This window comes from Microcoleus sp. B9-D4 (assembly GCF_036705105.1).
In the GTDB taxonomy this organism is placed as follows: Bacteria; Cyanobacteriota; Cyanobacteriia; order Cyanobacteriales; family Microcoleaceae; genus Microcoleus.
Map to the genome: position 1 here is coordinate 1 of NZ_JAUBTS010000002.1, position 57,605 is coordinate 57,605.

At 46.2% G+C, this 57,605-nt stretch carries 43 protein-coding genes, 1 tRNA gene and 1 pseudogene; 24 read left to right on the forward strand and 21 right to left on the reverse strand.

Going from position 1 to position 57,605, the window contains the following annotated elements; translation table 11 throughout:
* On the reverse strand, positions 1 to 1,061 hold a 1,061-nt coding region (locus tag QUB24_RS01405), incomplete at its 3' end, for a transposase (protein WP_333149903.1).
* Positions 1,062 to 2,276: 1,215 nt separating this feature from the next.
* Positions 2,277 to 2,495 (reverse strand): serine protease, encoded by a 219-nt coding sequence (locus QUB24_RS01410; protein WP_333149904.1) that lies wholly within the window; start codon positions 2,493 to 2,495, stop codon positions 2,277 to 2,279.
* A 337-nt stretch (positions 2,496 to 2,832) separates the two neighbouring features.
* Here QUB24_RS01410 and QUB24_RS01415 point away from each other — a divergent pair, with 337 nt between their 5' ends.
* Together QUB24_RS01415 and QUB24_RS01420 are read left to right on the forward strand one after the other, a co-directional pair.
* Positions 2,833 to 3,408, forward strand: coding sequence for a hypothetical protein (locus QUB24_RS01415; RefSeq protein ID WP_333149906.1), 576 nt, complete (start codon positions 2,833 to 2,835; stop codon positions 3,406 to 3,408).
* A 296-nt stretch (positions 3,409 to 3,704) separates the two neighbouring features.
* Complete coding sequence (locus tag QUB24_RS01420) at positions 3,705 to 5,633, forward strand: penicillin-binding protein 2 (RefSeq protein WP_333149908.1); 1,929 nt, start codon at positions 3,705 to 3,707, stop codon at positions 5,631 to 5,633.
* A gap of 205 nt (positions 5,634 to 5,838) precedes the next feature.
* Here the strand turns inward: QUB24_RS01420 and QUB24_RS01425 are convergent, their stop codons facing one another.
* Together QUB24_RS01425 and QUB24_RS01430 are read right to left on the reverse strand one after the other, a co-directional pair.
* Entirely contained in the window at positions 5,839 to 6,405 is a 567-nt protein-coding gene (locus QUB24_RS01425) for a transcriptional regulator (RefSeq protein ID WP_333149911.1), read from the reverse strand.
* Between the two features lie 237 nt (positions 6,406 to 6,642).
* Entirely contained in the window at positions 6,643 to 6,783 is a 141-nt protein-coding gene (locus QUB24_RS01430; RefSeq protein WP_333149913.1) for a hypothetical protein, read from the reverse strand.
* A 108-nt stretch (positions 6,784 to 6,891) separates the two neighbouring features.
* On the opposite strand from QUB24_RS01430, the gene QUB24_RS01435 reads away from it, so the two are divergent.
* Entirely contained in the window at positions 6,892 to 7,032 is a 141-nt protein-coding gene (locus tag QUB24_RS01435; protein WP_333149915.1) for a hypothetical protein, read from the forward strand.
* Between the two features lie 59 nt (positions 7,033 to 7,091).
* Positions 7,092 to 7,214 carry a hypothetical protein gene (locus QUB24_RS01440; protein WP_333150278.1) on the forward strand — a complete coding sequence of 41 codons (123 nt, stop codon included), beginning with the start codon at positions 7,092 to 7,094 and terminating at the stop codon, positions 7,212 to 7,214.
* Between the two features lie 108 nt (positions 7,215 to 7,322).
* On the opposite strand, the gene QUB24_RS01445 is transcribed toward QUB24_RS01440, so the two are convergent.
* Positions 7,323 to 8,531, reverse strand: coding sequence for a CapA family protein (locus QUB24_RS01445; protein ID WP_333149917.1), 1,209 nt, complete (start codon positions 8,529 to 8,531; stop codon positions 7,323 to 7,325).
* A gap of 170 nt (positions 8,532 to 8,701) precedes the next feature.
* Between QUB24_RS01445 and QUB24_RS01450 the strand changes: the two genes are divergently transcribed.
* On the forward strand, positions 8,702 to 9,679 hold the full coding sequence (locus tag QUB24_RS01450) for a hypothetical protein (RefSeq protein WP_333149919.1): 978 nt from the start codon (positions 8,702 to 8,704) through the stop codon (positions 9,677 to 9,679).
* Positions 9,680 to 9,759: 80 nt separating this feature from the next.
* Positions 9,760 to 10,320 (forward strand): annotated as a pseudogene (locus QUB24_RS01455) (Uma2 family endonuclease).
* Positions 10,321 to 10,437: 117 nt separating this feature from the next.
* Here the strand turns inward: QUB24_RS01455 and QUB24_RS01460 are convergent.
* The 3 genes from QUB24_RS01460 to QUB24_RS01470 form a co-directional block, all read right to left on the reverse strand.
* Positions 10,438 to 10,833: an SH3 domain-containing protein gene (locus QUB24_RS01460; protein WP_333149921.1), complete on the reverse strand. Its 396-nt coding sequence runs from the start codon at positions 10,831 to 10,833 to the stop codon at positions 10,438 to 10,440.
* 80 nt (positions 10,834 to 10,913) lie between these two features.
* Entirely contained in the window at positions 10,914 to 12,707 is a 1,794-nt protein-coding gene (locus tag QUB24_RS01465) for an N-acetylmuramoyl-L-alanine amidase (RefSeq protein ID WP_333149923.1), read from the reverse strand.
* Between the two features lie 169 nt (positions 12,708 to 12,876).
* The gene (locus QUB24_RS01470; protein WP_333149925.1) at positions 12,877 to 14,562 is read right to left on the reverse strand and encodes an NAD-binding protein; all 1,686 of its coding nucleotides are present in this window, start codon (positions 14,560 to 14,562) and stop codon (positions 12,877 to 12,879) included.
* A gap of 526 nt (positions 14,563 to 15,088) precedes the next feature.
* On the opposite strand from QUB24_RS01470, the gene QUB24_RS01475 reads away from it, so the two are divergent.
* On the forward strand, positions 15,089 to 15,748 hold the full coding sequence (locus tag QUB24_RS01475) for a COP23 domain-containing protein (RefSeq protein WP_333149927.1): 660 nt from the start codon (positions 15,089 to 15,091) through the stop codon (positions 15,746 to 15,748).
* Between the two features lie 226 nt (positions 15,749 to 15,974).
* On the opposite strand, the gene QUB24_RS01480 is transcribed toward QUB24_RS01475, so the two are convergent.
* Positions 15,975 to 19,898 carry a cobaltochelatase subunit CobN gene (locus QUB24_RS01480; protein WP_333149929.1) on the reverse strand — a complete coding sequence of 1,308 codons (3,924 nt, stop codon included), beginning with the start codon at positions 19,896 to 19,898 and terminating at the stop codon, positions 15,975 to 15,977.
* 218 nt (positions 19,899 to 20,116) lie between these two features.
* Between QUB24_RS01480 and cobJ the strand changes: the two genes are divergently transcribed.
* From cobJ to QUB24_RS01495, 3 genes are all read left to right on the forward strand, one after another.
* Complete coding sequence (cobJ, locus tag QUB24_RS01485) at positions 20,117 to 21,913, forward strand: precorrin-3B C(17)-methyltransferase (RefSeq protein WP_333149931.1); 1,797 nt, start codon at positions 20,117 to 20,119, stop codon at positions 21,911 to 21,913.
* 103 nt (positions 21,914 to 22,016) lie between these two features.
* Positions 22,017 to 22,217, forward strand: a complete 201-nt coding sequence (locus QUB24_RS01490; protein WP_333149934.1) for a hypothetical protein — start codon at positions 22,017 to 22,019, stop codon at positions 22,215 to 22,217.
* 305 nt (positions 22,218 to 22,522) lie between these two features.
* The gene (locus tag QUB24_RS01495; RefSeq protein WP_333149936.1) at positions 22,523 to 23,215 is read left to right on the forward strand and encodes a hypothetical protein; all 693 of its coding nucleotides are present in this window, start codon (positions 22,523 to 22,525) and stop codon (positions 23,213 to 23,215) included.
* 184 nt (positions 23,216 to 23,399) lie between these two features.
* On the opposite strand, the gene QUB24_RS01500 is transcribed toward QUB24_RS01495, so the two are convergent.
* Together QUB24_RS01500 and QUB24_RS01505 are read right to left on the reverse strand one after the other, a co-directional pair.
* A complete protein-coding gene (locus QUB24_RS01500; protein ID WP_333149938.1) occupies positions 23,400 to 24,161 on the reverse strand; it encodes a nucleotidyltransferase domain-containing protein in 762 nt (253 codons plus the stop codon).
* Between the two features lie 119 nt (positions 24,162 to 24,280).
* A complete protein-coding gene (locus QUB24_RS01505) occupies positions 24,281 to 25,222 on the reverse strand; it encodes a DNA polymerase beta superfamily protein (RefSeq protein ID WP_333149940.1) in 942 nt (313 codons plus the stop codon).
* 264 nt (positions 25,223 to 25,486) lie between these two features.
* Between QUB24_RS01505 and QUB24_RS01510 the strand changes: the two genes are divergently transcribed.
* The gene (locus tag QUB24_RS01510) at positions 25,487 to 26,290 is read left to right on the forward strand and encodes a DnaB helicase C-terminal domain-containing protein (protein ID WP_333149941.1); all 804 of its coding nucleotides are present in this window, start codon (positions 25,487 to 25,489) and stop codon (positions 26,288 to 26,290) included.
* Between the two features lie 206 nt (positions 26,291 to 26,496).
* Here QUB24_RS01510 and QUB24_RS01515 read toward each other — a convergent pair.
* From QUB24_RS01515 to QUB24_RS01540, 6 genes are all read right to left on the reverse strand, one after another.
* Positions 26,497 to 26,568 (reverse strand) — tRNA-Val (locus QUB24_RS01515).
* 125 nt (positions 26,569 to 26,693) lie between these two features.
* The gene (locus QUB24_RS01520; RefSeq protein WP_333149944.1) at positions 26,694 to 26,906 is read right to left on the reverse strand and encodes a DUF2839 domain-containing protein; all 213 of its coding nucleotides are present in this window, start codon (positions 26,904 to 26,906) and stop codon (positions 26,694 to 26,696) included.
* Positions 26,907 to 26,971: 65 nt separating this feature from the next.
* On the reverse strand, positions 26,972 to 28,480 hold the full coding sequence (locus QUB24_RS01525; RefSeq protein WP_333149947.1) for a helicase C-terminal domain-containing protein: 1,509 nt from the start codon (positions 28,478 to 28,480) through the stop codon (positions 26,972 to 26,974).
* A gap of 517 nt (positions 28,481 to 28,997) precedes the next feature.
* On the reverse strand, positions 28,998 to 30,560 hold the full coding sequence (locus tag QUB24_RS01530; protein WP_333149949.1) for a pentapeptide repeat-containing protein: 1,563 nt from the start codon (positions 30,558 to 30,560) through the stop codon (positions 28,998 to 29,000).
* 79 nt (positions 30,561 to 30,639) lie between these two features.
* Positions 30,640 to 32,202, reverse strand: coding sequence for a pentapeptide repeat-containing protein (locus QUB24_RS01535; RefSeq protein WP_333149951.1), 1,563 nt, complete (start codon positions 32,200 to 32,202; stop codon positions 30,640 to 30,642).
* Positions 32,203 to 32,450: 248 nt separating this feature from the next.
* On the reverse strand, positions 32,451 to 34,013 hold the full coding sequence (locus QUB24_RS01540) for a pentapeptide repeat-containing protein (RefSeq protein WP_333149953.1): 1,563 nt from the start codon (positions 34,011 to 34,013) through the stop codon (positions 32,451 to 32,453).
* Positions 34,014 to 34,051: 38 nt separating this feature from the next.
* On the opposite strand from QUB24_RS01540, the gene QUB24_RS01545 reads away from it, so the two are divergent.
* The 5 genes from QUB24_RS01545 to ccmS all read left to right on the forward strand — a co-directional run bounded on the left by QUB24_RS01545 (position 34,052) and on the right by ccmS (position 41,338).
* A complete protein-coding gene (locus QUB24_RS01545) occupies positions 34,052 to 34,891 on the forward strand; it encodes a prephenate/arogenate dehydrogenase (protein WP_333149955.1) in 840 nt (279 codons plus the stop codon).
* 66 nt (positions 34,892 to 34,957) lie between these two features.
* Entirely contained in the window at positions 34,958 to 36,793 is a 1,836-nt protein-coding gene (locus tag QUB24_RS01550; RefSeq protein WP_333149957.1) for an APC family permease, read from the forward strand.
* 453 nt (positions 36,794 to 37,246) lie between these two features.
* Positions 37,247 to 38,734 (forward strand): RtcB family protein, encoded by a 1,488-nt coding sequence (locus tag QUB24_RS01555; protein WP_333149959.1) that lies wholly within the window; start codon positions 37,247 to 37,249, stop codon positions 38,732 to 38,734.
* Positions 38,735 to 39,037: 303 nt separating this feature from the next.
* The gene (locus tag QUB24_RS01560) at positions 39,038 to 40,744 is read left to right on the forward strand and encodes an ABC transporter ATP-binding protein (RefSeq protein ID WP_445300376.1); all 1,707 of its coding nucleotides are present in this window, start codon (positions 39,038 to 39,040) and stop codon (positions 40,742 to 40,744) included.
* Between the two features lie 162 nt (positions 40,745 to 40,906).
* Positions 40,907 to 41,338: a beta-carboxysome assembly chaperone CcmS gene (gene ccmS, locus QUB24_RS01565; protein ID WP_333149963.1), complete on the forward strand. Its 432-nt coding sequence runs from the start codon at positions 40,907 to 40,909 to the stop codon at positions 41,336 to 41,338.
* Between the two features lie 430 nt (positions 41,339 to 41,768).
* Here ccmS and QUB24_RS01570 read toward each other — a convergent pair whose 3' ends face one another.
* Positions 41,769 to 42,569, reverse strand: coding sequence for a circadian clock KaiB family protein (locus QUB24_RS01570; protein ID WP_333149965.1), 801 nt, complete (start codon positions 42,567 to 42,569; stop codon positions 41,769 to 41,771).
* A 61-nt stretch (positions 42,570 to 42,630) separates the two neighbouring features.
* The gene (locus QUB24_RS01575; RefSeq protein WP_333149967.1) at positions 42,631 to 43,899 is read right to left on the reverse strand and encodes a type IV pilus twitching motility protein PilT; all 1,269 of its coding nucleotides are present in this window, start codon (positions 43,897 to 43,899) and stop codon (positions 42,631 to 42,633) included.
* Positions 43,900 to 44,204: 305 nt separating this feature from the next.
* Here QUB24_RS01575 and QUB24_RS01580 point away from each other — a divergent pair, with 305 nt between their 5' ends.
* The 4 genes from QUB24_RS01580 to QUB24_RS01595 all read left to right on the forward strand — a co-directional run bounded on the left by QUB24_RS01580 (position 44,205) and on the right by QUB24_RS01595 (position 53,265).
* Positions 44,205 to 45,602 (forward strand): amidase, encoded by a 1,398-nt coding sequence (locus QUB24_RS01580; protein ID WP_333149969.1) that lies wholly within the window; start codon positions 44,205 to 44,207, stop codon positions 45,600 to 45,602.
* Between the two features lie 312 nt (positions 45,603 to 45,914).
* On the forward strand, positions 45,915 to 48,671 hold the full coding sequence (locus tag QUB24_RS01585; protein WP_333149971.1) for an NHL repeat-containing protein: 2,757 nt from the start codon (positions 45,915 to 45,917) through the stop codon (positions 48,669 to 48,671).
* 559 nt (positions 48,672 to 49,230) lie between these two features.
* Complete coding sequence (locus QUB24_RS01590) at positions 49,231 to 51,231, forward strand: cation:proton antiporter domain-containing protein (RefSeq protein WP_333149973.1); 2,001 nt, start codon at positions 49,231 to 49,233, stop codon at positions 51,229 to 51,231.
* Between the two features lie 375 nt (positions 51,232 to 51,606).
* Entirely contained in the window at positions 51,607 to 53,265 is a 1,659-nt protein-coding gene (locus QUB24_RS01595) for an alpha/beta hydrolase (protein ID WP_333149975.1), read from the forward strand.
* 36 nt (positions 53,266 to 53,301) lie between these two features.
* Here the strand turns inward: QUB24_RS01595 and QUB24_RS01600 are convergent, their stop codons facing one another.
* Positions 53,302 to 53,424 (reverse strand): hypothetical protein, encoded by a 123-nt coding sequence (locus tag QUB24_RS01600; RefSeq protein WP_333149977.1) that lies wholly within the window; start codon positions 53,422 to 53,424, stop codon positions 53,302 to 53,304.
* An 86-nt stretch (positions 53,425 to 53,510) separates the two neighbouring features.
* Between QUB24_RS01600 and QUB24_RS01605 the strand changes: the two genes are divergently transcribed.
* Both QUB24_RS01605 and QUB24_RS01610 read left to right on the forward strand, forming a co-directional pair.
* Positions 53,511 to 53,696: a hypothetical protein gene (locus QUB24_RS01605; RefSeq protein WP_333149979.1), complete on the forward strand. Its 186-nt coding sequence runs from the start codon at positions 53,511 to 53,513 to the stop codon at positions 53,694 to 53,696.
* Positions 53,697 to 53,773: 77 nt separating this feature from the next.
* Positions 53,774 to 53,998, forward strand: coding sequence for a hypothetical protein (locus tag QUB24_RS01610; protein ID WP_333149981.1), 225 nt, complete (start codon positions 53,774 to 53,776; stop codon positions 53,996 to 53,998).
* A 301-nt stretch (positions 53,999 to 54,299) separates the two neighbouring features.
* On the opposite strand, the gene ilvC is transcribed toward QUB24_RS01610, so the two are convergent.
* Entirely contained in the window at positions 54,300 to 55,349 is a 1,050-nt protein-coding gene (gene ilvC / locus QUB24_RS01615) for a ketol-acid reductoisomerase (RefSeq protein ID WP_333149983.1), read from the reverse strand.
* Between the two features lie 310 nt (positions 55,350 to 55,659).
* On the opposite strand from ilvC, the gene gloA2 reads away from it, so the two are divergent.
* Both gloA2 and QUB24_RS01625 read left to right on the forward strand, forming a co-directional pair.
* On the forward strand, positions 55,660 to 56,046 hold the full coding sequence (gloA2, locus tag QUB24_RS01620) for an SMU1112c/YaeR family gloxylase I-like metalloprotein (RefSeq protein WP_333149986.1): 387 nt from the start codon (positions 55,660 to 55,662) through the stop codon (positions 56,044 to 56,046).
* A gap of 118 nt (positions 56,047 to 56,164) precedes the next feature.
* Positions 56,165 to 57,457 (forward strand): endonuclease/exonuclease/phosphatase family protein, encoded by a 1,293-nt coding sequence (locus QUB24_RS01625; RefSeq protein ID WP_333149988.1) that lies wholly within the window; start codon positions 56,165 to 56,167, stop codon positions 57,455 to 57,457.
* The last annotated feature ends 148 nt before the right edge of the window (positions 57,458 to 57,605 follow it).

Genomic DNA, 57,605 nt, shown 5'->3' on the forward strand with positions numbered 1-57,605 from the left:
TTTTCAACATCTGTCTTGGGCTTGGCACGTCTAGTTAAATTTTTGACACTCAAGTCTTCAACAACTAAAACCTCACATTTACCGAATAGCTCATGTGCAGTTTTAAACTGAAAATCTAATCGGGATCTAGCTACAAACTGATGGAGTTGGGAAATCTTGTCCTTGATAATCTTCCAAGGCTTAGAACCCTTGACTCTATTAGCTAACTTCGCTTGAAGTTTTGCCAATTTCTGGGCCGACTTCCTCAAAAACCTAGGATTCTCAACTCTCTCGCCATTGGAAAGATAGACGTAATTAGTGATTCCCATATCGATGCCAACAGTATTTTCGACCGTCGGTTGAATTTCTGCAACCGTTACGGGAACTGTTTTATCTTCTAGCGTCAGGGAGATATACCACCCATCAGCTTCTCTGATAACTGTTCCCGTCTTAACTGTGAACCTTGTTGGTATTGGACGGTGGAAAACCATAGGTACTTGACCTATTTTTGCGAGGTCAATACAAATCCTATTTTGCTCGTCCTTGACAAGATCAAGATTGTCTAGTTGAGGATAAGTGAAAGATTTGTAGTAATGAAGCCCTTTGAATCTGGGCTTGCCTCTACGATTGCCATTTTTATCGGGCGTCGTGAAATTTGAAAAGGAAGTTTCCACTCTGTTGACGACATCTTGCAAAACCTGAGAGTCCAACACTTTATAATCAGGAAATAGCTTTTTTGTGTTTTTCAGGTCAGCCAGTTGTATGGTTTGCCACTGTACATATCCGCCTTCAATGTTCGATAAAACGTCACCTTTCCTGGTCAAAGGATTGCCTGACTCATCCTTTTTTCTACCATCCCTAGTTTGCACTCTCGTCAAAGGAATATTTTGATAAATTTCCTCAATCGGGACTAGAGAAACAATCAAGGGGCAGGCGTTGATAGGTGTTCTCGTGGCTGACCACCACCTAAATCTATCGCCAAGTCGGTAGTTGTACTGCCGACGACAGAGTTCTAGGTGAGCCACCATCGTTGTTAGTTGGGCTTTGGTGGGTTTGAGGCGGTATTTGTAAGTGAGTTGCATTTTTTAACTTCCTTTTTTCGACCTTTGCATAGTATAGTTTGTGTATGTCCAAAATGCCACACCAAAGATTACCATTTCAACACTTAGGAAGTACATCGAAAATCAAGATACTTCCGAAGATTAATTCCTAGTGGCTAAGTCTAATTGTCGGTTTCCGTCCCTCCACCCGACGCTTCTTTCCATCACGGTCGGTAATTCCCAACGGGGTACTTCGCGCAGCGCTCAGATGTGTCCCCTCTAAATATACCGAGGGACTTCCCGGCTGGTAGTTCAAACAAATTGAAAAATTTATATTTTTTCCCAAATATCCTTGACTTATTTTTTTATATGTGATAATGAATTTTTTAAAACTCTTGTCGATTGGCTACTGCAGGAGGGTCAACCCTGTAAGTGTTGGGGAGCAGTTAATGGTTTACCTGGAATTTTCAGGCAGGGACGATCGCCCGAGCGGTAGACTTTCACATCTCGGAGGCGGGGTTTGCCCACAAAGTCCGTAAATTTGGGCAATACGCTCAAACAGCGAAGGATGCTTAACTCGGTATTGAGGAATCAAAGCTAAAGGACTCAGTATGGCGACAGCAGCAAGCAATATCTGCCATGCTCAACATCGCCTACCAAACTAGCACCATCCTACTAGCGACGGTGGAATAGGTTTAAAGCAGCACTCAGGCGCAACTGGAGCGAGTTTTGCCGAGGCATGGTTAATACCGAACTGGCGCGGCGCCAATTGAATCACTAAAGTCGCTCAAAACAGAAAAAACAGACCGGTCGATTTGCTTGCCGGCACCGGCGCGAAACTCGTAGTCAACAAATCGAGTAGCAATGTCGATGCTTTCATCGAGACAGTAAGCCATTGGGGTATATAGAAACTGTCCTGACTATTGTTAGATTGACTTGCGCGAGATAAATCCGGGGGCTTGAGGATGCAAGGATTTTGGATTGATTCCACGGATAAATCACGTGGCGGGTACCATCAAGAAATTATTGGTCAAATTTTCTACTTGAAAAGGAATGATCTTGTCATGCAGCGAATCAGGGGACTTTGCGGCAGTAAGGGGACGTACTGAACTGTAGTAAAAGCAGCAGAGAATCACTAACACCCAACTTGAGACCTAGACCTATGAGATGAAAAAATGCGAGGAGCGAACGATTTTTCACCTGGAGGCTAGGCTCGTTGGGCAAACACTCTCGGATCGCCCTAGTTAGGGAGTCTTTTTACTTTTTAGGAGCAGGAGATGGAGAAGTAGTTGCACCCGCCCCTGGACTAGCCTTTGGAGTTTCCTTAACTGCTGGAGAAGAAGCAGGAGGAGTAGTAGTAGTAGTGCTGCCCGGAGTGGGGCTAGGGCTAGGGCTAGGAGTATCTGGACCTCCGCAGGCGCCGAGGGCTGCTGCCAAGCCCACTACCAAAGTCAAACGAATTAATCCCTTGTTCATAAAAACTCCTTAACATTGAAAACCCATCGCAAGGAAGGGAATAGTGTACTTGAGAAACAATGCTGGCACGAATAGCTCAACGATTCGCTCGTTGATTACAATACTGCATTTATTAATAAATTTCACATAGATTATCGCTAACCAGCAAAGATTTCTTTTTTTTGGCAAATCCTGAAGTCAAAGAGACCAGTGGTAGGATGGGTTGGTTGGCTTGTGAGGTATCCTTGGTAAGGATAGCCGAGCGAACGCAGATAGCCACTAGTGGCGCTCTGGGAGACAAAAAACTCTTAACCTCAATCAAGCTGAAGCTACCCCACTTTACGTATTGGTGAACTTTATGACCGCTGCTATCAGATCCCCGGATTCTCCCCGCTCCCGATCGACCCGCAAGCCCGCTGCTGGCCCGGCCAAAAGCAAAGTTACTTCTATTGCCAAAGCTAGGCGGGCGAAGACAGGGCCGGTATTGCCCAACTACTCACCAGCAGACGAACAGGCGATTGCTCGATCGTCCGCATCGGTGCTGAAAGTCTTGCCCAATCGCCAGCAGCAGCCAGTGTGGTTGCGCTCGCTCCTGGAGGCACAGCGCGCCTCCTCAGTGGTAGCAGTTATGCTTTTGGGCGGTGCTCTGAGTCTCTACGGCTTGACAGTTTACGGCGAGCAGCGCTGGAGTCAGGAGTATCAAAAACTGGAAACTCTGCGCCTCCGGGAACAGCAATTGAGTGCTTCTAGCGAAGTCTTGAAACACCAACTTGCTAAAGAAGCCCAAAATCCCGAAACCGGTTTGGCTCCGCAGAATCCTGGGGACACGATTTTCTTGCAGCCTGCCCCTGAAACTCGATCGCCCGTTGCGGCACCAAATTCTGAGCCCGCTCTCCAGAATCGAGCCGGTGTGGAAACACCGCTGGGCTATTAAACCTGTGTCAAAGCGGAGAGCGCCCTCCGGGCATGAGTGTCCGAGGGCCTGAGAATTTGAGGCTCTAATTTCCTTTTTGACTTTGAATGCAAGTCGCGATCAATTTTCAGCTTCCCACCGGAAGTTACAGATTAAAAATAATTAAGACCACTTCAAAAAACAGAATGCAACTTTAGGTGCGATCCAAACCCTGATAGGGACTGCTCATTCCCAAGTCGTGAATTTTATATTTTAAGATTTAAGTTATAAATTATCAATTCTACAACGCTCTAACTTGCTATTGAATTTTTAATGCCATGAGCTACGACCCCCGTTTTGACCGCTACAGATCGCCGAATTTCAAACGCACAAAACAGGCGGGCGATTCCCTACGGGATAGCTTCGCCGCGCGTACTGGGTGGAAAAAATCAGCCAAACCTAGAGATTCCGGCAGTTTCGGCCGATCGCCACAACAGACGGCTGCATCTTGGGGGCGACCGGTGGAGCGTTTAAAGCGCAGCAAGTTCCGTTTGTGGGCGGTGTGGGCGGTGTTGATGCTGGGGGGGCTGGGGCTGGCTGTGAATTTGTTTTATTTGCAGGTGACGCGAGCTCCGGCGCTGCGTAAACAGGCAGAGCAGCAGCAAACTCTCAAAACGAAGCCGTTTGTACCGAGACGCCCGATAATTGACCGCGCAGGGAATGTTTTGGCGATCGACAGACAGGTGTACACGCTCTACGCTCACCCAAAGTTGTTTAACCACTCGAAGGCGGAAATTGCTGCTAAGTTGGCTCCGATGCTGGCGATCGAACTGACTCCGGGCACTACGTCGGAAACTGAATTGATACGCAGGTTTAATCTTGCTGAAAGCGGTATTACAATTGCGGACTCTCTGCCTCAAGAGGTTGCCGATCGCGTCGCTGGGATGCAAATTAAAGAGAGTCTGGTGGATGGCTTGGAGTTGCTGCGTCAGCAGCAGCGTTTTTACCCGCAGCAGGAGTTGGCGGCGGATATCCTCGGTTATGTGGACGGGGAACGGAAGGGACAAGCCGGGGTGGAATACAGCCAGCAGAATTTGTTGGAACGATCGATGCCGTCGATTCAGTTTAGCAGGTCGAGCAATGGGAATTGGGTTCCTGATCGGCTGACGGCGGGATTTGTGCAGCTTGATGACTTGAAATTGCAATTGACGATCGACAGTCGCTTGCAGCGGGCGGCCCGAAGTGCCCTCAAGGAAAAAATGAAGCAACACGATGCGAAGCGGGGCACAGTGATTGTGATGGATGCCCGTAACGGGGAATTGCTGTCAGTTGTGGCGGAACCTTCTTATGACCCGAATCAATATTTTAATTTCGATTTGTCGCGCTATAAAAATTGGGCTGTAACTGATGTTTATGAGCCTGGTTCGACTTTTAAAGCGATTAATGTGGCGATCGCTCTGGAAGCGGGTGCGGTGAAACCTAATACTGTGTTTAACGATGAAGGTCGGATTTACATGAATCCCTGGACTATCCAAAATTCCGATTACCAAAGAGCAGGAGCGCGTGGCCCTTCGACTGTTACTGAGATTTTGAAACATTCTAGTAATGTGGGGATGGTGCACATCATGAGAACCATGAAACCTTCTCTTTACTATCAAGCTTTAGAAAAACTAGGACTAGGACAAACAGCAGGAACTGATTTGCCTTTTGAAGTAAGCAGTCAACTTAAAAATCGAGAGCAATTTATTAACTCTCCGGTGGAAGTTGCTACTACGGCTTTTGGGCAAGGTTTTTCGATTACTCCGATGCAGTTGGTGCAGCTTAACGGCGCTTTGGCTAATGGTGGCAAGTTGGTGACTCCTCACGTTGTGCGGGGACTTTTTGATAGGGAAGGTGAAGCTTATTGGAAGCTTCCGAGGGCGGTTCCAAAGCAGGTTTTTTCGCCGGAAACTACTAAGCAGGTGTTAGAAATGATGGAAACTGTGGTGGATGGCGGTACGGGGAAAGCTGCACAAATTCCTGGGTATCGGATTGCTGGAAAAACGGGCACGGCTCAAAAAGCTAATGCTGGTGGGGGTTATTCTAAGAACGCGATTATTACTAGCTTTGTGGGGATAATCCCTGTGGAGGCTCCTCGGTATGTGGTGCTGGCGGTGATTGATGAGCCTAATGAGGGTTCTTCGGGGGGTACGGTGGCTGCGCCAATTGTGGAGTCGGTGATGGAGGCGCTGATTTCTATTGAGAAGATTGCGCCGAGTAAGAAGTAGTTGATTATATCGGAGATGTTGCGTCAGGAATTGACATCGAATATAAGCATCGACAACAAGGCTATTGAGGACACGGCAATGGCATTTCCCTACTCCAAAATAATCGTAGCTTGACGGGTTCCGGGCGAGCGGGCGAGCGGATGTAACGATCGCCCGATTTGTAGGGAAACGGCACTGCCGTGTCCTGACTGTGGGTAATCTGAATTCAGTAACAGTATCGATTTTTGTCATTGGGTTTGCTTTGTCTTTTGGAGGTGCGCTGATGTCCTAAGAGAGTGGAGATAATGACGCATCGATCGCCATTTTTGAGATGAGGATGAGATAGTGTTAGGTTTCCTTTTGCTAGAATGCTTGTTAAACCGCATTCGTCAGTCTTGTTATAAACTGGGCAACCTCGGTAATTGAACATGGCTCGCCAGACTGTTCCATCTTTTGTTACTTGATTTGTATTCTCAGTGACTTGGCGCAATGTTGTGTCATTTGTATGTATTTGAATTTGCGGTTCTAGGTTTTTCCATTGACTGGCTGCTACTTGACCGGGGGGAATGTCGGCTGGATGGACTGCTACTTGTACGTTTTCTCCTACTTGTTTGAAGCTGGCTTGCCATGAAATTTTGGATCGTTTGGCGTTGCTTTGCGCCAGTTCCATTGCCCAATAAGCTCGATCGAGCGATAGCTTTAAACGGTGGTTGTTGATAAACATTAGCCAAGAGGGGGCGACGATCGCACAAAATATTCCTATGATTAAAATAATTATCAATAGCTCAATCATGGTAAAACCTGGGGCAGGTGTAGTGGCTCTGCCTTTGAGCGTTTTATTTATTGACACGTAGATGCACTCCCTGATATTTAGCGGGCCAAAAAACAGCTAGGAGGAGCTATTTTTTATTGGGTATATTTTAACTTTGGGTTTGGCGAGTGTGTAGATCGGTATTTACTGAAAATTTATGCGACTTTAAAAAAACTGCGGGTAAGAAAACGGCAGTCAGGAAACGGTAGTGCCGTTTCCCTACAGCAATTTTGTCGATCGCCCGATCGCACGGATCGGATGTAACGATCGCCGGATTTGCAGGGAAACCGCACTACCGTGCCCTGCTTTCGGGTAATATCGTTTTCCCTGACCAGGAATTTCAAAGGTGGTACCCGCCACGTGATTTATCCGTGGAATCAATCCCAAATCTCAAATCGAAAATCCTCAAGAAAGAGCATTTATCCGTGGGGTCGCCTCTAAAATCTCAAATCTCAAATCTCAAATCGATTGACGCACCCTAAATCAGTGACTATTTGGTTTTTGATGCGGGCGATCGATCCTCCTGTACTAAATACTCCTGTTCCTAACGGTAAATTGTTATTAGCAAGGAGCCTTTTTGATTGGAAGACGAGCGGCAATGACTATTAGAATATCAAATTGATACAATTGTTAGCAAAAACAGCGGTGGCAATGCTACTTATGCTAAAATTGCTGCGGCTAGGGAACTGGGAATTCCGGTTGTGATGGTGCAGCGCCAGCAGATTCCCGCTGTTGAGCAGGTTGCTGATTTTGAAGGGGCGATTTATTGGCTAATTCAGCAGTTGAATTGAATTGAACCGCGAAGACGCGTTCGGCGAAGCCGTTCCCGTTCCCCGCAGGGGTTCGGTGAAGGGTAGGGTAGGACGCGAAGGAAGAGGGAGCAGAAGCGCAATTACCAATTACTCTGATTTCTGCTGAGTATTCAAAGAGTTAAGATGATTGTTCATATCCTGCAAATATTTTGCTAAAACAGGATACTGTGAAGTTGCTAGCAGTGCATCTTTTTTCTGGCTGACTGTTGTTTCTAATGGCAAAACGCGATAGTTAGTTTTATTGTTCAAAGTATAGCGGTGTACCCAAGTAGGATGTGTTTTTACATCGGTAATTTCTGTGGTTTTTTCGGGAAATTTTTTGCGAATATTTACTTGCAAAATCACGCCTAAGTCTGTATATTTTTTATTCTGACCGGAAATGAAGTTTCCCATTGAATAAATGGCTACAGCTTTGCGGCTTTTGCCATTTTTGCCGGGAAAGTTAAAAATTTTGTAAGGTTGGACGACGTGGGGATGGCTGCCCAGAATGATGTCTGCACCGGCTTTTAATAGGTTTTCCACTAATTGTTTTTGTTGGCTGTTTGGCTGTCGCTGATATTCATCGCCAAAATGCAGGGAAATTGCGATAATATCTGCTCCTTGTTTTCGCGCTTTGGCAATGTCTTTGATTATCTTTTTTTCGTCGATTAGCGAAACTAAGTAATCTTTGCCTTTGGGTATGGGAATGCCGTTTGTGCCGTAGGTGTAAGCTAGGATGGCTAGTGAAATGTTGTTTTTGGTGCTGATTAAAGTACGTGAAGCCTCGGTGGTAGATGTGGCTGTTCCTGTTGAGGCAATTTTGCGATCGCTCAAATTGGCGATCGTCCTAATTACTCCTTTTTCTCCCCGGTCTAAAGCATGATTGTTCGCAGTTGTCAAGATATTAAATCCGGCTTTTTTAGCAGCATCCGCTAATTGAGCCGGTGCGTTAAATAGCGGATATCCCGTATATCCGCCCGCATCGGAACCCGCTAAAGGTGTTTCGAGATTTCCGATTACCCAATCGCCTGTTGACAGGATACTTTTAACTGGTGCGAAGAAATTGTCAAAATTGTATGTTTTATTTTTTGCGTCGTAGCCCGATCGCGTTTGGGTACTGTGCATCATGATGTCACCGACAGCAATTAGTTTTGCTTCTTTGATCTCAGACTTGGGTTGGGCGGGGACAGGGGTTGTTATTGGCGAGCGACTTTCTGTAGGCTGTGTGTTGGTTTGCTGGTTGATTTTTTGGGGTTGGATATTGCAGCTAGCCATTAACAATGCAGCTATTACCGAGAGCGTCGGGGGAAATTTCATAATTTATCTATAGTAATTTATCGTGTTTATGGTATCATTAATAATCGCAATTTAGGCAGTTTTTTTTTTTGAACCACAGAGAGCACAGAGAACACAGAGGAAAAGAAGAAAACAGAGATGTTGGCAAGTTTTGTTAGGATATCGATGGTTTGCTGGCTACTGGAGAAGGAATGTTTAAAAAATATTTGATTATTGGATTTATCATTTTTGCATCTGTTATCGGTTTAGGTACTTTGAGCTATGCTGAAAGTTGGGCCGATAAACCTTTTGAATTTGCCTTGATTGGCGATTTGCCCTACAGTGCCGAACAGGAAGCACAATTTCCTAGTTTGATTGCAGATATCAATCGATCGCCCGCAGCGTTTGTCGTCCACGATGGCGACATTAAAAACGGTTCTAGTGTGTGCGATGATGCAACGTTTGTCAGCCGCAAGCAGTTATTTGACAATTTTGAGATACCGTTTATTCTAGCTTATGGTGACAATGAATGGACGGATTGCCACCGTTCAAAAAATGGCAGTTACGATCCAGTAGAAAGACTGGCTAAACTGCGGGAAATATTTAGCAACGGTAATCAAAGTTTGGGAAAGCGCACCTTAATTCTCACCCGTCAAAGCGAAAACCCGCAGTTTGCTAAATTCCGCGAAAATGTTCGCTGGATTTATCATGGCGTTGTGTTTTTGGGGATTAATATGCCGGGAAGTAATAACAATTTTGGTCGCACTCCCGAAGCAGATGCAGAATATGCCGATCGCAATTGGGCTAACTTAGCCTGGATCAAAGAATGTTTTGCTTTAGCCAAACGCAGCAACAGCAAAGGAATTGTGTTAGTTGCACAGGCTAATCCGGGATTTGAACTCGATCCGACGGACAAAAGAAGAAGTGGCTACAACGATTTTATCGCAACTCTGGAAACAGAAACAGGCAATTTCCCAGGGCAGGTTGTATTCGTCCACGGCGATACTCACTATTTCCGCATCGATAAACCTTTACCCTATTTTACCGATGAGACTCAACTACCGAGAATGAAAAATTTTACTAGAGTTGAAACTTTTGGTTCTCCCAATGTGCATTGGTTGCGGGCTTTTTATGACCCTGAAAATCCTAATTTGTTTGAGTTTAAGCAGCAGATTGTTCCCGAAAGTTAGGCTAAATAGCACAATTTTCATAAAAGATAAATATTTTTTTTCGCTTACACTGAAGATAGGTAGAATTGAGGAATTTATTTATGACAATCGCAACTGGGCGAATCACCCTGGAAGAATTTTTGAAACTGCCAGAAACCAAACCGGCCAGCGAATACATTGAGGGGGAGATTATCCAAAAACCTATGCCGAAAACTAAACTTTCTCGTCTCCAAGGGCGATTCCTGCGTGTCATTAATGAAGTAGTAGAGGAACCCAAGATAGCTTATGCTTTTCCAGAGTTGCGGTGTACCTTTGGCGGTCGATCGATTGTTCCAGATATTGCGGTACTATTGTGGGAACAGATTCAATTTGATGAGAGTGGCGAACCAGTAGATGATGTGCGAATTGCGCCGTATTGGGCGATCGAAATCCTGTCGCCACAACAAAGCTAAAATCGCGTAACTAGAAAAATTATTCACTGTCTTCAACATAATTGTCAATTGGGGTGGCTAATCGATCCAGACGATCGATCGATTTTAGCGTTTTTGCCCAAGCAACAACCGCAATTCTGCGAAGGTAGCGATGTCCTTCCTGTACCCGAAATGATTCCCCTGAATATCACTGCCGAACAGGTGTTTAGCTGGTTGAGAATGCAACAATGAATCAGGGCGATAGTCTTTTTTGTACGAATTTAAAAAATCTCCCGGTTGGGTTTGTAGTGAGGAATGCAAGTCCTCATCTAAACTCAGGAATGAAGTCCTTACTACAAACCAAATTCCCTATTGCCGCCACCTCTCAAATTGGTCTTCGGAACAGCCATTAATAAATTGATTGTTCACCCAACCGTCAAGGATTGTCAAAGTTTCATTAGGAGGATTACCCGAAAATCTGGCGGCAATTTTCACCCAATTACCTTGTCTGCTGACAGCCCTAACTCCGTCTCCTCTTTTGAGTTTAGCTACAACCGGGTACTTATTGCCTGGGCCTTTGCGAATGTTAACAGCGCCACCTTCACCTGTAATAAACGAGCATTGAGTTTGCTTTTTTAAAGCTTCTGCTTTTGCGGGAGCAAGACTTTGCTGCTTGCCGAAAACAGGAAAGCTGTAAAGCGAGAAGCTGAAACTTGCAACGACGGCTGCAATAAAAAAGGCTTTTGATTGAGTAAAAATTAGCATTATTTCATTTCCTGGTATGGGCTGAACTGAAGTCCCGATTATAATTTTTTGAGAATGACTTCAGTTCTTACTACTAACTATTATTTGACCGAGGCAAACCATTCGGTAACACCTTGGGCGATCGCCTCAGCTAATTTCTTTTGTTCTGTCGGATTCACAATCCATTCAAACTCTTCGGGATTGATCAGAAATCCCAATTCCATTAAAACAGATGGAGTAACGGCAGGACGAGTCATGGCTAAGTTATTCCAGAATACACCATAGCTCGGACGGTTCAACTTGGCAACTAAATAATTGTGCAAAAACATTGCCAAACTGTGCGATTGCGGGTGAAACCAGAAAGCGCCGACGCCTTTAGTCTTAATGGCATCGCCGTTATCCGGCAAAGCATTGTAGTGAATTGAAATTGCGATCGCAGGTTCTTCTTTTTGAATCATTTCCACCCGTGGCGGCAAATCCAAATCGACATCTTCTACCCGCGTCATTACCACATTCGCGCCCAGATTTACCAATTCCTGTTGCACCAATTTCGACACTGTTAAAGCTACTGTTTTTTCCCTAATTCCCACTGGACTCACTGCACCTCCATCCTCCGGCCCGCCGTGTCCCGGATCGATGAGAATCTTAATTCCCGACAGCGGCTTTGCTTGCGAATTGGGCACCGCGCTTGTATTGGCAGGCGGGTTTTTTAAAGACAGCACTAAAGTTGTGCCCTCGTATCTCAATTTATAGCCCCACTGCTGGGCAGATTTGAGATTAAAAGTATATTGTACTTGCAGTGGCGCGATTTGTTGCCATTCCAAACGTGAAATTACGGGGTCATCCGAGAGGCGGATAATGTCAGTTTGAGCGGTGGTATTGTACAGGGTTAAAGTGAAGGTGCGTTCTCCTTCCTGCACGGTGACTGGGACGGGTGTTTCTAAGGGAAATAACACCTCTGTCCAGCCGGAAACTTGACGCGAACTGGCACTGCGAATAATCGATCGCGGAGGTACTGTATCCTTGACAATTCGAACTTCCGATGCTTTAATCCAAGCACCGTAATCGAGTCTGAGCCATTCTCCCTCGCGCCCGATAATTGTTGCTCGCGTTCCCTTCGGCAGCGGTGTCATCCGAGAAAAATCTGTACTTGCCCCGGTTCTGGCGACACCAGGATCTGCTGTTACTTCGGCTATTTCTAAGTCAGCCGGAGAAAGAATAGAAATTTTTCCAGTACCTTGTTGGCTGATAGTTTGATCGTTCATTGTTAGCTCAAACGATGGCACGCCTAAATCAACTGTTTCTCCCTTAGATGAGAGGGCGTTCTCCGGGGTTTTACCGCAGCCTTGATACTGTTGGCTGCCGCCTTTTTTGATCGGGGAATTTGCGTCTAACAGTACAGATGCGTTGTCGGGTAGTTCGACTTGCGATCGCGCTTTTAAAGGAATAGTAATGCCCGCCAATTTTACCGAAACTTGAGCATTCGCAGGTGCGATCGCCCCAAAGCAAATATATTCCCCCGGCAAACTCGCCACATCGACTTTCGGCGTCAGGGAATCTTTAGCAAAAGCCAATCCTACAGGGGCTGCCGGCTGATTCGACTCGCGCGTCACCTTAATTTTGACTTCCTGATTTTCGTAACGCAATGTAAAGAGATTTTCGCCGAGTTGCAGCGGAAAAGTCGGGGCGAAATGCCCGGATGCGGTGCGCGAAATTTGGTTGCCATTTACCGATACTTGTCCCGGTGCGGGCGCTGTGCCGATTAAAAAGATGCGATCGGCTGTAGTTTTGTGGTTTGCGGGAGGATAAGCGACGAACAAAGGTTGAGCGGCGACAGCTACAGAGGCGATCGCCATTATCAGACCAAACACACATAATGCTAAAAATTTTCTCATTCTATATCGCAACTAATTGAGACTCTGTTGGTTATTTATACTAGAACTTGCCCTAAGAAACCGGATTTCAGAGGATTAGCAGTAAGTCCAATTTACTCTACTGGGCCAATTTTATCAGGTTTGTAGTTGCAATTGAGCGATCGGCAACATAAATTCCCGCGTCAAACCATTAAGTTTTAATTAATTCCGAGGTGGTTCTCCACAGTTGCTCCAACCGATTCGCCGGCATCGTCAAATACAAAACATCCCCCGTACTCAAACAACAATTCAGTAAATCCCAGCCGTGGAGAGTTTGACACTTAGTTTCCACATAAAGAGGCACAAAATCCGCAGACTTAGCAGCATCTTGAATACGGTGGCCACAGAAAGGATGGTTTGGCGTAATCAATGTGGCCAAGCAAACCCAGAGACTATCAGCAGTCATTCCGTTGCCCAAAATTCTGCCTCCAATCGCCGCCGCCGCGAAAGCAGGAGCAGCCAATTCCGTCGGGTTCAAAACTCCTTCAAACTCAAAAACTTGCTGCACCATCAAAGCAAAATGTGGGTCTTGATTGCGGACAATAACTGATAGTTTTGGTGCCAATCCTTTAGCGCTCAATGCAATTTCGACATTAGACATATCGCTGCTAGTAACAGCCAAAAGTGCTGCCGCTTGCTTAACATTAGCAGCTTCCAAAGTTGCGGGTAAACTGGCACTTCCCTGAATGACCGGAATTTTCATTGAGCGAGCCGTGTTCAGAAAGCGGCAGTTTGGATCTTGCTCGATCGCCACAATATCGTAACCGTTAGTGTGCAGTTCTTTAGCAATTTGGATACCTATTCCTCCGAGGCCGCAAATAATGTAATGATTGCGCTGCGGCACTCGCGCCACATCCCAATATTCGGTAAAGCGAGTTCCCAATACATAATCGTTGAGCAGCGCGTAGCAGATGCCGATGATGCCTGCTCCAACTAACATCATGACAACTGTAAATAGTTTAATGCTTTCAGGAGCTTGTTCGGCAACTTTTTCATAGCCTCCGGCTCCGGTAATCATCCCTACTGAAAAATAAAGAGAATCGACAATTGAGATATGATTGTCAACACAAATATAGGTGGCAGTAGCAACAGCAATCATTGACAGCAGGGTCAGTACAACAATTACTGCTGCTTGGCTGTGCTGCTGAAATCTGTGCAGCCTAGTTAATGTTTTGAGCAGTTTTTGAGTTAAAGTTTTTTGAGGGCTGTGGAGAGTGGGCTGAGTGGCAACAATTAGCCGATCGCCCTGCTGACACTGCCGATCGGCAAGCACCGCCGATACTAAATCAGTTTTGTTAGCAGCGGGCAGATAATAAATCAACATTCGCGATCTATCGTCCCACAAATCGCTCAGTTTTCGATTTTTCCAAGGATGTGTGTCATCGATATATTCTTCGTGAATCGGCCAAGTGCGATCGAACAAACGCAACTGTCCGATCGCCTGATTTCCGAGAGCCGCAAACGCAAAAACCGGAGCCGCCAATGATGAAACGCTCATGGAAGTGTGATCGGGCAAAGTGTGGTCAATCCTGTCGCCCAAGCTAGTATTGAACAATCTGTTAATGATGCGAATCTGAGGATTGAGAATCCTCGCTTGCATCAAAATTGCCAAATTTACAGCATCATCGTCTCCTGCAATTACTAAAGTGTGAGCGTTTTGAATGCCCGCCGCCAACAAGGTAGAAGCTGCTTGCAAATTGCCGACAACCACATCAGAAGTTTCGCCGCGAATTGGGCGATCGCTAATACCAACCACAATCGCTCCTTGCTGTCTCAACAAACAAAAAATCTTGTGTCCCGTGTGACCCAACCCGCAAACAATGATTCGAGGTTTCATAAAAAGTTATTTGGCAGCCAATTTCGGAGCTGTCCTTTGTAATTTTACTTACCATTGTTGACTGTCGTGGCTTTGCAGAATGTAGCTAAAAACACTATCTAGGATACTTGTGCCAAAGTCTGGAAGTGTTGGAAACAAAGAAAGGGCTGTGCCGTGTTCCTAAAGCCACGTTTCCAAGTGTTGAAATAAACACACCACACTGCCATGTACCTACAGACATGAGGTGCAACTAACCTGATTTAATATTTGAAAAATATCCGGGTGCGACTGCCAACCAGCGGAATTTGAATAGGTAGGGACAGGACACTGGCTATTAGTCACAACTTAAGGTATAACCCCTAGTCCGGCAGGGGTTAAAACCCCTGCCTAATAGCGAAAGTCCTCTTAAGAGGACTAATGAGTTTAACAGTCTTTTTCTCAGTCCTCTTAAGAGGACTTTAGCTTTGAGGCAGGGAATTCATTCCCTGGCGGACTACCGGTTTAACCTTAAGTTGAGACCAATAGATACTGCCCTGTCCCTAAAACTATGACTTCCTACATAAATTTAGCTGCCTTAGTGGCAGGAGTTATTATGAAATTGACTGCACCCTTATTAGCATCCGCTCTAGTTTTCGCCGGTACTGTCGCCTTGGCAAGCCAAGTGCAAGCAGCTCCAGCCAGCAACTCTTTGAATAGCACTAGAACAACATTTCAGTGCGTTACTTCCGGTCGGAATTTTGTGACAATCGCGCGGCGGGGAAATGTCACGACAGATCCGATGATTCTGTGGAAATCTACCGAGTTCGGCCGCGAATATACACCTTGGCAGCGCTGTCAAATTGTTTCCAATAGATTGACTAAAGCTGTTGCCGAGACTGGCGGAAGATTGAGCAATTTGCAGTTAACAACAGGAATTGTTAATAACTTGCCCGTAGTTTGTTACGTGAACGGACGGGGGCGCTGTAACTCTCAAAATCTGCTGTTCACCCTAGACAAGCGCAATGCTAAAAATCCCGGTGATGCTTTAACGAGATTGATTAATTTTGCCCAGGACGGCGGCGGGCCAGTTACAACGTTCAGAACCGGAGCTCAATCGTCTGCACCGCAGTTTGTTCCCTTTGGAGATATGGTCGATCGAGCTTTTAATTCTCCAAACAATAAACCGTCAGTTCCTGTAGCAAAACCGCAGGGCGATCGGGGTATTTAATAGCCACGCCTCTAAGGAATGAGAATTAAATAACTTCCACTCTTGAAAGTGGGATGGGCGTCCCGCCCGTCTTTTTTGGACGGGCGGGACGCCCATCCCACAATAACAATTAAAATTGTAAGTTATTTAATTCGCGATCCTAACTTGCACCTGACAAATTTTGAAACTATTGTGGGGAGTAGGGGTTGGGCTTCTAGCCCGCCCCTAAATATTTAGACTAAAAACACTACACTGTCACCCCTTCAATCTTCTCATCAGTCAATTCGTACAACTCGCGCAACTGCTGCAACTTATCCGCATCCGGCAGCCAAAAACCGCGCCCGTTAGCCTCCAACATTCTGCCGACAATATTGCGAAAAGCTTCAGGATTGGCCTCGCGCAACTTCCGCGCCATCTCTTCATCCAAAGCATAAGTATCAGCCGCCTGATCGTAAACCCAACTATCAGTAAAATCAGCCGTTCCGCCCCAACCAATTAACGCCGTCATCCGCTGCGAAATTTCATAAGCGCCGCCAGAACCTTGATTGACCATCGCGTTAGCCCACTTAGGATTTAGCAACTTAGTTCGATATTCCAAGCGCAGCAAATCTTCTAAATTGCGCGGAGTTGTATCCTGAGAAAAACTTTCTACAAAACTCGTGCTAACCTTTTTGCCCCGCTGCTTTTCTGCGGCTTTCTTCAAACCGCCAGTATTAGCATAATACTCTTGAATATCAGTCAAACCGTATTCCACTGAATCAATTTCTTGAATTATGCGATCGCACCCTTGCAACAACTGAGTCAAAACCTCCGGCCTCGCTTCCCCCTTATCCTTCCTCCCGTAACTAAAAACATTGCGACTTTCCCAAGTTTTCCCCAACTCATCCCCCGATTCCCAACTACCATCAACAACCCTATCGTTAACTAAAGAACCAAAATCCCCAGCCGGATTAGAAAACAACCTTGCCGAATAATTCTGCACACCTTGTGCCTGCAAAATTAAAGCGTGTTTGCGAATAAAATTCTCCGATTCCGGTTCATCAGCATCCGCCGCCCGCACGAACAAATCATCCAACAATTCAATAATATTCACAAAGCTATCTCGGAAAATACCCGAAAGATTTCCCAACACATCAATCCGGGGATGACCGACATCAGCTAACGGTTTTAATTCATAGCGAACAATGCGGCCAGTACCTTCTTTTAGAGGTTCAGCCCCCACCAATTCTAGCAGAATTCCAATAGATTCGCCCCGCGTTTTAATCGCATCCAAACCCCACAACATCACCGCCACAGTCTCAGGATAATTCCCCTGTTCCTCAAGGTGCTTCTCAATAATTTTCCGAGCAATTTCGCGCCCCCTTTCATAAGCAGCCGGAGAAGGCATCCGATAAGGGTCTAAAGCGTGAATATTCCTGCCAGTGGGCAACACCCCAGCCCCATCCCGCAACAAATCCCCACCCGGTGCAGGCAGAATATATTCCCCATTCAAACCCCGCAAAAGATTAGTCAACTCATCCGTCGTTTGCACCAACAAATCTCGCACCAACAAACCCTCCTCAAAAACCCCATCAAACCCCTCTTGCTCTTCCTCTCTGCGCCCTCTGCGCCTCTGCGGTTCATTTTCTTCAAAAACCAGTTCACGCACCTGTTCCTGTGATAACCTATCCCCAAAATAAGCCTCAAGATAAGAGGTCATTTCCTCAGAATTAGGGGGTTTCCCGAGAACGTGCAAACCAGAAGAAAACAAGCGACTTTCCACCACCTGCAAATACTCGTAAAGCTTCACCAAATAGCGGTTAAAAGCATCAGCACTGAACATTCCCACATTCTCAAAATTAAAAGCAATCCCCAACTTGCGACCCTCATCAAACGGACAATCAGCCTCCAAACCGCTCTCTAAAATTTTATAGCAAATAGCCTCTTTTAGCACAAAATTCTTTTCAGTATCTTCCCGATATTCCGCAATCAAATCCCGCAAAGCCATCAATTCCTTATACAGCCCAGCGCGGCAGTAAGGCGGCACGTTGTGAGAAATCAAAACACCGTAACCGCGCCGTTTTGCTAACATCGATTCCGAGGGATTGTTGGCGGCATAGATATAAAGATTTGGCAAACTTCCCAACAAAATATCCGACCAAGAATAGCCAGTATTTCCTAGCGGAGATCCGGGCAACCATTCAACAGTGCCGTGCATCCCGAAGTGAACCACAGCATCAGCTTGAAAATCATTTTGCAGCCACTTGTAAAAAGCAGCGTATTGAGGGTGAGGTGTCAAATCGCGATCGAACATTAAGCGCATCGGATCGCCCGAAATTCCCAGCGGCGGCTGCAAACCTATCCAAACATTCCCCAGTTGAATGCCACCGATTTGGAACTCGTCGCCGTCTGTTTTAATGCCCGTACCAGTTAAAGATTTCCACTGTTTTTCTATCCGGCTTGTTAACAGATAGCCCAGCCATTTTTCTAAAGTTTTGACATTAACAGTCTCTTTTGTGGTACGGGCATCTTGCCCGTCACAAGTAGCTTCATCCGCCTCTTTCACCCTGCGAATTAACTCCTCACCGTCAGCCGGAATTTCTCCAACTGTATAACCTGCTGCTTGAAGTTTGTGCAGGAAATTTAGCAGCGATTTCGGTACATTTAATAAAGCCGCCGTACCCGCCGCACCGTAACCGGGAGGAAACCCGTAGAGAATAATCGCAATTTTCCTTTCAGATGGCCGAGTTTGACGTAGTTTCACCCAATTGTTAATTCTACTTGTCAGGCGTTTCGCGCGATCGGGCACCAGATAAATATCCTCACCCACCAAACCGCCCAGGGGAACAGGATCGATCGCACCATCCAACTCAGGCAAAGCATACAATACCACACTTTGCAAACCCCCAATCCCCTGACGAGTCCAAGAATGGATATCCTGAATCAGCAGAGGTGCGGACACAAAATAAGGTACATTTTTAGCAGTTAAAATGCGCTTAGCAACTTCCACCTGCCTTCCACCCTCCATCGAACCAGCAGGCCCGCCAACCAAAGGAAAGCCAATAGTAGAAACAATCGCATCAACTTCCACAGCATCTTTAGAAAGCGAAAGAGTTTCTATATTGCCTTGTTTTCGGCGCGCAGTTTCATCAGCAGTCGTCATCCAATCCCGCACCGCCACATGGCCTTCAACGCCATTGATAAAAATCGGCAAAGGCACAATTCCCGCCGCTTCAAAATAGCGAATTAATTGAGGAATATAAGGCTGCTTGGTGATAACGTGTTTGCGGTAAAGCAAGATGCCCACAACAGGGGATTTTCCTCCCTCCACTTTTTGAGACCAATTGGTCTCAAATTTTGTGGAACGGGCATCTTGCCCGTTAGAAACCCGGTCTAAATTTTCAGACAAATTAGTCTCAAATTTTGTGGAACGGGCATCTTGCCCGTTATAACTATTTTTATCAAAATGTCTAGCCTCTTTTGTGGAACGGGAATCTTGCCCCCCCCTAGCACTTTGATTACCGAGATACCAATCCAAATATTGCCGAGGCGATTCAAAATAACCATTATAATCAGGATGCAATAAACCCATATTGGGAGTTTCTACAGGAGGCGGAATTTGTGCAACCTTCAGCCCCAAATACTTTTCGGCAATAATCCAAAACATCGAGACAACATTATCCGCCCCGCCCGCATTCCAGTAACCATAAATAATTAGCCAGTTTCGCAAATCTTGCACTTTTTGCACCGGCACATATTTTAATAACTTCGGCCCCACCTTCAAAAAGCTGATATAACCAGCCAGCTTATCTTCTTCTCGCCCATTGCTGAACTTATCCAGAATAAACTTAACAGGCTTCGGCATTCCCTTCGGTTTGTCGCCAATTTTAAAAGCACCGATTTGAGTAAGACTCATCAATTCCAAAGCCGACTCAAAAACCAGACGAATCGGAATATTCTGCACCCTTTCCCGCAGCCACATTACCGCATCGTAATCAAACAGCAAACTCCCGAAAAACACATCAGCATTAGAGAGGGCGGCTGCTACAGCGTCGGGTTCGTCTACGAGGGCGCGATCGCTAAAAACCCGTACTTCCAATCCCTGACAGCCAGAAACAGCCAACTCAGCAGCTTTCCGGTACAAATCAGCATTAAAAGATTCAAACCCTGCAATTAAGACAATGCGTTTCACAGCCAAACCTCGAAATATTTATTGATTGTAGCCTGTTTTAATTAGGTTATATTATATTAGATAGCATCCTCGGTGGGGGTGGGGCGGGTTTAGTAGATTTCTGGTGTTGTATTGCAGACCTTGGCGAACCCGCCCCTACATTACCAATTATCAATTATCAATTCCTAATTTCCGTCGCAACTCTCATAAAATCTAAAATCTAAAATCTAAAATCTAAAATGGTTCGAGTTCCTCCCGCAATAGTTATCTTAGGTCAAAACAGCCAGCCGATCGCCAAAAAAATCTCCGCACATTTCCCCGGTTCCCAGATTTACGGTTTAATCGATCGCACGAACGACACAGACATCAACTTTAGCAACTTCGGCGAAACATTGCGGGAATTATTTGCAACAGAAACCCCAATCATCGGCATCTGCGCCGCCGGAATAATCATCCGCACCCTCGCCCCGCTGCTGTCAGACAAACGGGCCGAACCGCCAGTTTTAGCCGTCGCAGAAGACGGAAGCGCCGTCGTACCGCTGCTGGGCGGTTTGCACGGCGTTAATGATTTGGCCAGAGAGATTGCAGCCGCCCTGGGCGTACAACCTGCAATTACCACCACCGGAGATATCCGGTTTCGCACCGCGCTGCTGAGTCCTCCCCAAGGCTATTATTTAGCGAATCCAGAGGACGCGAAGACTTTTATTTCAAATTTGCTCGCCGGGGCAAAAGTACGCCTAGAAGGGGCTGCAAGCTGGCTTTCCGAGAGCAATTTGCCGTTAGCGAAGCCCGCCCCTACGGGGGCTACGCCAACGAAGAGGATCGCCCCCGACGCAAAATTGACTATCCGCGTCACCGAAAAAGCAATTGCGCCAACGCCCGATTGTTTAGTTTACCATCCGCAAATTGTGGCAGTTGCACTGACAAAGCTATCGAATATTGAGCCGGAAATAGCGGTTTCATTAGTCCAGCAAGCCTTGGAAAAAGCTGGTTTAGCGCCAGCTTCCGTTGCCGGATTTTTTGCATTAAAAGATGAGATGGGAAATCCGGCACTTGAAGCAGTTTCACAATATTTTAAAGTCCCCGTCCGCTTTTTCAATCTCTCCGAACTTGTCGAATTAAACTCTATTGAATTCATCGAAAATCAGGCCGCACAAATTGCCCTGACAGCAGCCGGTGCAAACAGTCACTTAATCGAGTACGATCGCCCAAACGCACTGAATTGCGCGATCGCCCTAGCCGCCCAACCCTTTGATGCTAGGGCGATCGGAATTAGCCGCGGCAAACTGGCGATCGTCGGTACGGGCCCCGGAGGCGCGCCCTGGATGTCGCCGGAAGTTAAGGAAATCCTGCGCGAAGCCACGGATTGGGTGGGTTACAAATTTTATCTCGACTTAGCTGGAACCCTGCGGGAAGGGCAAAAGCGGCACGATTCCGACAACCGCGAAGAGATCGATCGCGCGCGTTTTGCCCTAGATTTAGCAGCATCAGGAAAATCTGTCGCCGTCGTTTCGTCGGGAGATCCGGGTATTTTTGCAATGGCTGCAGCGGTGTTTGAGGCGATCGACTTTGATGCCAAACCCGAATGGCAAGGCATTGATATTCGGGTAGCACCGGGCATTTCAGCCATGCAGGCGGCCGCTGCTGCGATCGGAGCACCCCTCGGACACGATTTTTGCGTGATTTCGCTTTCGGATATTCTCAAGCCTTGGGAGGTCATTGAACAGCGGATTGCTGCTGCTGCTGCGGCCGATTTAGTTATGGCATTTTACAATCCCATCTCGAAACAGCGGATTTGGCAACTCGGAAGGGCGATCGAGATTTTGTTGCAAAGCCGCGACCATAAAACCCCCGTCGTACTAGGGCGAAACCTCGGTCGGCTAGGTCAATCTGTGCGGGTTTGCACCCTCGGCGAATTCCAGCCGCAAGATGCAGACATGAGAACTTTAGTGATTGTCGGTTCGAGTCAAACTCGGATTATTCCCCGCAAATATGGAGATGTTTGGGTTTATACGCCGCGCAGGTATGAAAAATAAGTAAAGCAGCAAAAACTTCGGAAATCAGCAATTGACTGAAAGCTAATTGACTTTGACCATAAAATATTTTGTTCTCGCTGGGGGGAGTCTAGGTTAACAAATAATGGCGCATCACTCGATCGGCCTGTTATTTCATCTCATAGCGGTTACTGAGATTGAGATGCGATCGCCTTTGATTACAGACATCCTCGGTACTGAGGGAGCTCGGCTTCCTGAAGCCGAGTTTTTCTGGCAGACATCGATCGAATTTAGAACTCGAATCAACCGTAGTAAGAGTTTCAGCTTCATTTTGGGATATATCTAATTTACATCTCAGGAAACAGAAATTTTTATATAGCCAAAATAAAATTAAGGGCGATCGAGGTCTGCTAAATTCCTTAATCCTACGATAATCTTATGGTTACAAAAAGAGGGTCTTCACCCGGAGGAGTCTTCTATGTCTTTGGGTAGACCGAATTTTTTTTTTCGTTTGATAAGATTTCCTTAAACAAAGCTTAAGAGAACGGTTAGAAGAACATGAAATTCCAAATTCCTTTAGCTCCTGGGGCTGTAACCCAATTTTTGCTCCGAGTGGTGACCTGTCTAGCTGTACTCTCTTTCTTAAGTCAGATGAGTCTGTACTACTTGCCGGAATACCCGTTGAGAGAGTATTTGGCAAAGGTATTTAACGTTGATGCCGAGAGAAACCTTCCAACCTTATACTCATGTTTGGCATTGCTGTTTAGTTCTCTCTTGCTGGGTGCGATCGCCTATGCTAAAAATTTGGATAGCGATCGCTACAAGAATCACTGGAAAATTTTATCATTCATATTTCTATATTTATCATTAGACGAAGCTGGTCAATTGCACGAAAAGTTGATTGACCCGATGCGAAGCCTGCTAAAGGCATCAGGATTTCTTTACTTTACTTGGATTGTGCCGTTCGGTTTTCTTGTAGCGATATTTCTATTATCCTACAGTAAGTTTGTGTTCCACCTTCCTGTTGCCACAAGAAAATTATTTGTTGCAGCAGGCGCTTTTTATATTGGAGGATCAATCGGGATGGAAATTCCTGGGGGATATCTATTTTCTACCACGGGAATGGAGAGTTTACCCTACCTGATAGTAGCCACCATTGAAGAGTTTTTAGAAATGCTGGGCATCGTTGTATTTATCCACGCCTTGATTTCATATATCAAGACATATTTAGGCGGGGTAAGTTGGAATATTTACATACCAGGAAAAAACACACAAGTTACCGAGCATCAAAATATCGGCATACCTGCCCTTAGCGAAGCAGCCAACACAAATCTATTAAGGTGAATCACTTAAAACCGGGTTGGATGGACGACGAAAATACTGCATTATGGCCTTTGATCAGGATAAAAAACCCGCTTTCTTTGATACTGATGTGTACTGTACTGGAGGTTATGTAATCTTCGGCGGACACAACGACTAATATATAGGCTGCTTGCTGCACCAAAAGACTAATTAGAGGTGGAACAGCTTAGTTCACAGATGACATCCTCGCCTTTACCAGAAAATCGTTAAGAGCAACCTTTGCATTAGGATTGGATGGCAAATGACTTGTAAAACTTGCCTCTTCTAATATATTAATTAGCCGATCGCGCTCTTGCTGATAAAATTCTATATCTGTATCTTCCAGCACAGATTTTTCCTCCCCAGCCAGCTTGCGCTCAATCAAATCAGGAATATACGACAACTGGAACTTATCATTAAGCTTCACCAAATTCGCCTCAACTTCCCCCGTTTGCATCAAGTGAATCCCAGCCAGCAACACCCGGTAAACGTACAGAAGCGGCTTAACCCGACGCGGGCGTTCTTTCTCAAACAATTTCCATTGAGTTTGAGCAAAACCGAGATAGTGGTGGCTGTGGTGCTTGGTGATGCAGTTCGAGGCAATAGCCTTTAATTCCTCGTGTTCCTTTGTAGTGTAAACTATCAGCGGCGAATACAGTTGTTCTAGCACGTAGCCGTTGCGCTTCAACAGCAACTCAAAAAATTTCTTGATGTCGTGAGTTACTAAATCGAGTTGCATTTCCTCCCGAACTTCCGACACTTCGATTGTTTCTTCTCCAGAAATTAGTCCAATTACTTGCGGTAGCGGCAAAATGTGTACTCCCCGCAAGTCGAAGTCAGAATCTGCCGAAGGAAAGCCGTATAAGTGCGAACCGCTGACAGTCGCAAACAGCAGCGGATAAGGTTGAACAGAGATAATTTGGGCGAGATTCGAGATGTATTCTGTCATTTTTTCAAAATTTTATCAAGGCTAATTTTAATTCCGGTTAAACAATCGCAAATACCTGTAGGGGCGGGTTTTACCAACCATATATGTCTCAAATTAACGATCTCGTAAACCCGCCCCTTTTAGCCGATCGCACCTCTACGCGCTTCAATCAAAAACAGATTCGCTTTCTCGTAATTAGGACGTTCCGGTAAGGAAGTTGCAGCAAACGCGCGATCGAACTCACCGTGCAAACTCAACCGCCAGCGATTCACCTCATCCCAGGATATTTCTTGGTTGCGGATAGATAAAAGTTGCGATCGATAGTCCTGCACGCGAACCGGTACAAACCCCTCCTTGAGCACCGTAATTCCTGACAGCAACAAGCGAATTAAGTGCATCGCGTGCTTCCAACGAATTTCCCCGGTATTGCGGAGGTCTTGCTCCATTTTTTTAAATTGAGACAAAACGTAGCTATTGTAAGTTTGATAAACCAATTGAGAAAGAAAGATTTCCCGAATTTCGAGCAATTCTTGTGCTACAGGAGAAACAGTTTCTACTAAAGGCGTGTACAAACATTCTAGCACATTTGGATTAGCTTTTAGTGCCAAAACTAGAAACTTTTGCAGTTCCCAATAGCATTCCTGATTTTCCTTGTTTTCCAATTGTTCTGGAATGCCGTAAAGCGACCAATGAAGGATTGCCGGGGGCAGGTAAATCCCGCGTCTGTCTGTATCGGATTGCTCGTTATCAAGACCATAAGCTCTGGAACCAAGAATGCAGCGGTAAATTACAGAATCATAGAGGTTGTATTCTGCAAGAAAATCTCCTCCTGACTGCAATCCTTCGCTCTGAAACTGCTTGCGGATGCTGAGTTCGTGCCGCCGCAGACTAACTTCTGTTCCGTCTGGGAGTTTGACTAAATATGCGTGGGAATTGTCCGTAGGCGATTGAACGATGACACCTACTAATCCCGGTTTCCAAGATTGGTCGCTGGCGGGGTTTTTGACCTCGATTTTGGTGACAATTTGGGTTCCTGCGGGGATGATTAAGTTGAAATTTTGAGGAAGATTGGCATTTGCCATGAGGAAACCTCCTGCGGGGCACGAGCTACTATGTTATTGTAGCATATGTGTAGTATAGAAGGGGAGTTTTGGGCGATCGATCGTTTGGGCATAGGTATGCGCTTGCTTTCCTAACAAATCGCTAAAACTATTGTTAAATAAGGCTTCTATGCTTAATCGAGATTGAGTGATATAAATCACATTTTCAGCGTGACAAAAATTATTGATTTAAAGGTAAAAAACGAGGTAAATTTATACAAATTTTAATTAATTAAAAATAAAATAATGGATACAAACATCTCACCGGGATACTTAACAGGGCTGTTAGATTTGGACGATATGACTGGGGGGATGGTACGAAAGGATCTAATCATTGTTGCCGCCAGGGTTTCAATGGGGAAAACCTGGTTTGCGATACATTTGGCTCTACAAATAGCCAAAAAATACAAACTGCCGGTAGTCTTTTTTAGTGCCGAAATGTCTAAAGAAGCCCTCATAAAGCGGATGCTGGCGATGGCGTCGGGGATAAATTCTCAAAGACTGATGTGGAACAAAATCTACGAGGAAGAATCGGAGAACCTGGCATCCACAATCGGAGACCTATCGGGATTACCAATAATTATCGATGACACTTCGGGCCCTAGCCTAACACCGGCAGTAATGAGAAGCCTCCTTCGGCGCGTCGAACAAGATTACGGAAAAATCGGCTTAGTGATACTAGATAACCTCCAATTATTAGGAGAAAGAAGCGCAGTAAACCGCGCTCAGGATGTGGCAGCGCTTGCAGGACAGTGCAAGGCGATTGCCCAGGATTTTGATGTGCCTTTTGTAGCACTAGCTCAGATACATCGTGGCGTCGAAAGTCGCAATGACAAGCGCCCATTGTTGTTGGATTTGAAGGAAGGTGGCGACATCGAACAATATGCAGACGTAGCTCTCTGCCTGTATCGCGACGATTATTACAACTCAGACTCAATTGAAAAGGGCAAGATAGAATTAATAGTTAGAAAGCAAAGAAACGGTGCTTTGGGCACTGCAAAATGCTGGTTCAGTCCCGAAAAAGGGTCTTTCATAAGTATTCTAAAATAAGAAAGTTGTAGGGTGCGATTCGGGCAGAATGTGACGACAACAAACTAAGAATTCCCCCCCTGACGCACCCTACGGTTAGCTATCTACGAATAATCGGTACGGCGCGCAATGAGCACCTTACGAATTGATAGAAAACTGAAAAAAGAAAAGAGGCACGAACCTGCTCTAAATCCCTGTAACTCTTAATAGATATAGCTTTGAGAATATGGGCAATGCAGGATTTGAACCTGCGACCCCTTCCGTGTGAAGGAAGTGCGCTACCACTGTGCTAATTGCCCGCAGATAATTACTATACCATACCAAGTCCAAATTTGCAACTAAATTTTTCCTAAAAAATCAGCAGCTTGTTTCCGAGTTGAACTCGACACAATGCCAAGAAAACAGGCATTTGTCGAGTCTGGCATCAGTTAACCACCCACCAACCCGCCGAGGGGCCGACAAACCGCACTACAATCCACCAAGCAACCAAAAGACTAATCCCGATCCAGCTTCCGCGACTTGTCCACTTCACAAAATCTTCGCTTTGGGTTTTCGTGATTGGCAGCCAGGGAACGATGCGCTCTTCCTTACCGTATTCGTCGCCGATCGACTCTTTGCGACGCTTAGATTCACCCATAATCTTTGTCTACTAAATTAGATTTCTACTGGATACCTAAACAAATTATAAGTCAACAGGTCATCTCAAGCCTGCGTCAGCCAAGTCGTATCCAAATAATCAATCCTCGCAAAAGGACTCAAAGCCGCTAAAACCTGCTGTCCATAACTGCGGTGAATCACCCTGCTGTCGAAAATCGCTACTACCCCTTGACGTTCTCGCACAGGCGCGATCGCCCGTTGCAACTCATTCAGCGCCGCCGGCAGCAAATACAAGCGAAACCAATCCTTGCGCCGTTCCTTATAATAAGCCACACGCGCCGTCACCAAAGGATTCTCCAAAGAAGGTAGCGGCAAAGTTGCGATCGCCAGCAAGTGAGGCGCCCTCAATACCCCCTGATGTTCCCGCCAAAACTCCCACCCCGTCACCAAAATCGCATTCTCCCCCACATCAGTCTTTTCAACCTGCACCCGAGAACCGAACTCAGAAGCCAAAATCGCCGCCAGCCTCGCCTTCAGCGGTACATCACCAACAATCAGCACCGTTAACCCCGGCACCGACGCGCTCATCAACAGCAAAGTCCGAATTTCTTCAATTAAAACACCCTGAAATTCCGGCGTATTCGGCAGCGGCAGCCAGTTGGGAATGTACAGTTGAATTAATTCGCTTTGTCGATCGGGCGAAAACTTAACGCTCGTCAATTCTGGAAGCCCCAGCATTTGCCGGAAAATCCCAGCCTTCGGTTCCACATCCACCGCCCCCCCAATCAACACCATCGGCTGAGAATCCCAAATTTTGCTCAAAACCTCAGCCACCTGAACCGGCGCGCAGAACAGAGAAAATGAGCCAGCCTCCCGATTAATTTCCGCCCACCGCAGTTGTCCGTTTGTTTCCCACCGCTGCCAAAAATTGCTCCAAGCAGCCGGAATCAGCGAATTCGGCTCGATGGTTTCAAACAGCCCCTGCAAAATATTTTGCTCTGCCGTTTCCAGCAAATAGCACTCCTCTGGTTTCGCCGGATGCCGAAAGAAAGCCCGCGTTAGCATTACCCGCCCTTGGAGGATTGCATCGGCTTCCAAAAGCTGAGATTGCATTAAATCATTCCAGTCAGCAGGTTGCAAACACGCCGTCAATTGCTGGCGCGTCCAAACTTCCAAGTCATCCACACCGTCAATAATTGTCGGAATATTGCTGTGAAGTTCCGAATCCACCGCCAAGCGAGTCGCCAGCCAAGACTCGGGATCTGCTAGCATCAATCCTCGTCCAGTGGCATTATCCGAATAAGTCTCGATCGGCTTATCAGTTTGCAGCCACTCTTGCAAACGGGGAATTTCCACTGCTCTCAAATGCTCGATCACCCGTGTCGGCGCGACTAAAATCACAGGCTGCGGCCACATCAAAATCGGCATCAAATAGCTGACTCGATACCGCTGTCGGTAAGCTCCACCGGGAAGCCCCGTTTGGATCAGAGCGCTGCGCCCCAAGCGCAAAGCCCGCGCCACGAGCCGCGCCATCGTTAAATGGTGGGGCCAGTGCGGCTCGGAGTTCGATCGCAGGAAGCGGAGCAGCGAATTGTGGACTTCTACCTCAATCAATCGGTTTTAAAATTGACATTTCTCACTCAACTTGACACTCCCCTGGCTGAAGCCGAGGGGATTCTTAATTCAGCGACTGACCTTAAAATGTTCTGTCCTCACGGCAATACTTAAACTTTTCAACCGTGGAGTACCACCAATTGACGAGTCCAATTCAGAAACACTCTCTTGGGATCTATCTCCAAAAGCGTACTAGAATATTTATCTAGAGTTTGGGTATGCCCTACCCTACTTAACAATTCCCAGTAGACAAGTTTACGTTTGCTGGATTGAAACCTACATTTTCGGTTTCGGCTGTTTAGAGTGTTTTCGCCGCACTTTGTCCCCCAGTTCATGCCTAAAAGTGTGTCTTAACTGTTTCACTTCGGACAAAGGAGTTTAACCTTGACTGTCTTAGTCTACCATATTGTCCCGTCTTGTCCAACTTTTTAAGAAAGTTTTTTGAATTAAAAAGATTGGATTTTAGATTCAGGATTGAGGTAAAGAGAACAGGCAGGATAAATCCTGCAACGCCCTTTCATTCCCGGACTGAATTCACGGGGTTTTCAGGGTATTCCTTATAATCAAAACTGGCCAGAAAATCAACTACTTTTTGACCGAGAGGCAAACTGAAATTACTCTCCTGATGAGTTGCACCTCCCTTCCCAAAATTCCCGTGAGAATTCACCATCAAACTCTCCTGTCCCGAACTAATTAAAATAGTTTGGGTAGGTGAATCAAAAAACTTTGTTGGCTGACTCATCCGTGATATATTAGAGAGTAAATTAATCAACTCATTTAATTTATTTGTAGCTGTACTCAATGCTTTACGCAACTGCAATATTCGTTTCTCCTCCAAATTTTGACTTTCGATATTTTTGCCGATAACCATAATATTTCTCTGAGTTTGTACAGCATCTTTAAAAGGAATAATCGCTAAAAAAGCTGCTGGCAATAAATGCTCATCGCTCTCAAATCTAAAAGTTAGAGTTGTGCGGCGGTAGCCGACTTCAATATTGGGAGGAAAATTCATTGCCCGGTAATGCCGAGCTATTTCGCTGTAAGCTGTTGCTAAAGTGCTGTTTGCTGAGTAGTCTAAAAGTGCGTCAACCACAATTTGCACTAACCCAGGGGTGTGATTTAAAAATTTTCTCGATTGTGACGACGAATTAAATTGTTGAATCAGAGTGCGATCGCCCGCCGGGCTCAGGTCAAGCCACTGACAAGTAATATCATCTACGATGATGCCACACCGAGGAACCAAATACAGTTTTGCTCCTGTTAAAGTTGCTCCCCTCAAATCAGCGCCCACCCAATCTGCATTAATCAAATTTGTTTCTGTCAAATCAGCGTGAACGAAACTAGCACTTGCTAAATTAGTATTTCTTAAATCTGCTCCGTTGAGGTTAGCTCCGCTCAATTTAGCACTGCTCAGATCGGCGCCGTTGAGGTTAGCTCCCGACAAATCAGCCCATTTGAGGTTAGCTCCGCTCAAATTGGCACTGCTGAGATTCACCTGTTGCAAAGAAGCTTGTCTCATATCGGTATTGCTCAAATTGACGCCGCTAAGTTCTGCTTTCGTCAAATCCGCGCCATGCAAGTTAGCTTCTTGAAAGTTAGCTGAAGCAGCCGAAGCACCTCTGAGATTGGCACCGGAAAGATTAGCACCGCACAGGTTAGCTTCCGTCAGTTTTACCTCTCTTAAATCTGCTTCAGTCAGGTTGGCACAGCTGAAGTTAGTTTTGCTGAGTTCGCAGCGGACTAATTCGCATCTAATCAGGGAGGCTCCGATTAATTGAGCTGCACTTAAATCGGCTCTGACTAAGTTTGCTACGTTGAGAGTAGCCCCGTTTAAGATTGCCCGCGTGAGGTTGGTACTGCTGAGTCTAGCCACATTCAGGTTAGCTTCGCTCAAGTTAGCTTCGCTCAAGTTAGCGCCGCTGAGGTTGGTGACAAATAAGCTAGCCCCCCTTAAATTTGATTGGCTGAGGTTGATGCGGCTGAGATTAGCTTCATTCAGGTTCATTCCTGTGAAGTCTCTGTCGCCTTCTGTGTATCTCTTGACGAGTACAAATCGTTTGAGCAGTTCTTCAGCTTCCATATTTTTACTTGAATCAAATAGCAATTGGCTAACTTTTATAGGGCATGAATAGAAATTATCTCAAATTAATTTATAGTATTTACTCACCGAGCTGATAAAAGCTTTTGACAAACTCAATGACCGTATTTAGCGGCGGGGTGGTAAATCTTTGGGCTTTAATTGCAGGACTGATAGAGGTTTTGTTGACTCCGGGCAAATTTGTCAAGTTTCTGCCAAAATCGGGGTGATAGTGAATCATCAAACTTTCGGCGCTGGAGTTAGCCAGTACAGTTTGGGTAGGCGATTGGAAAAAACTTGACATCGGTTCGCGATCGAGGCGAATCGGCTGAATTTTCATTTCCCCTATTTTTCTCATTGTTTTGGTCAGGGCTACGTTTAATTGCACTACCATATTTGAGACTCTGACGCCCAGGTTATTACCACTTTGGGGTTGAATCATCTTGATCAAAGTAATCAAATTTTTCTGAGTAAATGCTGCATCACTAAAGGGAATAATGGCAACGAAAGCTGTGGGAAATAGTTGATCGTCCTGCTCTATTTTAAAGGATATGATTGTGCGTCTGGAATTAACTTCGATACTGGGAGGATGGCTCAAAGCAGGGTATTGACGGGCAATTTGGCGGTAGGTAGCTGCCAGGACAAAGTTAGCATCCGGGTCGAGGGGTCGATCGACAATAATTTGAACTGTCGGCGGTGTAGCATTGAAAAACCTTTGAGATTCTTCTGGGGTAAAGCGCTGAATGTGGCTGCGATCGCCGTTAGGACTGAGGTCAACCCAATCGCAGGTAATGTCATCTGCTTTCACATCAAACCTAGACACCGCGTAAATTTTTGCCCCCGTCAGGGCAGCCCCCGTCAAATCTGCGCCCACCCAATCAGCGTGAATCAAATTCGCTTGAGTCAAATCCGCGTGTACCAGAGTAGCGTTCAACAGATTGACATTGCTCAAATTGGCCCCGTACAAGTTGGCCCCGCTCAATCTCGCTTCATCGAGGTCAGCGCCGGTTAGGTTCGCCCCGCTGAGGTCAGCCCACCGGAGATTAGCGCCTCGCAAGTCCGCGCCGCTAAGGTTTGCTTGAGAAAGATTAGCTTGTCTGAGTTCGGCATTGCAGAGGTTGACTCCTCGCAAGTCTGCCCTGCTGAGGTCGGCTCTGTGCAAGTTGGCCCGTTCCAAGTTTGCCGCTGTTAGGGAAGCGCCTCTAAGGTGAGCCCCGCTGAGGTCGGCTTGCTCTAGATTGGCTTCTCTGAGGGTTGCTTCTCTCAAATCTGCTTCGCTGAGATTTGCACCGGTCAAGTTGGCACTACTGAGGTTTGCTCGAATCAGTTCGGATCTGATCAGTGTAGCTTCGACGAGTTGGGCTTCGCTGAGGTCGGCTCGAATCAAGTTAGCTACGTTGAGGATAGCGCCGCTGAGGTTGGCTTTGTTGAGATTGGCACCGCTGAGTCTGGCAACATTGAGTTTGGCTTTTCTCATGTTGGCGTTTGACAAATTGGTGCCACTCATGTTGGTGAGGCTCAAGATTGCCTCACTGAAATTAGCCCCGCTGAGATCGATCCTGCTGAGATTTGCCTCGCAAAGGAGGATGGCAGTAAAGTCTCTTTCTCCTGCTGCATATTTGGTGATGAGTTCTTCGGCATCCATGCTTTTAAATTTCCCTGATATCAAATCCGTTAGCATCGGAATAGTAAATTAGAGTTCACTGTTCACGGCGTTGACTGTTCACTGTTCACGGCGTCAACAGTCAACAGTCAACAGTCAACAGTCAACAGTCAACAGTCAACATCATTCCGGTGTAACCGGAAATGATATGATGTGTTAGCTAGAACAAAGCTTTGTTGTGCCAACCTTTAAACTAGAATAAGCATTTTCTGTAACTTGATGCAATATGCCTAGACATCTATATTGTGGAAGCCTTTTATAAAATCCAAAATGCTAGTGATATTAGCTTGAGCCAATTTTGTGCTTTCGGCTAATTTACCCGATGGTGAGTTACTTGGCTCGTATTTTTTAATCAGGCGCTTGCCGAAGGCGGGGTGGTGATATACGCTGAGTCTTTGATCGCGGGAATTAATTAAGATCATCTGTGTGGGAATTTGAAAGAAATTGATGCTTTCGCCGATTTTTGGAAAAGAACTGGAAATTTTGATTTGGTCTACTTTGCTGATAGCTTGGTTGAGTGCTTTGCTGCATAACTGGACGTGTTTAGATTCTTTGACGTTAAGTTTGCCTGCATCGTGGGATTGAATCATTTTCATTAAAGCTATTAGGTTTTTTTGAGTTATGGCAGCGTCGTTAAAAGGAATGATGGCAACGTAAGCGGTGGCAAATAATTTATCGTCGCTGTCCATTTTAAATGCGAGTACGGTGCGCCTAGAGCTGACTTCGATCGTGGGAGGCTGACTTAAACTCGGGTATTGTTGGGCAATTTGGTAATAAGTTGCAGCTAGTGCAAAATGAGCGCCTTGGTCTAAGGGCGAGTCAATCACGATCCGAACTGTGGGCAAGGTTTCGTGAAAAAATTCGTGGGTTCCTCCCGAGTTCAACCAGTAAATTTGGCTGTGGTCGCCGTTGGGGCTGAGATCAACCCACTTGCAGGTCATGCCTTCGGTTTTGATGCCGAGCCGCGAAACTGCGTGAAGTTTGGCTCCGGTTAAGGTGGCTCCGGTTAAGTCTGCTCCAATCCAGTCGGCGCGGATCAGATAGGCATTTGACAGGTCGGCGTGCACTAAGCTGGCATTCAGCAAGTTGGCGTGGCAGAGGTCGGCTCGGCTGAGGTCGGCACCGCTCAATTTGGCTTCGCTGAGGTCGGCCCAGCGAAGATTGCAGCCGCTGAGGATGGCCCAGCGCAAATTGACGCCGCTGAGGTCGGCGCCGCTGAGTACGGCTTGAGTGAGGTTGGCTTGTCTCAGTTCTGTGCCTCGCAAGTCGGCGCCGCTGAGGTCGGCTCGGCTGAGGTCGGCTCCTTGCAGGTTGGCTTGTTCGAGGTTGGCTTCTGTCAAGCACGCGCCACTGAGGTGAGCGCCTCGAAGGTTGGCTTGAGCGAGGTTGGCTCCTCGAAGGGTGGCTTCGGTGAGGGTGGCGCCGCTGAGGTTGGCGGCGCTGAGGTTGGCGCCGCTGAGCTCGGCTCGAATGAGCTCGGCTCTGATCAGTTTCGCTCCTATGAGTATGGCTTTTTTGAGGTCAACTCGCACTAGGTAAGCGACGTTGAGGTCGGCGTCGGTGAGGTCGGCGCCGCCTAGATGGGCGCCGCTGAGTCTGGCGATGTTGAGTTTGGCACCTGTGAGGTTGGTTTTGCTGAGGTTGGCTCCGCTCAGGTTTGCTACACTCAGATTCGCACCCTTGAGGTTGGCTCCGCTCAAGTTGACGCCGCTGAGGTTGGCCTCAGTCAGGTTGATTCCGGCAAAGTTTCTTTCTCCGGCGGCATATTTCTTCAGGAGTTCCTCGACTGTCATGGGGGCGGCACCGTATCAAATATCCCCATTTTATTGCTATGAATATCGGTATTGTAGGACTGGGTTTAATTGGCGGCTCGATCGGGCTGGATTTGCGATCGCGCGGGTTTAATGTTTTGGGGGTTTCGAGTCGGCAGCAGACTTGCGATCGGGCGCAAGCTCGCGGTGTTGTCAATGAAGCCAGCATAAACCTGTCTCTGATGGCAGCAGCCGATGTGGTTTTTATTTGCACGCCACTGGGGTCGATCGAGCCGATCGTCCGAGAGTTGGTGCCCTATCTTTCCCCTGATACTATTGTAACTGATGTCGGTTCCGTAAAAACACCCATAGTGCAGGCTGTGTCTCCTCTGTGGCCGAATTTTGTGGGGGGACACCCGATGGCGGGGACTGCTGAAAGCGGAATTGAGGCGGCGGTGTCGGATTTGTTTGTGGGCCGGCCTTATGTGGTGACGCCGACTGCCCAAACGCCGGCGTTTGCGGTGGATAAGGTTGAGGAAATTGCGCGGTTGCTGGGTGCGTCGGTTTACCGATGTGAGCCGATCGAGCACGATCGAGCTGTGGCTTGGATTTCTCATTTGCCACTCATGGCTAGCGCGACGCTGGTTGCTGCCTGCGATCTTGAGGGCGATCGGGATATTGTTAATTTAGCCCAACATTTGGCGAGTTCGGGTTTTCGGGACACGAGCCGCGTTGGCGGCGGCAATCCCGAACTGGGAGTGATGGTGGCAAAGTACAATCGAGAGGAATTGTTGCGATCGCTCTCTATTTACCGCGACAGTCTCGACGGGTTTATCAGCGATATCGAAGCTCAAAATTGGCAAGCTCTCGAACACAAGTTGAAGCTGACTCAACAAGCGAGAGAGAATTACAAATTGTGAGCCAAAAATACTTACAACAGTCCCCGTCTCGATTATGATTTGTGGACGCCTATATATTGAGTTTCAATGTACACTTATTCTCGGATCAAGCGATTTTTACTGGGTGAATCTCTCCCCACTAGCGCATCGGTTCACGAACGGCTGAGCAACGCTGCTGGACTAGCTGTTCTGGCTTCCGATGCACTTTCGTCTGTTGCCTACGCTACTCAAGAAACTCTGCTCGTGCTATTACTAGCGGGAAGTAGCAGTTTGAGTTTATCGCTGCCTATTTCTGGAATTATTATTTTACTGTTGGCGATCGTGGCGCTGTCTTACCGACAGACAATTAAAGCCTACCCCAACGGCGGTGGCGCTTACATAGTGGCGCGAGAAAACTTGGGTATTTATCCTGGTTTGATCGCAGCAGCTTCGCTGATGATTGATTACATCCTCACCGTCACAGTCAGTATTTCGGCTGGGGTGGCAGCGTTGACTTCAGCAGTTCCCTCGCTGCACCCCTACACAGTTGAACTGTGCTTAGTTTTTATTGTCTTAGTGATGTTTGCCAATCTCAGGGGCGTGCGAGAATCGGGCAATATATTTATGGTTCCTACCTATGCGTTTATCGTGATAATTTTTATCTTGATTGGTACGGGTTTATATCAACAGGCAACAGGTCAGGTTTTCCCGACCTTAGAAAATATTCCGGCTAAGGAACCTTTGGGATTATTTCTGCTGGCGCGCGCATTTGCAGCGGGCTGTACGGCCCTGACAGGAGTTGAAGCCATATCAGACGGGGTGTTGGCTTTTAAGCCTCCTGAATGGAAAAATGCGAGCCTGACTTTGACCTATATGGGGGTAATTCTGGGATCGATGTTTGTGGGAATTAGTTACTTAGCTAATATTTATCACGTGATTCCTAGCGAACATGAAACGCTCCTTTCTATCTTAGGGAAAGATATTTTTGGAGTCGGCATATTTTACTACTATTTGCAGGCCGCAACTCTGTTAATTTTGCTGTTGGCGGCGAATACAAGTTATGCTGATTTTCCGCGACTTTGTTATTTTTTGGCGCGGGACGGGTTCTTACCCAGACAGTTGTCGCTGTTGGGCGATCGACTGGTTTATTCTAATGGCATTAATCTGCTCAGCTTCTGCGCTGCTCTTTTAATTATCATCTTTCGAGGCAATACGAGCGCGGTGCTTCCCCTCTATGCGGTTGGAGTTTTCACTTCTTTTACTCTCTCCCAATCGGGAATGGTAATTCACTGGTTTAAGGAACGAGGTAAAGGTTGGCAAGTTAGTGCTGTGATGAACGGTATTGGTGCAGTGGCAACAACGGGAGTTTTGGCTGTAATTCTCGCTACAAAATTCCTTTTGGGAGCTTGGGTTGTCGTAGTAACTATTCCGATCGTAGTCACTCTATTTTTAGCTATTCACCGACACTACCGGTATGTCGCGGCTCGCTTGAGCATTCAGGGAATAGAACCGAGGTCTTATCTTCCCAGACCTAAAGTTAAGACGGTGACACATCCGGCAGTGGTGTTAGTCGGACAGTTGCACCGGGGAACTTTCGAGGCCCTCGATTACGCTCGTTTAATTGCTGATGAAGTTGTGGCAGTTCACGTAGATATTGGTTTGACCGATCGAGAAAAATTACAATTAGCGTGGAAAGATTTGCAGTCTGATATTCCTTTGGAAATTCTCGAATCGCCTTACCGTTCTGTTGGTGAGGCTTTGACGCACTTTTTGACTTTGTTTGAAGAGCAGCGACCGGGAGTGTATTTAACGCTGATAATTCCGGCTTTTGTGACGCGAAATTGGTGGGAGGGACTGTTGCACAATCAAACTGCTTTCTTTTTGAAAGCGGCTTTGCGGGCTAAAAAAAGTCGGGTTGTAACAACGGTGAGGTATTTTCTTTAAGTGGGAGGGGCAACCACGGGGGATTGCCCCTACTTCCTCGCAATGAAAATTGGAATGCGATCGGACGCGCTGGCCCAAGAAACCCGGTTTGTTCGCAAAATCTTTGGTTTGGATGCGATTTTTCTAGGCAGAAACCGGGTTTCTGACACCGCTTGGTAAATCATATATAGAAATCCTTGCAGGAGTCGTAAATTTTTTACCCCACCCCAGCCCTCCCCTTAGTAAGGGGAGGGAGTAAGAAGTTCACAAATGATTTAGGAGCGCTATATATTTATTAAAAATTCAAGGAAAGGGTTGACATATCAAAAATGATATGTTATGAGTTGAGTAAGTAGAAAAGTTGCCTTTCAACTTATCTTGAAAAAGATTGCGGCTGCTGAACCCAAGTCTTTTGTTCCCTAAAAAATCTCTTCAACTTTTGGGGGTTGCTATGCAACCCGCAACAGACTATTTATGCAGCAGCCAAAAAACTTGAACAGGCTTTTGCGAGCTTTGTCTCGGCAAGGTCTTGATGTTAGTTACGACAATAAAGTCTACTCGATTTGTCTCAATAGTTCTCTGAAAGAACAGTGGCAAGATGCCGATGCCCCAACAGCAGAAGTTTTGCTCCCAGAGGGTTTTCCTGTGGAAGCAAAGGCGCTCAAACAGTTAGCAAATTTGGCGAATGTTCGACACCCTCAAGGCGGCTGCGTTTGTCGCGTTTGCGCTACTCCAGATTTCCATCCGGGGGATTCGGGGGTGGCGATCGGCTCGATCGTCCAAACAACAGGAATGGTGATTCCGGCGGCTGTCGGTTCGGATATTAACTGCGGGATGCGCTTACACGTTGCTGATTTGTCGATCGAACAATTCCTCAGTCAGCGCGATCGATTTGTAGAATTGCTCAAAGGCGATTATTTCTTCGGTACTCGCGATGTCAGCATGACTGCAAAAACTGCTCGCGCGATGTTCCAACACGGGATTCCCGGATGGCTGGATGGTATGCTGGACGAGGCAACCGGCAGCGCGGCTAATTCGGATTTCGAGCAGTTGGCGTCAGAGTGCGATTCCCTACGGGATAGCTGCGCTTCACGCACTTTCCTTGGCGGTTCCATGAATGGCGATGTGAAATGGGCCCCCGCAGAATTAGTCCCAAACGACGGCTTAGTCAGGGATGGCGGGTTAGCTACCATCGGTGGCGGCAATCACTTTGTGGAAATTCAAGTGGTTGAGGAAGTTATCGATCGAGCTACGGCTTATACTTGGGGAGTTCGATCGGGACAAATCGCTTTCATGATTCATTCGGGTTCGCGGAATGTCGGCAAATACATCGGCGGAATGTGGCGCGATCGAGCTTGCGAGGCCTGGCCGAAAACTCTGAAACATCCTGAATCCCGGCTTTTCCCCCTGTCTGCGGCAGCAAATCCCGAACTTGTGAACAGCTACCTGCAAGCGGAAGCAACCGCCGCTAACTACGGTTTTATCAACCGTTTGCTGCTAGCAGAACTTTTGCGCTGGCGTTTGCGGCAAGTTTTCGGCGATGTGGAAGCTCCCTTAGTATACGATTTGCCTCACAATATTACCTTAGCTGAAGGTGCCGGCTGGGTAACGCGCAAAGGCGCTTGTCCCGCACATTCGGGTCAGCCTGTAATTGTACCGGGTTCGATGGGTGCGCCGTCTTATTTGCTGGTTGGGAAGGGGAACGATCGATTTTTGCGATCGGCTTCTCACGGTGCAGGTAGGGCGCGATCGCGCTTCGATATGAGTCGCAAAGGTGTTGACAAAACTGACTCCGCTTTGAGATTAACCGGCGTAGATTGCATTACCTTGCGCGAAGAACGCAGAATCGAAGAAGCACCGGCGGCTTACAAGCCAATTCAACCAGTAATTGACGTTCAGGTTGAGGCGCAAATAGTTGGTGTAGTCGCTAAACTGAAGCCAGTGTTAACATTTAAAGCGTAGCCTGGGGCTATTTCTCCGTTTTCAATAACTGGTGTCTAAACCAGGCGGAAAGCCCGTTCTAAAAGACAATTTCTTAGTTGTGGAACGGGCATCTTGCCCGTTCGGAACAGGTGAAAAGCCCGTTCTAAAAGACAATTTCTTAGTTGTGGAACGGGCATCTTGCCCGTTTCTAAAGCTGTGAGAATAAGTGCAAAATCTAAAAATTGCCCAATTACCCCCAATCCTCAATTGTCACCAAATCCATCAAAACCTGTCCATCCCCTCAAGCGGCTGCTGAAGTACGGGCGCCGCTACCGCCTGAAAATGTGGCTGGCAAGTATCTGTTCGCTGCTCAATAAATTCTTTGATTTAGCGCCGCCAGCATTAATTGGTATTGCCGTTGATGTGGTGGTGAAACAGCAAGATTCTCTCCTCGCTCAGTGGGGCATAAAAGATGTCTTTTGGCAACTGGCAATTATCACTCTTTTGAGCGCGATTGTTTGGACGTTGGAATCTCTTTTTGAATATGCCTATGATTATTTGTGGCGCAATTTAGCTCAGGATATTGAACACGATTTGCGTCTGGAAGCTTACAGTCATTTGCAGGAATTAGAATTAGCTTATTTTGAAGAACGCAGCACGGGCGGTTTGATTTCTATTCTCAACGATGATATCAATCAACTAGAACGTTTTTTGGACGACGGCGCTAATGAGGTAATTCAGGTAATTACAACGGTTATTGTGATTGGTGTGGCTTTTTTTGCTGCATCTCCTGGTGTTGCTGGGCTGTCAATGCTGCCGATACCTTTTATTATTTGGGGTTCGATCGCCTTTCAAAATCGCCTCGCTCCTTTCTATGCTGATGTGCGGGAAAAGGTGAGTTTTCTGAACGGGCAACTGTCGAATAATTTGATGGGAATTACTACTATTAAAAGTTTTACTTCCGAAGATTATGAAATTCAGCGTATCGAAACACAAAGCCAAGCTTACCGCGAAAGCAACCGACGGGCGATCGTACTTTCGGCAGCTTTTATTCCGCTGATTCGGGTTGTGATTTTCTTGGGGTTTATTGCAACACTATTTCTGGGCGGTTTGGAGGTGGTGGCGGGCCGGTTGTCTGTGGGAACTTACAGCGTTTTGGTGTTTTTGACCCAGCGGTTGTTGTGGCCGCTGACTCGCCTGGGAGATACTCTGGATCAATACCAGCGGGCTATGGCTTCGACTAATCGGGTGATGAATTTGTTGGATACTCCGATCGCAATTCGCACGGGTGATATTCGGCGGCCAGTTAGTTCGATTAAGGGTGAGTTGGAATTTAAAAATGTCACCTTTTATTATAATCAAAGAAAGCCCATATTGCAGTATTTTTCCCTGACTCTGCCGGCGGGGAAAACTACTGCGATTGTTGGGGCTACTGGTTCAGGAAAAAGTACGCTGGTGAAACTCATATTGAGGCTGTACGAGGTACAGTACGGTAATATTTATCTCGACGGGATAGAATTAAATAGCCTGAATTTAAAAGATTTGCGGAGAGCGATCGGATTGGTGAGTCAAGATGTGTTTTTGTTTCACGGTACGGTAGCAGAAAATATTGCTTACGGTAGTTTTGAGGCTAACAATCGAGAGATAGTAAATGCTGCGAAAATTGCGGAGGCGCACGAGTTTATCGCCCAATTGCCGGAGGGTTACAACACTATTGTAGGGGAACGCGGTCAAAAATTGTCGGGGGGTCAGCGGCAGCGAATTGCAATTGCGAGGGCTGTTTTGAAGAATCCGCCCATTTTGATCCTGGATGAAGCTACTTCAGCGGTGGATAACGAGACTGAGGCGGCAATTCAGCGATCGCTCGAACGAATTACCAAGAATCGCACTACAATTGCGATCGCCCACCGTCTTTCTACTGTCCGCAATGCCGATTGCATTTGTGTCATGGAAGAGGGGCTGGTGGTAGAATCGGGGCAGCACGAACAACTGATCGAACAGGACGGAATTTATGCGGCGCTCTGGCGCGTGCAATCTGGTATAAGATAGAAACGCAGCGGTTTTGGGTAATTGGGAATTGCTAATTTGTAATTGGGGATGGGCCATTGGGCATGGGTAACTAATGACAACAGTCAACTGCCAACTGCCAACTGCCAACTGCTAACTGACAACTGACTGCAAAATATTAGTTTCTACAAGCAAGAAGAGAAAATGTTTCTATTTGATAGCCCTGAGTCCAAACCCAACGAAAATAGCTGGAGTCGCAAATTAGATAAATTTGTGAAAGCTAATCAACATGAATTGGCTGCTTTGGCTTGGGGGCTATTTCTGGAAAGGGGAGAGGAAAGCGAGGAGATTTTAGCAATTGATATTGCAGAAACGCCGCGTTTTGTGTATTGTAAGAAAGAGGCGGTTGAGGAGTTGAACCGTCAAGTGAAAAGTCATATTCAGGAAGTTGTAGGCGTGTTGAATGCTCACAAACCTGAGACAGAAGTGGCGATTTTGGCGATCGGGGAAGGTCAAATTAAGTTAATTTTTTTTGAATCTAAGCCTGAACCTCCTGTTTGTTTTGAGGAAGCCGCAACAGATGTTGATACTTTGTTGGCTAAGCTGGAACAGCAGATGGTTGAATATATGAAATAGAATCACATCCGGTGGCATCGGAATTGATATTACCCAAAGTCAGGAGACGACGCGGTGCAGTTTCCCGAAAATAAATCGGGCGATGGTTATATCTCTTATCGAGGAAGATTGATTATGTTGGCGTAGGGAAACGGCAATTCCGTGTCCTCAGTTGCCCTATTGTCGATGGTTATATCCGATCGCACTTAGGAATGAGAATTAAATAAATTCCACAAGATTGTGGGATGGGCGTCCCGCCCGTCTTTTTTGGAGGGGCGGGACGCCCATCCCACAATAACAATTAAAATTGTAAGTTATTTAATTCGCGATCCTAAGTAGAAAGCCAAACCACTTTTTGGGTGCAGGACTGAATTACTAAATGTTCTTAATTCCATCGCTACTAAAACCGCGATCGCCCGTATTAAATAATCGCAAAAATCCTCGCCCCAATCTAAAATTCCGAATAGCTCAGCAGCCGCACTATTTTTTCATTATCGTTCAATTCGCCGACAATTCGGCGCACGGGTTTCGGCCAGATTTTAATCAAAGTAGGAGTTGCTGAAATCTGATCTGCCTCAGCTTGGTCTGGATGTTTCAAAACATCAATTACTTTTAAAGTGTAGGGACGATCGAGGCATTGCTCTAAGAACTGGTGTAAAGTTTCGAGGGTGCGTTCGGTGCTGGGGTTGCTGCCGGAAACAAACAGACGCAAAACGTACCCTTGAGTTTGTGGCGGTGGCGTGAGTGCTGTTCGTTTGGGAAGCCGAGTCTGCTGCGATTGCGGAAAGCCCAAGGGAGTTACTATCGAACTACTGCCGTCCGATCGAGCTTCGGGGCTGGCATACTGTACAACTAAGTCGTGATTTTCCCAAAGTTCGGGGAATTGTTCGTGATAAGTAGCAATCGCCATCGGTTCGCACATTTCTTCGCTCCGGGGGTGCCACACTAAGTCGCCAGTCCCAAAAATGGCGTTCAGCAGCGTTTGATGTCGCAGCACGGGGGGGTAAGCCTCGGCAGCAACCCGCACCTGCCGATCGCCTGGATCGAGCCAGGAGTCAACGGTTGCCGTGTAGCAAGGTATCAGAAAATGCGGCGGTTCCGACAAACCGAGGATCTCCTGTAGAGCTACGCACAACTGCAAATGCCACCGAGTTTGCTTGTGGGGGTCTATGCAATAGATTAAGTCTCCCCCTGGCGTAAACAGCGCAATGCCTTTGAAAAATTCTGGCAAAATCGGGCGATCGACTTTCAATTCAGTACACCAATAAAAGTTAACAGTTAACAGTTAACTGCTAACTGTTAACACTCGACCTTTAGACTCGACCTCGGAGCATCTGAGCCATTTCGTTCGGGAACGGCGAGTTCTCTACACAAAGTTCTTCAGTAATCCGACCTTCTTGATAAAGGCCGTAGAGCGACTTATTCATCGTCGTCATGCCTTCATAAGTATCTTTGATCATGATTTGATTGATTTCCTCATTCTGGCCCTTCAGAATGTATTCCTTAACCACGTCAGTATTGATCATAACGTCGTGGAAAGCAGCCCGCTTTCCGTCTGTGGTTTTGCACAGCAGTTGAGCAATAATCGCCACTAGGGATTCGGAAATGGAAACCCGTATGGCATCCTGTTCTTCCGCCCCGAACATATCAAGAATCCGGTTCAGGGTTTTAACCGCACTGTTGGTGTGCAGGGTTCCTGCAACTAAGTGACCGGTTTGAGAGGCTTTGAGGGCGATTTCCACCGTCTCTCTGTCCCGAATTTCTCCTACTAGCAGCATATCCGGGTCTTGTCGCAGAGCGCCTTTGAGAGCGCTCATAAACTTGAGGGTGTGCCTGCCGACTTCCCGGTGCTTAATCAAGGATTTTTTGCTTTCATGTACGAATTCTACGGGGTCTTCGATCGTGATGATATTGTAGGCTTTATTCTTATTGATGTAGTCGATCATCGCGGCCAACGTGGTAGACTTACCCGAACCTGTCGGGCCTGTCACCAAAATCAGCCCTTTGTGGTAGCCACATATTTTCCTAAATACCTCCGGCAGTTTCAATTCCTCCATTGTCAATATTTTGGCAGGAATTAGCCGCAGTACCATTGCCGGGCCGGCCAAGGAGTCCATGCAACTGATCCGAATGCGGACGAACCCGAAGTCGAAAGCGCCGTCAAAGTCTAGGGTTTTTTGGAAAATTTCAATTTCTTCATCGCTCATGCACTCCCGCAACCAGCCAAAAAACGTATCTAAATCCGTCGGTGGATAGCCGATGTCGGCAATCTCGCCCCGCTTGCGGAAGCGGGGAACTTCGTTTACTCCGAGGTGAAGGTCGGATACTCCTTCTTCTTTGGCTCGCATGACTAGCTCTTTCAAAGTCGGAGATCCGCCGCTGCTAGATATCGGGCTTTTAGGTGTGGCGAAGGATTGCGGCGCTGGTGCGGGTGGCGCTGCTGGTGCTGGTGCGGGGGGCGGTGCTGGTGGCATTCCTGCTGCTCTGGGGGGCATCCCGGGAGCTGGAGGGCGGGGCATTCCTGGCGGTGGGGGGGCTCCGGGTACGGGCGGGCGAGGAGCTGGCGGATGCTGTTGTGTCATATGCGCTACCTTAAGTTGGTGAGAAGGCTGACTCGAACAGATGATTTGTGGGAGTTGAACAATGCCGATCGCCATTGTGCGTCTCTTGCACAAAAGCTTAACTGTTGTTCTCAGTCTATCCTAAGAGGGGGTCGTAGTGCTGCACTACTAAGGAACTATTCTGCCAATTGGAGGATGTCATCACTCTCGATATATGATCAAATATGGATTTTTGACTTTTTTGGATAAATTTCTTAATCAAAAGACTTTGCCACAATTTAAAAGTATTAAATTATACTTTGCCCAACTATTAAGGAGTTAAACGGATGAATTCTGTCGATCGGGCTTTTACTCCAGCTTTGGAGTTGGCGGAGTCGATCCGCGCCCTCGAAGTGTCGCCTTTAGAAATTGTCAATCTGTACTTGGAACGCATTGAGCGATTAAACCCTGAGCTGGGCAGTTATTTTACTGTAACGGCTGAGCGGGCGATCGCCCTGGCTAAATCTCAAACCGAAAAACTAGCTGGGTTAAACAAGCCACAGGAATTGCCACCTTTTTTCGGAGTGCCGATCGCCATTAAAGACTTGACACCAGTTACCGGCGTTCCGTGTACTTACGGCACTCAGGCTTTGCTGGGTAACATCTCTGCCTACGACGAGTCAGTAGTATGGCGGATCAAAGCAGCCGGATTTAACATTCTGGGGAAAACAGCAACCTCTCAAATTGGCTCATTACCTTACACCGAACCAGAAGGTTTCCCACCGGCGCGCAATCCCTGGAATTTAGACTATACACCCGGAGGTTCCAGCGGTGGCTCAGCGGCCGCTGTAGCAGCAGGTTTATGCGCGATCGCCCAAGGTTCAGACGGCGGCGGTTCGATTCGAGGCCCAGCTTCCTGCTGCGGTTTAGTGGGCATTAAACCATCGCGGGGGCGAGTTTCCTGGGCACCTGTCGGAGATTACCTCAGTGGCATTTCTGCCAACGGCCCACTGGCGCGCACTGTAGCTGACGCCGCCGCACTTTTGGACGTGATGTCAGGCTACACAACAGGCGATCCGTACTGGCTACCAGATTCAAATCCGACTTTTCTAGAGGCTTCCCGTCAACAGCAGGGCAAACTGCGAATTGCGTTTTCTACGACTATTTCCCCTGTGGGCGAGGCTGCGCCTATCTGTCAGCAAGCGGTACTCGAAACAGTAAAATTATTGACTGATTTGGGTCATGATGTCGAACCTGGATGCCCGGATTTTACGGGTTTAATCGAACCGTTTATCGCAATTTGGCAGTCGGGGGCGGCTGCAAGCGGCATTCCAGGCCCTGCTTTGGAACCGATGAATCGCTGGCTGTTAGAAAGAACTATTTCGGCTGGGGAATATTTGCGGGCGGTGAATCAAATGCAGGTGATTTCACGGCGGATTGTGGGATTCTTTGAAAAATTTGATGTGTTAGTTTTGCCCACTTATATGCACTCGCCAATCCGGGTTGGGGAGTGGGCGGATTTGAGTTTTGAAGAAACTTTGCAGCACATTATTAATTGGGTTGCTCCTTGTCCGCCGTTTAATGCTAGCGGTTTGCCTGCGATCGCACTTCCTGCCATTTTAGATAACAACGGTTTGCCCGTGGGAATTCAAATTATCGGGCGGCCAGCGGCGGAAGCAACTTTAATAGCTTTAGCAGCGCAGATGGAAGCGGCGAAACCTTTCCCGGTTTTAGATTTTAAATAGGGAAGAGCAAGGGATAAAATCACATTTCCCTTTTTTAGGGGTATGCCAAATCAGGATTTGTGTGCGGGGAACTAGAAATCCGGTTTTTCGCATAAATTTTTATTGACTGTTTGACATTTGAACAATCTGTTTGACATTTGAACAATATTGATGCAACGGCAAACGATAGGATTGAGAAAGGGGACAAATTTCAAGTTTAATTTGGGTAAATAAATATAAAACACTTCTTAAGGTACTTGACATTTTGTGGAAAAAGGCTATAATTTTTTCAAAATTATTCCCGATGGCGGGTGTATCTAAAAAAAATAGCTTATGTTTAACACAGCAGGACGGTTTCCAGAAAATCCGATTCCGGGAAATGTTGCGGGTGTTTCAGCGGAAATACTAGACTTATTCAGTAAGTTCGATCGCTTAAATCCGCTCAGCCCAAGCGCCGTCGGCGATACCAATGGTTTATTTAATACCAGCTACGATTTGACTCAAAAACCCGATGGGGCGGCGGCTGCGACTGGTAGTGCGATCCTCTACGAGGGCTTCGCTAACGGCCTTTTTGGGCCATCCACCGACTTCGGTCTCCAATCGTCAGGAAGCGACAATATTAAAGTTGATAGTAGTCTAAAATCCCAGACCGCTACCTCCACTCAAGGTGAGATAGACGAACTGACAGGGATGGCTTTACCTGTTGGTGAACTCTCCCTATCCCAAACTTCTTCCCTATTTCCTGATGAAAACTGGGCTTTCAATTTTAAAGATTACACCATCGAACACCAAGGTTTAAACACCCTCAACCTCAAAGTTGGTTACGGGTTAAAACCGGGAATTACCCCGAACGAATATCCAGATTTTGTTCCCATTTACCAAAGTATTGATAATTTCCTAGTTAACTACCCGAACGAAACAGATTTTTGGGAAATTCTAAACAAAAATTTGACAGAAAAGGTGCTTAATGAAAATCCGGTACTGACAGATGTTACGATTCAACTGGAAGTTTTGCCAACAGAGAGATTGCCCTACGATCGCGCCAGTACAGTTTTCCGCAGTCAATCGGGCAAAATCACAGAAGATTGGAATTTTTCAGTCAAAGACTACGCAATAAATCACCAAGGATTGAACAAGCTCAATCTCGATATAGATTACCAGTACAAGCCGGAAATCGCTCCCAATGAATATCCCGATTTTGTGCCAATCTACAAGAGCATTGATAACTTTTTAACCACATATCCGAACGAAACTGATTTTTGGGAAATTGTCAATAAAAACTTGACTCAAAATATCCTCAACGAAAATCCTGGATTGGCGGCAATCAAGATAGATTTCAACGTTCTGCCAAGCCAAACCTTGCCCTACAACCGCACCAGCAAAGTTACTCGCACTCAACCCAGCAATCCTCAAGGAACTTTCCTAGTTGGCAATAGCCGGGGAAATAATGTACTTCGGTTTGACGGCAATACCGGCAATTTTCTAGGCGAATTTATTCCACCGGGAAGCGGCGGTTTGTCCAATCCAGATACGATCGTTTTTGGGCCAGATGGCAATGGCGATGATAAGTCGGACATTTACGTTACTAGCGGCGACAAGCCCGGAAATTCGGGAGAACCGACAGCATCTGCGGTATTGCGGTATGACGGAATTACTGGCGCATTTATTGACAAGTTTGTCGGGGATAATCCGAACACGGCGGTCGATGAAACTGGCGGATTGTTTCGCCCTTACGGTTTAGCTTTTGGCCCTGACGGTAATTTTTATGTCAGCAGTTTTTTGAGTGACCAAATTCTCCGATATAACGGCAAAACAGGACAGTTTATTGATGTATTTGCTTCGGGAAATCAGCAAGCGGGAGGATTGAATGGCCCGAACGGTTTACTGTTTGCTCCTGACGGCAATTTGTACGTGACAACGCAGGGGAGTGTTGCTCGCAATGGTAAAGCAGATTATAGCGCAGGTTTCCCCAGTCAGGTGCTGCGTTACAACCCCCAAACCCGGCAGTCAAGTATCTTTGCTTCGCCCGATCCTTCGCCTCGGAGTCAGGGATTTACAAGTCTTTTGGGACTGGCAATCGGGCCCGCTGACGGCGACCTTTATGTCAGCGATTTTGCTAACGATATCAGGCGCTACAATTTAAGAAGTGGGGAATTGGTCAAGGTTTTATCTACCAATTATACTGATACTTCCCCCAGTAGCAATTATGTAGGTAGTTTGGCTTTTTCGCCGATCGGCAATTTGTTTGTAGTGGGGTTTGACAACCGCGCTAATGCTAACGGTGCCGGCGCTGTTTTGCGGTATAATGGCAAGACTGACGAACCGCTGCCAATATCGGGGAATCCTGGATCGAGTAACAGTTCTATTTTTGTCCCTCCCGACAGCAAGCTACAGCGTCCAATAGGAATTTCTTTCTTTCCGTCCGATGCTCAACTGACGCAGAAATGGAATTTTACATTGGCAAATTACCCAATTAATCATCAAGGGTTAAACAACCTGAATATTGATGTAAATTATCAGTACAAAGACGGGATTCAAAATTCTGAGTATCCTGATTTTGTGCCGATTTACAAGAGCATTGACAATCTTTTAGTTAACTACCCGAACGAAACTGATTTTTGGGAAATTGTTAACAAAAATCTGACCGAAAAAGTGCTTGCTGACAATCCGGCAATTTCGTCGGTGACGGTTAATTTGGATGTTTTACCGACGAACCGATTGCCTTACGATCGCAGCAGTACCGTTACTCGCACTCAAGATGGTAAATTAGGTGAAGCATGGGATTTCAAGATTCCTAATTACTCGATCGATCACCAGGGTTTGAATAACCTCAATATGGATGTCAAATATCAGTACAAACCAGGAATTACGCAGGATGAGTATCCAGACTTTGTGCCGATTTACAAAAGCATCGATAGTTTCTTGACTAATTATCCCAATGAAACAGATTTCTGGGAAATTCTTAATAAGAGTTTGACGCAAAAGCTGCTAGCCGAAAATCCGGCTTTGGATTCGTTGCAAATTAATCTGGAGGTTTTGCCGACAAACAGATTGCCTTACGAGCGAGCTAGTATTGTGTCGCTAGCTTAGCCTATCATTGAAAATTAGATGGACAAATCTTGACAAGAAATACATACTTAGCTACCGTAAGGGTACGGTTAAGTATGTTGCGTAGAAACCCGGTTTTTTCGCGTCCAAGACTAACCCATTTAAATCGTCTGTTGTGGTGAAAAACCCGGTTTTTTTAAGAAACCGGGTTTCTGAATTAGACCGAGTTTGCCAAAGTCCATCTTGGGATATATGTCTGTTTCCCCTTGCATTTGATACCTACATAGTGGTGAACGCAAATAGGATCAAAAACCAGGTTTCGGCGTTAATGTCGATCGCTCACAACCTGTTATTTTGACTCTTAACCTGCTTTTTGTGCCTCCAGACAAAAATATAGTTTTTTTAATCGGAGTTCGCGATCCACCCAATTTCTAGTTATCAAACCCATATTTTACCAATAAACCGAGTTACTCGCGCCCAGTATTACTTATTACCAATTACCCTGTAATATATTGAGAATACCTCTTTAGATTGATAGACATTTTGATTATTTCCTTTTAAATATGGTAGCAGTTCGCTGCCAATATTTAGGGTGAAATTTATGTTAACTTCCGGGCCAATTACCGCCCCCGTTCCCGTTTTTCTAGTTCTTTTAGCAATCATGCTACTCGCGCCGCTGTTATTTGAGCGCTTGCGATTGCCGGGAATAGTCGGTTTAATTATTGCTGGCGTAATTGTCGGGCCCAACGGTCTCAATTTGCTGCAACGGGACGCTACTATTGTTTTGTTAGGTACTGTAGGATTGCTGTTTTTGATGTTCCTAGCGGGGCTGGAAACTAGCCTCGATGACCTCAAACTCAATGCGGACAAAGCTGTCATATTTGGGCTGGCTACTTTTTCGCTACCGATGATATTGGGGACAGGAGCGATGCTGCTGTTGGGATATAGCTGGCTGGCTGCAATTTTAGTCGCTTCTTGTTTTGCTACGCACACCCTTTTAGCGCTGCCAATTCTCACAAAATTGGGATTGATGCGAACTCAGACTATTACTACGACTTTGGGCGGGACTTTAATTACGAATGTGTTGGGGCTGTTGGTGCTGGCAATTGTTGTTAAAGCTTTCAAAGGAAATCTAACTCTCGAATTTTGGCTGTTTCTCATTCCATCTCTTGCTATCTACACTTTTGGTACTTTGTGGGGAGTTCCCAAAATCGGTCGCTGGTTCTTTAAGAAATTCGGACACGACGAAAATGCCGAATTTATATTTGTATTGGCAACCCTATTTCTAGTTTCTTACGCAGCAGAACTAATTGAAATTGAGGCAATTATTGGTGCATTTTTATCGGGAATTGCCATTACTCAAATTATTCCCAAAATGAGTCCCCTGATGAATCGGATTGAGTTTATTGGCAACACGCTGTTTGTGCCGTTTTTTCTGATTTCTGTGGGGATGTTAATTGACCCGCTAATTTTGGTAAAGCAGCCGCAGTCTTTGTTGGTGGCTGCGGTGATGATTTTAGCTGAGGTGGTGAGTAAGTTTTTGGCAGCTTGGCTACCGGGGAAATTATTTCGTTTTGAGTTTCCCAGCATTATGGTAATGTTCGGTCTTTCTGTTGCTCAAGCTGCTTCTACTTTGGCTGCGATTACGGTTGCTTTTGACATTAAATTGGTCGATCGCGTAACGGTGAACGGCATCATTGCCATGATTTTAGTAACTTGTGTCGCTTCTCCTTGGATTGTATCTCGGTGGGGTCAAGAAATGCAGCAGCCGGGGTCGAGTTTGCCGACTGCTACTTCGGGAAAGCATTCATGGGGAGACCGAGTTTTAGTACCTGTTGCTAATCCGAATACGGAAGATAATTTGCTGCGTTTGGCTTTGATTTTAGCAAAAAGATATCAGGGAACTTTGCTGCCGCTGCATATTTTGTCCGATCGCGGGGAAGCAATTTCACCTGCAGATAAAATGCAGCAAACTCAACTTTTGACGGCTGCGGAAACTGTCGCCCATGCGGCTGCTTGTGCGGTTGAACCGATAGCGAGGATAGATGATGCGATCGATCGCGGAATTCTGCGGAGTGCAACCGAACGTGAGGCTAGTTTAATAGTTTGTGGTTGGAAGGGATTTTCCACGACTCGCGACAATTTTTTTGGCAGCATAATTGACAATGTGATCAGGCGATCGCCCGTACCCGTACTGATTGCTCGATTTCCCGATCCTCTCCAGAATACAGCCAGAATTATTTTGGCGGTAACTGACAGCGAGTTGACTCGGTTTGGATTTCAGGAAACCGTGGATATTGCTAAGAGTTTGGCCGAGGAACTTAAGGCGAATTTGCAAGTGTTGTTGGTGACGACACAACGGGAAAAAAGCGATAAAAGTGCGGCGGAGGTGGCAATTCTTGCTGAGATACCAGTAAATCGGGTGCGGGGAAATTTTATCAAGCTAGTTTCGCAGAATTTGTTAGAACACGATTTGCTGATTTTAACAACTATTTCTCACCAGAATTTGTGGGAAAAACCTGGAACGCTCAAAGAACCCGAAGCGATCGCCCGGACTCACCAAAATATTTCGATGCTTGTTGTTTATTTTCCTGTATCTTGAGGAATATTTTAACCGCAGATGATGCAATGAACCTGCATTTATCTGCTGTTAAAATTTAATCCTCATCCATCCGATGCAACCGTCCATGAGATAACTAACTCCCGAAGTTTGTACTTTTCGGGCTGCCGATTAATATCAAATCCGTTGGTACCGACACTATTCCTATCTCTCTTCTCTTCCTGGGCGCCCTCTGCGCCCTCTGCGGTTTAATCATTCAAAAACAACCCGCCTAAAGCCCGGACGATCGCACTTTTCCAAACTAATTTCGATCGCACTCCGATGGAGACAATTTCTCGGCATCTAGGACAATTTCTCGGTATCTGGGAGAATTTTGAGAATATGGTGATATATCTCCTCTAGTTCAATAAGGTAAAAATGAGTATCAGACCAAATTTCAGATGGTTTTCTTCGGTGGCGAGTGTTTTGGGTTCGATTTCGATTAATCCTTTCAGCGGCACGACATCCTCTGTAAAAGCGGCAGAAACGGTTGTTATCCGCAAAGGTATTTTAGAATCGTCAATATCGGTTGCGGATTTGCGCGAACTCGCAGAAACAGGAAAAGTCCCCGCCAAACTGCAAGCTTATGCCAATCTCTTGTCTGACGAACAGCGGAGTAAAATTTTTCGGGCGCTGCAAGCGAAAATTCCCCTCAATGTAGTCGGCCTGAGCAACTTGCTAAATACGGGCATTGGCACTGGCATCCTGACGGATTTGACTACTGTCATACCCAGGCGCGACGGTGGGGGTGTGGAAGCGCTGCGAGCCGCTCTGGTGCAGGGAGCAAAAGCGCCGGAAGGCTTATCTATATTGAGTTTCATTGAATCTTATCCGAGCTCGCGGGTCGTGGTGGATCTCGATCGAGCTTTCGCTGTTTTGGGAAATATGAACGTAAGTTTTTGGCAAACTCAGCGCTTTATGGCGGCGATCACACCTCAGTTAGCAGCGGTTAAACCCGCGTTTAAGCTGCCTTTCGATCCAACCCAGCCAGGCCCTAATGTCGTGCAGGTACGGGCGCTAGATTTGAACGATAGCGCCCGCAATCGACCTATTCCGGTTGATGTGTACTGGTCAAGAGGTGCGACAGCCGACAAACCGACGATCGTCTTTTCTCACGGGTTGGGTTCCGTCCGCACGGATTTACGCTACTTAGCCGAGCATTTGGCGTCTCACGGCTATGTGGTAGCAGCTTTAGAACATCCCGGCAGCAACGAGACGAACACCAATGCTGCGATGGCGGGGAAGTGTCCGTTGCTAGCTCCTCAAGAGTTTTTAGACCGTCCCAAAGACATCAGTTTTGTACTCGACGAACTGACAAAATTGAACCAAACTGATGATAACTTGCAGGGGAAAATTGCGATCGACCGATCGATAATAATTGGCTATTCCTTCGGCGGCGCTACAGCCTTGTCCGTGGCCGGCGCCGAACTGCAATTGAGCGGACTCAAACAAAGGTGTCAGGGCGATTTGATTGGGTTCAGCTTAGGCGAAGGCATTCAGTGCGCGGCAGCCGGATTGCCCGAAGAACGGTATCAATTGCGGGATGGGAGGATTAAAAGGGCGATCGCCATGAATCCGATCGCATCATTATTATTTGGAGAAACGGGCTTAAGTAAAATTAAGATTCCCACCTTAATAGTAGCATCTTCTGCCGACAAAACCACTCCCGCCTTAGCCGAACAAATTGCCGGCTTTCCGAAAATTCCCTCTCCTAAATGGCTAGTCGGTTTTGTAGGAGGAACGCACTTAAGCGTCAAAGATCCGAGTACAACTTTAAACCAAGTTCGCAGACCAAGCACAGTAATTACCGGCGATGAAGTTGTCGGCGACCAAGCTGCTAGCATACGCAATTATATTAAAGCTGTAAGTTTGGCTACCGCCGCTCAACTAACTGCCGAAGCTGAGAAATATGCAGTCTTTCTAACACCAGAATACGCGCAATTTGCTTCCACATCGGCAATCCCGGTGCGGCTAGTAACAGAAATTTCCCCGGAAATTAATACAGTAGTGCAAACTTTTATTCAAAGGAGTAAGTAGTGATTAGTGATTAGTGATTAGTCATATCATGTCCGGTCAATTAACCATGATTTCTGTAGGGGCGGGTTCGCCAAGATATTGAATAGAAACGGGAAAATCTGTAAACCCGCCCCGACCTTTAATCGCCGTCAATCGATCGGACATAATATCATTAGTCATTAGTCATTAGTCATTAATCATTAGTCATTAGTCATTAGTCATCAGCTAATAACTAATGAGAAAGACTTGTAGTAATATCAAATAAGGTGACATGGAAATTATACTTGAGTGCGAGCCGGACGATCGCTCCTGAGAGCGCGGAGACACACGGGAAACTCCCACTGCACTCGGAAAATTATGATTCCGATGTCAGCGGAAACGAGATTACGACTAGCAGCCTTTCCTTTTGTATGCGCGGTAGCTTAGCCCCAGGGGTGTATTTTTCTTCTTAAGCTGTTTTTGATATTTTTGGTCGGTGCGAGGGCAAAATATAACAAAGCGCTTTCATAAACTTTACTCCCAAACGGCCATGCCTAAAAAAAATCTTATCCCGCTGTTGCTGCTGTTTATAGCCCTGTTTACCCTTTATGGTGACACTTTAACTTTTCTTCCGAAACCTGTAAGAGATACTAGCGTCGCCAGTCGAAAGTTCTTCGTGGGGTTGTGGCCATCATGGGTGAAGCCGAAAGATTCAAACAAGCAAAGGGAGAAGGAGATTGAGAACTTGGAAAAAAGCCCTACTCCAAGTCGCTAGTTTTGATTTACTAACGAGAAACCCGGTTTCTCTAATAATACCTAGCCATTTTCTTGTAGGTTGGGTTAAGCGAAGCGAACCCTACGCTTCGCTTCGCCCAACAGTACGATTTTAGATTTTGGATTTTAGGTTTGAGATTTTTTATCCACTCTCTAATCTGTAATCGATTCAACTTAAGATTTTAGATTTTCCTCCCAGCGGTAAGGTGTGCATTGCACACCCTACAGAGAGAGGTTATGCGTCCAGACTGTTTTAGATTTGTACTCCCATCTAAAATCTAAAATCTAAAATCTAAAATTGATTAAGCCTGCTTTTTCAACCAGCTAAACATAGCTCGCAAATCTTTACCAACTTCTTCAATAGGATGTTCTGCTTCCTGACGGCGCATGGAGGTAAAGCCCGGTTTGCCGGCTTGGTTTTCGAGAACGAATTCGCGGGCAAATTGACCCGATTGAATTTCGCTGAGAATTTTACGCATTTCGGCGCGGGTTTGATCCGTGACGATGCGGGGGCCGCGAGTTAAATCGCCGTATTCTGCGGTATTGGAGATGCTGTCGCGCATTTTGGCGAGGCCTCCTTCTACTACTAAGTCAACGATAAGTTTAACTTCGTGCAAACATTCAAAATAAGCTAATTCCGGTTGATATCCGGCGTCAACTAAAGTTTCAAATCCAGCTTTAATTAAGGCGCTCAAACCGCCGCACAAAACTACTTGTTCGCCAAAAAGATCCGTTTCTGTTTCTTCGCGGAAAGTGGTTTCCAGGATGCCGGCTCTGGTGCCGCCGATACCTTTAGCATAGGCCATTGCCCGATCGCGCGCTTGACCGGAAGCATCTTGATATACTGCAAACAAACTCGGAACACCTTCCCCTTGTTCGTAAGTCCGTCGTACCAAGTGTCCGGGGCCTTTGGGGGCAACCATTACTACGTCTACATTGGCTGGGGGAACAACTTGGCCGAAGTGAATGTTAAAACCGTGAGCAAATGCTAAAACATTTCCTTCAGAAAGGTTCGGTTCGATTTGTTCTTTGTAAATAGTTTTTTGAACTTCATCGGGCAATAAAATCATGATGAAGTCAGCGGCGGCGGCTGCTTTGTCTACCGGGTGAACTGTTAAACCCGCGTCGGTTGCTTTGGCTGCAGATTTGCTACCGGGATACAAACCGACAACGACATTCATGCCACTGTCTTTGAGGTTAAGCGCGTGGGCGTGTCCTTGGGAACCGTAACCGATGATAGCCACCGTTTTGTTGGCTAAGAGGTCTAGGTTCGCGTCGGTGTCGTAATACATACGGGCCATAGTGCTTGTCTCCTGAGATGCAAATTGGGTGATTGACTGCAAAACTCTCATTTTATCAAAGTAGGGTACTTTTTTTACAGAATTTTTTTTATTAAGATTTGAGCGGGGGAAAACAAAGGGATCTCGCCCTGAATTTAGCAGCGTTGGTGGCGGAGTCTGCGATCGTCAAATATAATTGTCAATAGCGTGCTGTGCTTTTGAAAAAACCTCACATCTTGCACCATTCTCGCTTAACAGGCTTTCCGGCCTGTTCCACAAAGAGTAAATTTTTTTGTGGAACAGGCCGGAAAGCCTGTTCATAAAAAGCTTATTGAGAATGGTGTAACATCTCAGAAAAACGCAACTAACTAACTTTATTCATATGAAAATAAAAGCAATACATCATGTGGCGATTATTTGCTCGGATTACGAAGCATCGAAGAAATTTTATGTAGAAGTATTGGGATGTTCCATTATCAAAGAAACTTTCCGAACCGAGAGGAATTCTTACAAACTAGATTTGCGCGTCGGAAACGGCGACACTATCGAGCTTTTCTCATTTCCCCATCCTCCTGAAAGAGTTAACAATCCTGAAGCTTGCGGTTTGAGACATTTAGCTTTTGCCGTAGAGGACATAGAAGCATCAGTTGCTTACTTAAAATCCCAACAAGTAGAAGTAGAAAACATTCGCCTTGACGAGATTACAGAAAAACGGTTTACATTTTTCATAGATCCCGACAACTTACCCTTAGAAATCTATGAAATTTAAGGAGTATCCCGATTTTGTAAAGTCGCTCTTAAGTCAATAGGTGGGGTGTGCATTGCCCTAAAAACTGCATGATTCATTCCCAATCTAAAATCTAAAATCTAAAATCTAAAATTGTATAATGGATTATATCATCAGAAACACAATCACGGTCGGATTGCCTGCTTTAATGCTCTTTATAGCCATATTAGCTACAGGTAAAACAGGTGACGCAGCCGTTTGGTCGGGCTTGGTCAAAGTCGGCGGTTCCTTTGGTATGCTTGTCGGTGTATGTGTGTTGGTATTTGCAGGATTTGTTGCCAATTATTTTAGTTATTTTGTGGTAGATACCTTGCTGGTGAGATTTTATCAAAAGCGGCGAGTGTTGGAACAGCCAGAACAACTGCTAATAGAAATTGATAAATTGCCGATTACCAACGACCTTAAAATCAAGCTCAAATGGGCGGTGATGCACAGCAATCCCAACAAAAGCCTTAGCTTGAAGCACGTAATTTTAAAATGGTTTATTATCGCAGCAACTGTAAATGCCGTATTGTCAATAGTCGGTTATTTGGGAGAATTTAACATTTTTTTTGAATTGAGTTCTCATTTTAAACTACAATATCTGCTGGTTGGTTTCTCTACTTTTATATTCTTCGCTCTCGTGCGCTCAAAAAAAATATGGTGGCTGGTGAGCGCATTTTGCATTATCATTAATTTGGCGGAAATTGTTCCTTGGTATTTTCCAGCGCCAGCATTTGCAGGAGCAACGCCCGGACACAACTTGCGGATTTTGCATTCAAATGTTTTAAGGGCTAATCGGCGATATTCTGAGGTGATATCGCTGGTTAAAGCAGAACAACCTGATATCGCGGTTTTTGTAGAAGTCAACTCATCTTGGGCAAAACAGTTATCGGTTTTAAGCGAGATTTTTCCTTACTCTTCTACCCAGCAAGAATCTGAGAGATTTGGCAGTGCAATATACAGCAAGCTACCTTTAGAAAATTCTTCTGTTAAAGCCTTTTCAAATAGAAGAAAGAGCTTGTTTGCGGATGTTAAATTTCAAGGTAAAATCATTTCTCTGATTCTTGCTCATCCGACTGTGCCAGTCAAACAGGAGAGTTTTATCGATCGCAACCAACAGCTAGCAGGCATCGGCGAGTATGCAGCCCAAGTAAAAAATCCGCTGATTGTGGTTGGAGATTTAAATACCACAATGTGGTCGCCATTCTACAAAAATATGGTAAAAACCGCAAACCTGCGAAATGCGCGATCGGGCTTTGGCATTTTACCGACTTGGCCGACTTTTATGCCGCTGGCTTATATTCCGATCGATCACTTTCTAGTCAGCAAAGAAATTGGTGTTTTGAAGATTCGTACTGGCCGAAATGTCGGTTCGGATCATTTGCCGTTAATTACAGATTTGGTCATTTGAAGGAAGTTAAAGCAGTGACTGATTAGAAATCGGATCTTTCACTATTTTGAGGAACGGGCAAGATGCCCGTTCCACAATCAAACTGAATTTTTGTGGAACAGGCATCTTGCCTGTTATTCCCACAATCAAACTGAATTTTTGTGGAACA

Coding starts and splice junctions, on each gene's coding strand:
- QUB24_RS01520 (WP_333149944.1), bottom strand. CDS start 26,906: ATGGGTGAATCTAAGCGTCGCAAAGAGTCGATCGGCGACGAATACGGT.
- ilvC (WP_333149983.1), bottom strand. CDS start 55,349: ATGAGAGTTTTGCAGTCAATCACCCAATTTGCATCTCAGGAGACAAGC.
- QUB24_RS01495 (WP_333149936.1), top strand. CDS start 22,523: ATGAGTCTGTACTACTTGCCGGAATACCCGTTGAGAGAGTATTTGGCA.
- gloA2 (WP_333149986.1), top strand. CDS start 55,660: ATGAAAATAAAAGCAATACATCATGTGGCGATTATTTGCTCGGATTAC.
- QUB24_RS01580 (WP_333149969.1), top strand. CDS start 44,205: ATGAATTCTGTCGATCGGGCTTTTACTCCAGCTTTGGAGTTGGCGGAG.
- QUB24_RS01590 (WP_333149973.1), top strand. CDS start 49,231: ATGTTAACTTCCGGGCCAATTACCGCCCCCGTTCCCGTTTTTCTAGTT.
- QUB24_RS01540 (WP_333149953.1), bottom strand. CDS start 34,013: ATGACAGTCGAGGAACTCCTGAAGAAATATGCCGCCGGAGAAAGAAAC.
- QUB24_RS01450 (WP_333149919.1), top strand. CDS start 8,702: ATGTTTAAAAAATATTTGATTATTGGATTTATCATTTTTGCATCTGTT.
- QUB24_RS01610 (WP_333149981.1), top strand. CDS start 53,774: ATGCCTAAAAAAAATCTTATCCCGCTGTTGCTGCTGTTTATAGCCCTG.
- QUB24_RS01595 (WP_333149975.1), top strand. CDS start 51,607: ATGAGTATCAGACCAAATTTCAGATGGTTTTCTTCGGTGGCGAGTGTT.
- QUB24_RS01425 (WP_333149911.1), bottom strand. CDS start 6,405: ATGATTGAGCTATTGATAATTATTTTAATCATAGGAATATTTTGTGCG.
- cobJ (WP_333149931.1), top strand. CDS start 20,117: ATGGTTCGAGTTCCTCCCGCAATAGTTATCTTAGGTCAAAACAGCCAG.
- QUB24_RS01470 (WP_333149925.1), bottom strand. CDS start 14,562: ATGAAACCTCGAATCATTGTTTGCGGGTTGGGTCACACGGGACACAAG.
- QUB24_RS01530 (WP_333149949.1), bottom strand. CDS start 30,560: ATGGAAGCTGAAGAACTGCTCAAACGATTTGTACTCGTCAAGAGATAC.
- QUB24_RS01460 (WP_333149921.1), bottom strand. CDS start 10,833: ATGCTAATTTTTACTCAATCAAAAGCCTTTTTTATTGCAGCCGTCGTT.
- QUB24_RS01475 (WP_333149927.1), top strand. CDS start 15,089: ATGACTTCCTACATAAATTTAGCTGCCTTAGTGGCAGGAGTTATTATG.
- QUB24_RS01545 (WP_333149955.1), top strand. CDS start 34,052: ATGAATATCGGTATTGTAGGACTGGGTTTAATTGGCGGCTCGATCGGG.
- QUB24_RS01415 (WP_333149906.1), top strand. CDS start 2,833: ATGACCGCTGCTATCAGATCCCCGGATTCTCCCCGCTCCCGATCGACC.
- ccmS (WP_333149963.1), top strand. CDS start 40,907: ATGTTTCTATTTGATAGCCCTGAGTCCAAACCCAACGAAAATAGCTGG.
- QUB24_RS01535 (WP_333149951.1), bottom strand. CDS start 32,202: ATGGATGCCGAAGAACTCATCACCAAATATGCAGCAGGAGAAAGAGAC.
- QUB24_RS01510 (WP_333149941.1), top strand. CDS start 25,487: ATGGATACAAACATCTCACCGGGATACTTAACAGGGCTGTTAGATTTG.
- QUB24_RS01550 (WP_333149957.1), top strand. CDS start 34,958: ATGTACACTTATTCTCGGATCAAGCGATTTTTACTGGGTGAATCTCTC.
- QUB24_RS01445 (WP_333149917.1), bottom strand. CDS start 8,531: ATGAAATTTCCCCCGACGCTCTCGGTAATAGCTGCATTGTTAATGGCT.
- QUB24_RS01625 (WP_333149988.1), top strand. CDS start 56,165: ATGGATTATATCATCAGAAACACAATCACGGTCGGATTGCCTGCTTTA.
- QUB24_RS01585 (WP_333149971.1), top strand. CDS start 45,915: ATGTTTAACACAGCAGGACGGTTTCCAGAAAATCCGATTCCGGGAAAT.
- QUB24_RS01410 (WP_333149904.1), bottom strand. CDS start 2,495: ATGAACAAGGGATTAATTCGTTTGACTTTGGTAGTGGGCTTGGCAGCA.
- QUB24_RS01560 (WP_445300376.1), top strand. CDS start 39,038: ATGTGGCTGGCAAGTATCTGTTCGCTGCTCAATAAATTCTTTGATTTA.
- QUB24_RS01575 (WP_333149967.1), bottom strand. CDS start 43,899: ATGACACAACAGCATCCGCCAGCTCCTCGCCCGCCCGTACCCGGAGCC.
- QUB24_RS01555 (WP_333149959.1), top strand. CDS start 37,247: ATGCAGCAGCCAAAAAACTTGAACAGGCTTTTGCGAGCTTTGTCTCGG.
- QUB24_RS01500 (WP_333149938.1), bottom strand. CDS start 24,161: ATGACAGAATACATCTCGAATCTCGCCCAAATTATCTCTGTTCAACCT.
- QUB24_RS01505 (WP_333149940.1), bottom strand. CDS start 25,222: ATGGCAAATGCCAATCTTCCTCAAAATTTCAACTTAATCATCCCCGCA.
- QUB24_RS01600 (WP_333149977.1), bottom strand. CDS start 53,424: ATGACTAATGATATTATGTCCGATCGATTGACGGCGATTAAAGGTCGG.
- QUB24_RS01490 (WP_333149934.1), top strand. CDS start 22,017: ATGGCGCATCACTCGATCGGCCTGTTATTTCATCTCATAGCGGTTACT.
- QUB24_RS01420 (WP_333149908.1), top strand. CDS start 3,705: ATGAGCTACGACCCCCGTTTTGACCGCTACAGATCGCCGAATTTCAAA.
- QUB24_RS01465 (WP_333149923.1), bottom strand. CDS start 12,707: ATGAGAAAATTTTTAGCATTATGTGTGTTTGGTCTGATAATGGCGATC.